This is a genomic window from Nostoc sp. MG11, from assembly GCF_014904695.1.
Classification (GTDB): Bacteria; Cyanobacteriota; Cyanobacteriia; order Cyanobacteriales; family Nostocaceae; genus Komarekiella.
On sequence record NZ_JACXXN010000042.1, the window covers coordinates 1 to 42,464 of the forward strand.

Below are 42,464 nucleotides of genomic sequence, written 5' to 3' on the forward strand. Positions count from 1 at the left end.
AAAATTTACCCCTTGATGACCAAACCCCGGCATGAATTACGTAAACAATTGCAAACTGCTTAATTGGTAAGCGTTTCCGCTTTTCTTAGTGCCATTCGTAACAACATCAATGTTGTCGTGAGAACCCTCCACAATCTCGACGCGATCGCGGATCTTTGGATCGAGACGTGAGGGGTCGCGCACGATGACACAAATCGGCTTGCCGCTATCGAGAATTTGCTCAAGGATCTGGTGTCCGATCTGTCCGGTAGGAGTAGTAATAACGATCATGAAAGCCTCCAAAAAAGTTTGCTGTACTATCAATCAATTTGAGATATTGAACAACCGCTTGAGTCTCTAGAGTCAGTTATGCTTCTGTTGCATTCCTCGATTGCGATGATACGAAAGCCGCGATTGGGCAAATGTTGCCAGAAGAGATTCCGTGAGTCGAAATTGCTCGAAGTTGGCAGGTGAGTGAAAGCTGGCTTTAGCAGTATGTCAATGCCTACTACGCTACGGTTGCTCAGCCACATCCAAGTTCAACCAAAGCTCCCTTATTGAGTAAGAAGATAATTTCAAACTAACTTGCATGGTGATTTGGAAGTGTGAAGCTACCCCCTAAATTGGTTTACTGGATCATGTTACTATGTCCTTCGAGTGTTGATTATTGCATCAAGCCTTGGTGCGCAAGCGATTAACCAGCAAATCGTCCTTAATGATTTGATCTTTGAGGTGTGTCAATTCACCAACATCCCAGTTGCAGCTCAAGTAGCGACCCTTAGCCCAGTCAGCCTCTCCGGAACAAAGCCAAACAGGAAACCCGGCTGCCAATTCAGGTTCGTCTACAAGGTTGACGTGGAGTGCCTCGGGCATGTTCTTTCCTATCGCGGTAGGCACCCCCCCAGGATGGATAGCAAAGCATTTCACCCCGTCGTTGCCATGATCGACGTTAACGAATTCGCAAAGGCGGTTGATCGCGTGCTTAGATGTCTGGTAGTCAGACGCTGTTGGCGTCAACAGTTGAGCGCCGATTGAAGAAACGAGAATGAGATGACCACCCGTAGAGCCTCTGGCAGAATGCTTCCTTGCCGATTCGATCAGGTAAGGTATCGTGTACCGAATGAGATAATAAGTGCCCTTGAGATTTACCTCCCAAGTATTCTACCAACTTGTGGTATCTGATTCTCCAATCTTCTTCCATTGATCGAGATAACCTGCATTTGAGTCGGTCACGTCGATGCCGCCAAATTTGGTCGCACAATCCTCAATCGACGCCTTGACCTGCTCCTCGTTCGTTACGTCGCAGACCGTATATGCACACTGCGTTTCTGGATTCGCCTCTTTCACTCGTGCTCTCGTCTCCTCAAGCGCTTTTTCTGATCTTGCCGTGATGTAGACAGCTTTGGCACCCGCTTGAGCAAAGGCGACCGCAGTCGCCTGACCGATACCCTGTGATGCGCCGGTAATGAAAATGATCTTGCCTGACGCGCTGCCTTTTAGAAGTGTCTTGGGATTGATCGCAGAGTACTGTGCGTGATGCGCCTTGATATTAAGAAACTGGGTTTCAATCGAAGACATGAGACTATGGCTCCTTTAGTAGTAGCAAACTATGATCTGCGGAGATAGCGCTGTTTAACTGCACTGCTCACCCGGTCAACCACTCGGCAAACGCAGGAGCTTGTGGATGGAGGTAGAGCGGCACACGCAGATTAACAGCCATCTCAGAGATCGGTAAAAAATCAGGATAATCGAGATTGCGATCGCGGGTTCTTCCGAACAACATCCCACCCTTGCAGCCAAGCTTGGTAACAGCCCGCTCCAATTCTCGCGCTGCCTCATCCGGGCTAGGAGTTAGGATCGTTGCAAATCCCTCAAAGCGATCGGGGCACCGCCGCACCGTCTCGCCGATGAGATCGTTAGCTTGTCGGGCGAGTTCGATGGCTGGTTCAGGATCGAGACATTGAACTGCTGGCGTGGTGAGCGACAAAACTTGGATATCAGTTCCAGTAACGCCTTTCGGCAATGTCATTCGTCATCACTGGTGTTAAAGCAATCGATCAAGTGTGATCGGCAACTGAGAGTTTCTGCTGCAATCAGAGCGCAGGGGTCGCCTGATATCACAGTGATTAGTGAATTTTGACCAATTCTGCACTAGATTCCCAAAGTTCGGCTGCTTTCTGCTCATCGTAGGATTCATCAGAAGATCGAGTTTCCTCTAGCCCATCGAAATATTTACCTGTAACGTGATTCAGTGAGCGATCGAGAATAAGTCGGGCAAGAGCGCCACCCATCGTTTTAGAGTCTTTAGCTTGCTCTATAACTGATGGAGATATATCTGCCATCAAAGTAGAGATTTCTGCTTGGCTGTAGTCTCGTGCCAACTGCGTGTCGCCCATCAGTCCTGGGTTAAAAACATTCACTGTAATCTTTGATTGTTGCTGTTTTAATCGACGCGAAAGCTCATAAGCACAGAGAACATTGCAGAGTTTGGACGTGGTGTAACGTACCCGCCCTGTGTTTCCAATGTTCATCTGATTGTCGTGGCCCATTGGAAACGCGAGAGCTTTAGCATTCTGGTAGTGTGGATGAGGCATTCCAGTATTTTTGTCTGGATCATGGACATCGCTGCTGACAAACGCGATACGAGAGCGATCACTCAACTGTGGCAGCAGCAGATTGACGAGTAGAAAGTGTCCTAGATGATTAACCCCAAAGGTCATCTCAAACCCATCTTCTGTGTAGAGCGTGTCTGAGACGACTTGAAGTCCTGCATTGCAAACGATCGCTTGTAAAGGTGGACGCTCTCCAGTGATGAAGTCCTGCGCGAACTGACGAACAGATGCCAGCGATGCCAAATCAAGAGCCATGCCTTCGATGTGCGGATATTCAGTTTCAGCCATCAATTTACGAACGGCTGCTTCGACTCTGGGGAGATTTCGACTCGCGATAATGATGTGCCAATCTTGTCCAGATTGGGCGATCGCCTCGGCACAGTAGTACCCAAGACCACTGTTTCCGCCTGTAATAATGACTGATTTGACGGGTTTAGTTGAAACTTGCATTGTTTTCGTCCTGTGAGGTGAGTTTGAATTAAAGGGGCTGACCGCCAGAGACTTCCATCTCTAATGCACTTGCCCATAGAGCATTTTTTCGGGGCATAACTATGGTTTTCAGCCCAAGACGGCTGGTTTGAGCACGTCTTCACACCACTGGCGAAAGCTAGTAGGGGTGGTGGATGGCGACGTGCGCGGGTCGATGTTGTAAATGCCCTCATCTTGAGCCGCTGCCATATCGACCATGCCTTGCACCCATGCCTCGGTCATCCCGCGCTGCATCATCGTCGCTTTGTAGTCCTCGCTGCTGACCTGCTGGAAGCGGATCGGTCGTTCCAGCACTTCGGACATCACCTGCGCCATGTCGTTGGGCGATAGCTCGTCAGGACTGACCACTGGCACGCTGCCCTGCCCACTCCAGGAGTCGTCGAGCAGCAGTTTGACCGCTACCTCGGCGATATCAGAGGTGGCGACAGTTGCAAGCTGTCGATCGCTGGAATTCGGCATCAAGAACATCCCCTGGCTGGCGATCATTTTGACCTGGTTGAGCAAGTTCTCCATAAAGAACGGCATTCGCAATGCTCGGTAGCTCACGCCAGTACTCTCGATTAGATCTTCCATCGCGAACGCCGCCGACTGCAACCCAGCGTTCTTGCCGAACTCGCGACCCAGGCTCGTGACACCGACTACACGCTTAACACGCTGGCTCTTGATTGCTTCGCACGCTGGACGGGTAAAGTCCATGTAGTAGTTTGTGGGATTATCGGTGTGAGGGTTCGGAGGCACCAACCAGAACACGCAGTCAGCACCTGCGAACGCCTTGGTAACAACATCAATGTCGTCGTGAGAACCCTCCACAATCTCGACGCGATCGCGGATCTTTGGATCGAGACGTGAGGGGTCGCGCACGATGACACGAATCGGCTTGCCGCTGTCAATGATTTGATCAAGAATTTGTTGTCCGATCTGTCCAGTGGGCGTGGTAATAACAATCATGAAAATCTCCGAAATATTTTGTTTGAGAGAGTGAAACGGGTAAAGTAGAAGCTTGAATCTAGGTCTAATAAAATTGAAGATAGGGTGCATCTATCTCAATTAAAGATCTGTCAGGCAGTCACGACTGTTGTGGAACGAGCGGAGATGGCTTCAATGGGGAATCGCAAAATCTTCGCGGACTCTGGATCAATTGCTCAGCGACAGGTTAGGTTACTAGATAAGGATAATCTGTATAACCTTCAGGCCCTGCCGAATAAAACTTGGATGAATCGGGGGAATTAAGCGGGGCATTTTTAGCAAATCGGGTAGGCAGGTCCGGATTGGCGAGGAAAGACGTACCAAAAGCAACGGCATCAATTTGACCGCTAGCAATTGCGGCTTCTGCTTCCTCGGCACCATAACCCATATTGCCGATAATCGTACCTTGATAGATTGAGCAAATTGGTGTCATCACGTCGCCTTGTTGTTCGCCCAAAGAGTCTGCGCGCATGACGTGGAGATAGGCGAGGTGATAGTCATTGAGTTTATTCGCCAGCCAACTGTACGTCCTGACTGGATCGCTATCTTTCATACTATTGTAACTATTGAGCGGTGAAACTCTCACTCCCCCAGACATCGATTGTCACATCCAGTACTTCCAGCAATAAACGGGCGCGATTTTCGACAGCACCACCATAAGCACCACTACGTTGGTTAGAGCCATCGCGCAGAAATTCATCCAATAAGTAACCATTAGCGCCGTGGATTTCTACCCCGTCAAATCCCGCTGCTTTGGCGTTTGCCGCCGCCGCTCTGAATCCAGCAATAATCATGGGAATCTCTTCATCTGCCAGAGCGTGGGGTGTCACATGCGCTACCTTCCCTTTGGGGGTATGGATTTCGTTATTAGTAATCGGAATCGCACTAGGAGCCATCGGTATTGCCCCGTCATTCATCAAGGGATGGCAAGATCTCCCACCGTGCCAGATTTGTAGTGCAATCTGACCGCCTTTGGCATGGACGGCATCGGTGACTTGTTTCCAGCCAGCTACTTGCGTGCCATTGTAAATTCCTGGTTCCGTCCAATAAGACGAACAACCTGCCATTGCCGAAGCCACTGCGGCAATAATCAGTCCAACACTAGCTCGTTGGCTGTAATGTTCGGCCATCAACGCAGTCGGTACGTGGTCTTTATCTGCCCGACAGCGAGTCAGTGGTGCCATCAAAATGCGGTTGGGTAAGCTCAAAGCCCCCATTTTCAGCAGTGTAAACAGACATGTCAATTTCATAAGCTAACTAAATAAGTAATCAATGAAGAGCTAAGTTAGCCTGCTGTAGAAATTTCAGTAGTTCGATAACCTCGAATACCTGAATTACATCAACCAACATAGCAGGATGCAAGTAGTTTTCTCGAACAGACGGTTTCAAATCGCGGCTGTCAATAAGACTTGAGGATCTATCGGCAAAAAGATCGAATGTGGATCGATCACTCAAAAATCTCTTTTAGCTGTCTACTATGCCCGTCTAGCCTAGGCTCCATTGATCGCGCGCCCCTCTAGTAAGACAATGAATTCTTGGGCTGCTAGTTGTCGCGCCATCTCATATACCCGATTCCTTTATCTGCACCTGTAATGAAAAACAATTTTTTTCCTCATGACGGTTTTGATGCCTAAATTTATCGTCAGTTTTGATCGCTATCACCAGTCGCATCCACATGGGGTCTAAATGTCCAGTTGATGCGTTCGCCCACTGGACGAGCGGTTTTTGGCACCGCGTGAACCCAGTCTTTTTGACAGCCAGGGAGCATGATCAACAAGGAGCCGCTCTCTAATTGGTAATCAATCGTTTCACCGCTGTCCTTGTGCCGCAGCTTAAATTTGCGAGTGCTTCCCAAGCTTAAAGAGGCGATGGCTGCGCCAAAGCCTTCGGCTAACGCAGGTCTTTTGCCAATCTGCGGAAAATCATCGGCGTGCCAGCCGATTGAGTCTTTGCCTGTGAGGTAACGATTCCCGACGACAAAATTGAACTGATATCCGCTCAAGGCTTGAATGCGATAGCGCGCCTCTAACAAGAAGTCTGGCCAGGGAGCGGCTTTAATCTGGGTGCCACGATATTCGTAGTGAAAGTCGTCGCCAAAGAGGGACTCATCACGCGGTACGGGAATTAATTTTCCATACATATTGATTTAACCGCGAGTCCATTCAAGTTCCTTGGACTTTTGAAACCAATCGGAGTTATCTACCGAATTGAGAAAATTTGGGTAAAACAGAACGGGCGGCTTTATTTCGGTTAGCAAACTACTCATGCTGCATCTCCTGTTATTGTTAATTCCTTATGGTGAGGGGGTGCCAATGGTTCGTTCCTCTCTACGAGACGCTACGCGTAGCTTGCTTAAGAGCAGGGGTACGCAATGAGGTTGTTAACTACCTGAAACTACCAGGGAATTTCTCCCGTTTCTGGGTTGTATTCTTCACTAAAAAACTTTCCTGTTGGACTGTCGCTGTCAATAATGGCGTATTTAGCTATACGCGAGCCAGCCTCCTCGACGGTACCGGTTCCGCGGTGATTGTTAAAATCAGTTGCGACAAAGCCTGGGTCAATCGCATTTACTTTAAATGGTGTATCACGTAGTTCGTAAGCCAGGTTAATGGTGTACATATTGAGGGCGGCTTTTGAGGATTGGTACACGGCTGCTTTATGGTTGTAATACAGATTGGTTGGATCGTCGCTTAAGGTAAGCGAACCCTGACTCGAACTTACATTTACGATGCGTGGTTCGGGTGACTTTTGCAATAAATTTATAAAAGCCTGGGTAGCTCTGACTACGCCAAACACATTGGTATCAAATACCTTTTTAAATGCGTCTATACTGGCACTAGTTGCTGATTGCGGCATGCCCCCGCTAATCCCGGCGTTATTGATCAGTACATCCAACACTTCGGTTTTTTTGCCTATTTCGGCACGGGCTGCCTTTACCGATTCATCATCGCTGACATCTATTTGGATGGCTTCCACATCGGTTAATCCTTCGGCTTTAAGCTTTTCTACCGCTTCCAGTCCATTCTCTAAATTACGGCTGCCTAAATAAATGTAATATCCCTTTTGCAGCAGTTGGCGGGCGGTTTCAAAACCAATACTTTTATTGGCTCCGGTGATTAATACTTTTTTCATGATTTTTTTATTTTTAATTATCAATTGATTTACTGATACAAGATTAGTCGAAAAACAAGCAGAGGGGCTTACGCTAAACAAATAATTGCTTATGCAAATCAAACAATATCGGCTTTTCTATAATTTGTCGGTGTGATGTTCAGATATTTTTTGAAGAGATTATTAAAATGGGTCACTTCCGCATATCCCAAGGCATACGCAATTTCTGAAACCGTCCAGGAACTTTGTCTTAAAAGAACTTTGGCTTCCTGTAATATTCGATCAATGATTAACTGAGATGTAGTTTTATTAGAAGTTTCTTTTAATGCCCTGTTTAAATGATTGACATGAATATTCAAATTTTTGGCGTAGTCAGATGCAGATCGAAGAGTGAGAGGTCTGTGTATATCATCAATTGGAAACTGACGTTCTAAAAGTTCTGTAAAAAGTGTAGAAATTCTAACGGAAGCATTAATGGGCTGCTTGCTCAACTTGGAAGCAGGCTTCATTTTCATCGTATAAAGTACTAATTCATAAACAAGTGTTCTGAGCAAGTCATATTTATGAATAAAGTCACACTCGATTTCTTCAAACATTCGTCTAAAAATGTCTTCCAGTTGGACAAATTGCGCCTCATCTAATTGGTAGATATTATTACCGGGCTGAAAAACTGAATAATTAGTTATATTTCCGTATTGACGAAAAAATGCCTGATCAAAGAGGCAAACGAAACCATCTGAAAAGTTTTCTCTTTGTGACCATCCATAAGGTATTTGCGGATTAGCAAAGATAATTGAATAGTTTTCTATTTCAATCTCTCTATCCGCATAGAGAAAAATACCGCTGCCACTGCCTTTAATGATTGTTATTTTGTAGTAATCTTTTTTGCTATATGGCAATTGTGGAGGGTTCCCGTTCTTACCAGGATTAAAATTAAAAACATTGAATAACCCAAATTCCTTTTTAATATCGTCAGGTAGCCAGGGAGCCCCTTGCTTAAAATAACTCTCTCTTTCTTGTATAGATTGCATCGTTCAATTCTTTACCTCAATTTTTCTATTTTAGTAATACCCTCCAAAAAGATTTGTCCGCGCCGAAAATTTCTTTGATGCGCGGCGCGATACCTGCGGCAACCCCTGCGGGGAACGCAAAGTTTTGGCAGTCAATCCATTCGCTGTATTTTTCGATAAATCGGAGATGCTTTTTTTATCGAAAATAACGAAATCAACGCCGTAGCGAAAAACGAGCGAAACTGTAGGCAGTCGGGTACAGCGCCTTGTTAGGCTGTGGTTGGCAACTCTTAATTTAGGTTGTTCGTCTGGCATACCAAGCACGAATGAGGAAGGCTTGAAAAAATAGCACAGGTGCATCGAAGCCGTTAGATGCAATCAGTGCTTCGATCTCTCGTAGTGCTGAAACAGCGACATTTCGTCCGTAAGCTTGGCGCATCTTTTCGATTCCCTCTTCTAGCATTCCATTAAATCTCTGCATCTGAAACCAAACCTCAAAAAGATCCTTGTAAGCTGAATCAGATGCCCCAGAAGACAAATCTGCACTCACCAAATATCCACCGGGACGAAGCTGGTTAGACATTTGACCAAAAAAGGCGCGCCTTTCTTCTGGTTGCATAATGAATTGCGATACCAAGAGGCAAGTGGCTGCGTCAAAAGGTAATGAAAGGGGCAGAGAATCGAGATAGCCTTCGTGAAAAGTGCAACGCGATGTAATACCATCCTCTTCGGCTCTCTGGCGGCAAATGTCAAGCATTGGTTTGGAAGGTTCCACTAAGGTAAACGACCACTGGGGAAACGCTTGAGCCAGATAAAGCAGTTCCGCGCCGGTTCCCACGCCCACACAGAGAACTTGAGCGTCGTCGGGAAGTTCTGAAAGCCTGATGCGAAGGAGCAGATGAAGCGCGTCACGAATCGGAGCCAATTTTGTCCATCGCTGGTCGTAACCCGCAGCTTGCTCTTTGCCGAAAAATACTGGCTGTTCTTGGTTGTTCATGGTAAAAGTTGTCGAGTTTCTCGCTTGAGGGAAAATTTTTCTACAACAGGACTGATGTAGAAGGCGCATTGCAGTGCGTCCTGCGTTAGTCCTAATTATGCTCCGACTTGTAAAACAATTTTGCCGCGTGTGCGCCCGCTTTGGGAAAGTTGATGTGCTTTTTTTACTTCCGTGAGCGGCAGAACCGTTTCGATGTGTATTTTTAATTTGCCTTCGGCAATCAGACGGTTGATTTCGGCTAATTGCTTTGCACTCGGCTGACAGAAGAGCCACGCGCCTTGGACACCAAACTCCTTGGCTTTCTCTTCGGCTTGAGACTCTGCCGCCGAAACCAAAAAGCCACCTTTTTTCAGAGTTTGGAACGCTCGCTCGCAAGTGTCGCCGCCGATCGTATCGAAAACGACATCAACGTCTTTGACGACTTCTTCAAACGGTTGCGCTGTGTAATCGACGAACTCATCCGCGCCTAAATCACGAATGAACTGTTGGTTTCTGCCTGAAGCCGTGCCGATCACGAACGCGCCTTTTGCTTTAGCCAACTGAACCGCCATCGAGCCGACTCCGCCCGACGCTCCGGTGATTAAGATGCTTTGCCCGCTGCTTAGATGCGCCAAATCAAACATCGCTTGCCACGCCGTCAACGCGCCGATTGGAATCGCCGCCGCCTCTTCAAAATTGAGGCTGTCCGGTTTGGGCGCGATGGTGTCCACACCCGCGAGGGCGTATTCGGCGTAGCCACCGGATAGTCCGGACACGGTCATCCCATAAACCGTATCGCCGGGCTGGAAATTCTCAATGCCATCGCCCACGCTTCGACGACCCCGGCGATGTCGATGCCGAGAATGATCGGAAGTTTCAGCCCTAACCTTTCGCCCGCGCCATCGCGGGTTTTCCAGTCGATCGGATTGACCGCCGCGACGTGAACTTTTACCAAAACTTCGTCTGCTTTTGGCTCTGGACGTTCGACATCGACGTAATTTAAAACGTCTTCATTGCCGTATTCATTAATTATTATGGCTTTCATTTTTTCTCCTATGTTCTGTGCGGCAATTAATCTCGGTCTGAAAATATCTAGATCGCAAGTCGCAACACCTATGGGTTAAGTGCCTGAAACAGCATGTCAGCATTTCCATTTTCGGCGGCGTAGCTTCAGTTCTGGGTAATCCTGAGCGACTTGCTGACTAAACGAACGGATGCTGCCTCGGTCACTGGTATCCAGTAACAAGGATTTGATGCCGGGATTGGCAGATATCACCTCATCTAGCATTTGTTGTTGCTGATCAGCAATAATGACGTGATTGCCGTTTTTGTGGAAGGAATCCGCGAGTCCGCGACCAATCTCCGATCCACCACCTGCGATTAGAATTGTGTTTCCGGTAATTTGCATGACAATTCTCTAAATATTTCATCAGAAGCGCTGACGAACACGCTTGGTTCATCCGAATGCATTGGTTACTGGAGCTATGAGACGTTGCTAGTTGCCGGACGCGATCGCGCTACCCATAAATCTACGCCGAGACATTGAACTAAAGCGAGTCATTACTCCTCCTAGTAGGTTTAGTTAAGCAAAATATCTGCTTTTTCAGGTTGCTGTGTATCCGCCATCAATCACGATAGGCTGACCTGTAATGTAGCTGGCAGCATCAGAACATAAAAACACAACCGTTGCCGCGATTTCTTCAGCTTGACCCAGCCGTCCCATTGGGATGGTCGATGCCATTTGCTCTGGATTACCATCAGCGAGACGGTTCATCATATCTGTGGCAATCATTCCAGGATTCACCGCATTAATCCGAATGCCTTGCTGGGCATAGTCCAGCGCAGCAGAACGAGTCAAGCCCATTACGGCATGTTTGCTGGCGTTATAGGGACTGATTCCAGGACGCAATCAGTCCGCCCATTGAAGAGTTATTGACAATCACTCCCACTCCTTGGGTGAGCATTTGTTGAATTTCGTATTTCATGCACAGAAACAGACCCCGAACATTAATTGCCATCAGTTTGTCGAAGTCTTCAACCGATTGTTCATGCAGCGGCTTTGGGGACGGATCGATTCCAGCGTTGTTAAATGCACAATCTAAGCGACCGTACTGTTCTATGATTGTCTGAATCAGTGCTTTGACCTCTACTTCACTCGATACATCTGATCGCACAAATAAGCACTCAGCCCCAGACTGACGAATCGAGTTAGCGGTGTTTTCACCTTCCTCCTCACGTCTGCCCGAAAAAACCACCTTTGCGCCTGCAACACCCAACGCTATAGCAGTTGCTTTCCCGATTCCCGATGTTCCACCTGTAACCAAGGCGACTTTATTCTCAAGTATCTTCATGTCTGTCTATTTTTTGTTTAGTAGCTTTAAATCAACATTGCTCAAGCATTAGAAACACATCAAAGTACGAATCAATGATCGTCACCAAAATGCGATCATAGTCCATTCTTTCGGCGATATCATCTTTTCGCCAGGCAGTCTGTTTGATGGCGCTGCGGACACGCTCGGTTCAGCCAAATGCATTGGTAACGGGGGCTATAAGGCGTTGCCAGTTGCCGGACGCGATCGCCGTCTTCTGTTCTAACGTGAAGGACGAATTGTCGAGGAATGATCGTGCGCGTCCCTTGCTCGTTTCGATGAACTGATCTCCCGTACCAAACGTGAAGGGGTAGTCCGTTGAATAGAGCATCCGCTCTACGCCGACAACCTCTGCTGTCCAGCGGAGGTAGCGTTCGCTTTGGGTACCGCTTCCGGTAATCCAGATGTTCTGACGGAAGTAGTCGATCAGCGGACGCTTGATATTGGCGTTTCCTGTAAGGAAGCTGATGTGATCGAGGTAGAAGAGCACGACCTCACCCCAATGGCCGACAATGATCTGCAAGTCGGGGTGTCGATCAAAGACTCCTGTAAAGATCATGCGCAAGAGTTGAACGCCTAAGTCGTAGTACCAACCTAGTCCAGACGTTGCGAACGATTGGTCGAATCCATCGCGGATGCCATTATAATAGGCATCGATCACAGGGAGGACGGGCCGCTGCGGGTGAAAGTAGAGCGGCACACGCAATTTAGTGGCTGTAGCGTAGAGGTCGTCGTACTCCCGTGCTTCCGGTTTGATGTTGCCAGTGCGGCCGTATAGCATTGCTCCGCAGAAGCCCAGCTTGTTGACAGCGCGTTCCAGTTCAGCGGCAGCGGACTCAGGGGCTGGCGTTGGAATCGAGGCAAAGGCCTGAAAGCGATCAGGTCTGGCTTTTACAATGTCGGCGAGCGCATCATTTGCCTCGCGCGATACTGCAACGGATTCAGCAGGTTGGAGATTCTGCACCCCCGGTGTTGACTGCGCCAGAACCTGCATATCCACGCCCTGCTCGTCCATATCGGCCAGCCGCCGCGCACCAACGTCTCGTAGTCTTTGGGCGGAGGGTTCATCGCCGAACCCCAGCGACGGGCCTAGAAACAGCCCAGGAACACGCGACCACGCTGCCTGAAGCTGCGGAATCGCGACATGTTCTTCGAGAGCGATGATTTTGAAATTTGACGTCCGACTAGCAGGAACGTCACGGTTCCCAGCGCTCTGTACAAGTTTAGGCGAGGCGGCGATCGCTGCACCGGCGGCTGCCGCAGAGGATGCAATAAAGAACTCGCGACGTGTAGGCATAGGGTTACTCCGTTAATATCAGTATTTGGCAAACATCGGTTCGTGCGGTATCAATCTTTCCATTTCAGTTGCACCGGAAGTGCGATCAGGGCGCGAAGTTCGTGTGAGGAATGTCCCTATAACTTGAAGAGAACTTTCAACCCCTCTCGAAGCGATGCAGGTTTTCGCCCCAGAAGATTCTCCAGTTCGGGGCTGACTTTGTCTTCCTGACCGTTTTTAATGTCGGTTAGAAACCCTGTTACCTTCTCAATCATCATTTCGGGAACGCCGTGTCCTTTCATTTGCGTCTCAAATGCTGATTTCTCAGCAGGGGTATAGGCGACCTTTTTACCGGATAAGTCGGAAAGGGTCGCCGCAACATCGTCAAAGGAGTACGTCTCGCTTCCGGTGAGTTTGTAGATGCGGTTACTGCAATCGCTTTCTAACAGTACATGGGCGATCGCTTCTCCCATTTCGCTTCTCAGGGCAAAGGGGACTCGTCCCTGATCGGTTGGTAAGTTGATACCTGTATCAAAAACTCTTTCTCCCACGAACTGCGGAATGGTGTCCATATACAAGACATTGCGAAATAGGACATAGTTCAACCCACTCGCTTTAATGTAATCTTCCGTCTGAAAATGACCCTCCATCAACTTGTTTGCCAAAGTGTTTCTGTCTTTCAACGTTCGACTGGTGTAGGCGACACATTGAACCCCCGCCTTTTTTGCGGCATCCACTACATTTTGGTGTTGCTTTATGCGGTTTTCCTCATCCGTTCCGGCTATCAGCAAAACCCTTTCAATTCCTTGCATGGCCTTGTCGAGTGAAGCAGTATCATCGTAGCTGCCGACGCAGATGTCTACCCCTTTTTCTTTCAAGGCAGAGGCTTTTCTTTCATCCCGCACAAGTGCGGCAATTTGGTTGGCGGATGTTTTTTCCAGTAGATTTTGGACTACTGTTGTCCCTAACTGTCCGGTGGCTCCTGTTACCAAGATCATGGTTTTTCCTTTTTTGTTTGAATTTTGCTTTGTGCTTCGTTATCTTCTCAGATACCGAAAGAGTGCTTTTCTCGCCTACGTGAGTACAGGGTCGGGTGTGACCGTGGCGGCGTCGTTGAAGTCTCCCTGACGCACGTCTACGCCCTTGTGCAAGCTCGGCGGCCTTCTGCGGGGCGCGCCCTTGTCCGCGCACCATGCACCCCTCTTCCGGCAGCCTCCGCGCAGAACTCGGTTAGCCTAGCCACCCTCCAAACCGATTGCTTCTTGGCGCTCTTGGTGTGCTTGGCGTCCACCACGGCGTCGCTCGTTGATGTCCACCTTGGGGGCGACGCAATACGGTTCTGGTTAATATGTTTGACTCTCGAAGATCCCCCCAACCCCCTTTTTAAAGGGGGGCTTTTTCTCCTATTTACCCCCTTTTGAAGGGGGTCGCCGTAGGCAAAGAGAAGTCTGAGCGGCGGCTTTTGCCGTTGGCGCAGCCCGCCGCAGGCATCAGAACTTCGGGGGGATCTTATCCGAACCGTATTGGGGGCGACGGCGGTTTGAAACAGACTGGTTCAAGATAGTCGGTAGACCCGGTGCTCGAAGCCCAGCAGCCCGGGGACTGGGGGGAGTAACCGGCCTTGACCGACGAATACCGTCTGGTTGACCCAGGCGTACCGCGGGTCGCCCGTCTCCAGCACCCAATGGGAACGGATTGACTGGTCGGCGAACTCGGTCGGCGCGCACACGCTCACGGCCCGTTTCAACTTTTCGTTGGCCTCGGCTGGACCGAAGTAGTGGGCGCAAAGGATTGCCCCGTCGTCCGTCTCGATCTGGACCCGGACGTCCATCCTTATGAAGCCATCCGGGCCGGTAAGCATCCAGTCGCTGCCGGCTGCGAGGAGCTTTCCCTTAAGCCGTGGCCCTTCGACCCGGCCGCCGGTCATCTCGAAGTACTGGCGGCCGCCGTAGGGGCCGTCCCCAACTTCGTGGGGTGGGCCGCACGCCACTTGACACGTGAACTCGTGGACGAGTTGCAGGGATTGATCGGACATTGTACGCTCCAGAACGCTACTTTCCTAAAAGCACTTGCGGGTCGCCGGTGAACCAAGCGTTGTCGATGACGAGGCGACGCATACGCCAAAGCCTTTCGTCTCTGATGAGTTTCACCTCGTACCAGTTCATCATCCGGCATTGTCGGGAATGGTCGCCCCGAGGGAAGTGGGTGGCGTCGACCAATGTTCGCAACCGGGCGACATCTCCTTCGACATGGACGCGTCCGTTCGTAATTACGTGGCTGGTCGTCTGTGATCCGGCGTTCGCGCTCAAGAAGCCGACCACCGTCTCGTGCCCGGTCAACAGCGGGAAGTTGAGACCCATCTTGCGACCGCAGGGACCAAAGTCCACCACAATGTCCTCACTAAAGGCCGAGGCGATCAGAGCCGGGTCGTTGTGGTCGACGCCGGCACCGAAACGGTAAAGGGCATCCATGACCTCCAAGTGGTCGCCAGCGGACGCGATGGGATTCTGATCAATAATCATGGTTGATTTTTAACTGGGATGATTGAATTTGGATTTCGGCATCACTTCACTACGGCTTGCTAAAGTCGATTTCGAGTCCGTAAATGTGTCGTCCGACTTCCAGGCATTCCGAAAGCTCATTGCGTGTCCGCTCCTGCATGCGCGCCTCGCACTTTTTCACGGCCTCCGTGACCTCGGCGGTCGGATTGGCCACTAAGCCGTCGGCCAGTTCGAGCGAGTCGAGCAGTGCAAGGTTCACCCCCTTGCCGGTGAACGGCGGCATGGCGTGGGACGAGTCGCCGACCATGGCAAGACCTGGCCGCGTCTCCCACCGGTAGTCCGGTGGCATCACGGACAGAGGCCAGCGATGGAAATTGCCGTCGACTTGTGTCAGCATCGTCAACAGCTCGGGCGACCAATCGTGATAAGCGGAAGTGATGGCATTGAGGACGGCCTTGCTGTCGTCGAGCGCGAAGCCTTGCGCTGCAGGCCAGTCCTGGGCAACCACCATCGAGTAATAGAGAAGGATCAAGTCGCGGGAGCAGCGTTGCACGAAAATGGTCTGGTGATGGTCGGCGAACATCACCGAACCCTCGCCCAGAAGGTCCGACAGTTCGGAGCCGCGCCAAAGCTCCTTGCGGATCACGCCCGCGAGCATTGTCATGCCGGTGTAGCGCGGGCGAACCGATGTCAGGCAGGGTCTGACGCGGGAGCCGACGCCATCGGCGCCAACGACGAGATCCGCGGTGACGGGCGCTTGATCTTTAAACTCCAGGCGCCACCGGCCGTCCGCCTCGGGCAAGACATCGTTGACGGCGTGGCCCCAGGCGATTGTGTCGGGAGCGAGCGAACCAAGCAGCATCTGCCGGAGATCGCCGCGGTCGATCTCCGGGCCGGCCTCCTCGTGGGTTCCGGCTTCGCCCGCAGGGTGCGGCTTGCCTCGCGAATCCAGCATCTTGAAAGCCTTGGCGTCACTACGCGAGAGGCAACGGAATTCCTCCATCAACCCAGCCTGTTCGATCGCCCGTTGACCGGCGTTCTGGCGCAGATCGAGGCTGCCGCCTTGCGATCGCGAGGTCGGCGAGGCGTCGCGCTCGAAGACCTTCACGGAAAAGCCCTGTGTTTGTAATAGCCGCGCCAACATCGTACCAGCTGGGCCCGCTCCGACGATGGCGACCATACCGCCGTCCCGTAGCTCTTCGCAAGATTTCATGATAGTCCCTCATAGTTCCTTTGGATTTGGTTGCGCACCTAGACGGGTGCTAGGTAATCAGTGCGCGTGACCAGGGTCGTCTAGACCCCAGTTCGTTCAGCAATGATATTTTTCTAATTTTGGGTTCAGCATCGGGCTGGTGGCTTTCTTACGAGTAAGACATTGACAACATATTGTCAATATTGATGATACTATGTTGCCGCTGCTCTGTCAAATATCGGTTTGCATCTTCTGCGTAATGGCTTCCAGAAGTGCCACGGCACGAGTGATTTGTTCCGCGTCAAAGTCTTCGGCGATCGCATTTGTCCACTGCCATTCGCGCTCCAACGCATCGTGATACTTTGTCCTGCCTGCTTCCGTGAGCAGCAAGTGCATCGCTCGCGCGTCGCCGGGATTTTCGGCGAACTCAACCAAACCGTCGCTTGCCATGTCATCAGCGAGTCGTTGTACGGCTTGCCGTGAAAAGCCCATATGTCGAGCCAATTCGCTTACCGTGACGCGCTTTTCAAGTGCGAATAACTCACTTAGCGTTTGCCACCGAGCATTGGTTATTCCCGTACCCCGCATTAGGCGTGTTCCTGATTTTTGCACCGTTGCGTTCATCCGAAGTACGGCGCGAATCAGATCGGTTAAAGCGTTCGACGCGGGCGTTTTTTTCTTATGGTAAAAAGGCACGTTCTTGTTTCCCGCAATTCGGGCATCTATCGTATTATCAGCAAGCATTGCTCTCTACCTTTCTTAATACCACGGACGCCGTGCCTTTTCATCGGGTGCAGGACGACATTGGCCTTTATTGGGGTGAAGTAAGCATCCGTACGTGCAACCCGAAGTCGCACAGGAGAGTGGAATCCTCAGAAAATTCCCAGGCTAGTATCCAAAGCCTGTACTCGCCTAAAGGGGCTTTGTGAGTAATTACAAAGTTTCATAGCTAGAAGGTTAAATGCCCAACCTGAGTAGTAAAGCCATTCACGAAAAGGAGGCTAGGGTAAGACCGACAAGAATAACGCTTGTGAATCTGCATTGAGGCTCTGTCAGATCAGGCTATCGAAAGTGGCTGATACGATAGTGTTAGGAGAGTCACGCAAAATAATCGCGGTAAAAACACTTCAGGTGTGGATAAACTGGTAATTAAAACACCAGAAGCCAGGGGGATATTAGTAGATGCACTACTTAAATTTATCCTTTGGAAACCACTGCCTGCAAAACGGGTGTACATTCTTAAGCCAAATGATAAAAAACGCCCACTATCGATACCGAGCATAATCGATAGATGCCTACAAGCGATTGTAAAAAACGCATTAGAACCCACATGGGAGTCTAAATTTGAGGCTACAAGCTATGGTTTTCGTGTTGGCAGAAGTACCCATGATGCTATTGGAAGAATTTTTACCATAGCACATTCAAATAATAAGAAAAAATGGGTATTAGATGCCGATATAGAGGGTTGTTTTGATAACATTTTTCATGAAGCTTTGATGTCAACCATAGGCAACTTTCCTGCAAGAAAGTTAATTCACCAATGGTTAAAATCTGGGTACATGGATAATAGTGGATTTCATAACACCAAAGCGTGAGTACCGCAAGGCGGAATTATTTCACCTTTATTGGCTAATATAGCTTTGCATGGAATGGAGTCAGCATTGGGTGTTAAATACAAAAACGCGGTGAAATAATTAGTAATCGTGCTATTGTTCGATATGCCGATGGCCTGGTTGTGTTTTGCGAATCCAAAGAAGATACAGAAAAAGCCAAATTGGTTTTGAATGAATGGTTGGATAAGAAAGGTCTTAAACTCTCCGAAGAGAAGACTAAAATTGTCCACCTATCTGAGGGCTTTGACTTTCTTGGTTTCAACATAAGACACTATGCAGTTTCCGATAGCAAAACGGGATGGAAACTGTTAATAAAACCTAGTAAAAATCTGTGCAAAATATACGGGATAAACTGAGGCAAGAGTGGCAAAAAATAATTGGTCACAGCGCCAATGCAGTCATAGAAAAACTCAACCCTATTATTAGGGGACAAGCTAACTATTTCCGCATAGGTGTATCCTCTGAAACATTTACTAAATTAGATAAATGGATGTTTCATAGAGAATATAGATATGCCCAGCGCACACACCCAACCAAAAATTGGAATTGGTGTCAAAAGAAATACTGGGGTAGATTAGACTTGGAAAGGCAGGATAACTGGGTTTTTGGAGACAAACAAACTGGTAAATACCTGTTGAAGTTTTCCTGGTTTAAAATTAACAGACATATCTCATCACAGACACTGGCTTTGGTGCAGTGACTAAAAAAAGGAAAGCCTAAAGTATCGACGGCTAAATGCCTTTTAATTCCGTTTGTAGCTTTGTAAAAACAAAATCCCTTCGACTCTACACTGGCATGCAAAGTTGCTGTGACAGAGTACTAGCTACATCGCTGGACAACCTGTGGTGATCGATGGTGGATACACAACAAGCTAAAAGGCAAAACCATCATGTTCATAGTATTAGCAACTCTCAGGAGCAAGGAATAATTCCTTGGTAGAGAGTTTAGCTGCTTGAAACTATTTCGGCTCGTACAAATGCCGGGTGGTCATGAGGTGATAGTTTCCAATCCGGTCGGTCTAGCAGAAAAGATTATTGTGGCAGGACGCGCCTAGCAGTGAAATTTCAAATAAAACTAATACCATTAGAATCTGACGAATCATTGTAAGAATCTGAAAGAAGTTGAGCGTTGTAAGTCATTACACTCAAATTAATGCAACTGGTTTTACAACAAGAGGTTAACATTATGCTGCTTGAAAATAAAGTGGCTTTAGTTACAGGAGGAACATCGGGCATTGGTCGGGCAACTGTGATCGCTTTTGGGGCTGCGGGTGCAAAAGTGGTGTTCTCTGGGAGACGGGAAGCAGAAGGTGAAGCCACTGCTGCGATGATTCGCGATACCGGAGCAGAGTGCTTGTTTGTGCGATCGGATGTATCGAGTGAAACGGATATTAAGGCACTGATAGAGAAAACAGTCGCAAGTTACGGAAGGCTAGATTTTGCCTTCAATAACGCTGGGTTTGGTAGACCTCCAAAGCCACTACACGAGCAGTCTGTTGAAGACTTTGACAACATGATGGCGACTAACCTGCGGGGTGTGTTCTTATGCATGAAATATGAAATTCAACAGATGCTGACTCAAGGAGCAGGGGTCATCATCAATAACTCTTCAGTAGCGGGATTGATCGCGGTGCCTGGATCTGGACCTTATACTGCGAGCAAACATGCTGTGATGGGTCTCACTCGTTCTGCTGCGCTCGATTATGCCAAGCAAGGGATTCGCATTAATGCCGTCAATCCTGGCTATATTCGCACAGAAATCGTGACTCCTAATAGCTTCCAAGAGATGGGTGTGACTTTAGAGCAGTTTGAGTCGATGGTATCGTCGAGCGTCCCAATGGGGCGAATGGGTCAACCTGAAGAAATTGCTGCAACGGTTGTGTTCTTATGTTCTGATGCTGCAAGCTACATCACAGGTCAGTCTTTCGCGATCGATGGTGGACTCATGGCGGGCTAATTTAATGAGCGATTTTATGTCAACTTTTGTCTTGGTTCATGGCTCATGGCATGATGGCTCTGCTTGGAACACGGTCATCCAACATTTAGAAGCGAAGGGACATCAGGCTTTTGCACCCACGATCGCGGGTCATGGTAAAGGCATGAATAAAAACGTCAACCATGCTCAATGTACGCAGTCGATCATTGATTACATTGTTGATAAAGACTTAACCGATATTGTCCTACTCGGACATAGTTTCGGCGGCACAATTACTATGAAAGTTGCCGAAGCAATTAGCGATCGCATTCGGCGACTCATCTTCTTGGATGCCTTTGTCCTCAATGATGGTGAGAGCCTCAAAGATAACCTTCCATTCCCCTCTCAAGAGCTATTCAATGATCTAGTTGAAGCATCGGGCGATAATACAATCATGCTGCCGTTCGATATTTGGCGAGAAACATTCCTCAACGATGCTGACCTCGACCTGGCGAAATCGAGCTACGCGCAATTATCGCCTGAACCGTATCAACCGTTTATTGACAAATTAGACCTGAAGCAGTTTTACTCGCTGCCCATTCCTAAAAGTTACCTCTACTGTACAGAAGACAATGCCTTACCTCAAGGGGAGTGGGGATGGCATCCCAGGATGTCTAGTCGCTTGGGGCTATTTCGGCTCGTGCAAATGCCGGGTGGTCATGAGGTGATGTTTTCTAACCCTGTTGGTTTAGCAGAAAAGATTATTGTGGCAAAACGTGATTAGCAACACTATTACTGATCAGATTTACATGAAAACGCAGGAGGAATTTCAAATGGCAACAAAGGTGAATCGGCAGTGGCGGCTTGTTTTGCGTCCCGTAGGTTTGATCGCAGAATCGAATTTTGAATGGACACAGGAGCCCGTACCCATGCCAGGAGAAGGGCAAATCTTCGTCCGCAACATTTATCTGTCCCTTGATCCAGCCAACCGAGGATAGCAATAGGAGTCTCTCATGGAACGGTATTTAGGCGCATTTGAACATTTATATTGGCTCTACAACCAGTTTTATTCGATAGATTTTGCCACCGTTGCGAAACTTCAGGGGCAGTTTAGTGTCGACCAACTTTCGACGGTGCTTAGGCAAGTTCAGCAACGCCATCCGCTGCTGCGAGTCCGCATCACCACTGACGCGATCAGACAGCCTAAATTTGTCGAAACCGACGACGAAATTCCACTGCGGCTGGTCGCGAGAACGGACGATCGGCACTGGCAAGCAGAACTCGAAGTCGAACTGGCTCGCTCATTGAATTGGCAGGTTGCACCTTTACTGCGAGTCGTGCTGCTGCAATCGGGGGCTGAATCCGAGCTGATGATTATTTGCCATCATGCGATCGCAGATGGGCTATCTGGCGTTTATCTGATGCGAGATATTCTCCAAGGGTTAGGAGGCAAAATATTTGAGCGATCGGAACTTTCTGCGGCATTATCGCTCGAATCAGCGCTTCCTGGCATTGCACCGTCTCCAGAAGCGACTGCTAAGCCCACGGACTATCCACCACCCCTGTCTCGTCGTCCCCAACCCCACATTCACACCGTTCTCCTCTCTCCCGAATTCACCCAGCGACTGATCCAACGCAGTCGAGCCGAAGGGACAACCGTACACGGTGCAATCAGCGCGGCGTTCTTGCTCACTCAGCAAGACGTTAAACCCAGCGATGTGTTGCGATGTTTACACCCGGTCAATGTGCGCTCGCAGCTATCTTTGCCGATGCTAGAGGGAGTTGGGCTTTATATTTGCATGTGTATGACGACTCATTCTCTTCAGGCAGATTCCACGTTTTGGGACATTGCTCGATCGGTTAAATCTCAACTCTCACAAATTGATATTGCCCAGCAGTTAGTCGAGGAGCGTCAACTTCGACAACCCACAATGGCAAATCTCACCGATGCCACCGCCTTTGTTGAAGCAACGCAATCGCAATATCTCTGTCAACTGAACGTCACAAATCTTGGTCACATCGATATGGCTCAACAATACGGCAACATTCGGATTGAAGCACTCCATGCACCTGCTGTCACTTCAGGTGTGGTAGAGCGGAATGTTGGAGTTGCGACCTTGGGCGATCGCCTGGCCCTCACGATTTCATCGACACCACTGATGGATGTGGATCGTACTGAGAGCGATCGGGCTGCAACTGCCTTTTTATCGTCAGGAGTCAAGCGTTTAGAGCTTGCAGTAGTACAGGAAGTGGCATCTAAAGTTGCCTGGCGCACATAACATTCTTTTGAGTATCAAATCTCCTAGATCGGGAAGAACAGGAGCGTGTATTGAAAAATTCTTTGCCGAAATCGGTGTTCCAGTAGACGACCCAGAGGCTTCATCACGCCCAGCCACCCCGGAAGCGATCGAGCGAGTTTTGGCAGCAGCCCCCAAGTATGGCATCGAATTCATCGCGTGAATTAGATTACAACGCTCTTTCCTACACAATAGACACCATGAGAAAGCAACTGATCAATCCGCCACAACGTTATGATGGCAGACCGCACGGACTGTCCCACGCTGTTGTCGATACCGCATCGGGTATCGTTTACATTTCTGGTCAAGTTGACTGGGACATGAACCATCAAGTCTCATCCCATACCGTCGAGGGGCAACTCAGGAATGTGCTGACTAACCTAACTATCGTCCTGGATGCAGCAGGAAGCTCCGTAGAGAATTTGCTCCACCTTCGCATCTATGTTCGGGGTGAACTTGGAGAATCTATGGAGGCGATCGCACCAATTCTCGCGCAATTTCTAGCAGAATCGCGCCCCGCTCTTACTGGCATCGGTGTTGCCTCACTCGCCTCAAAAGAAACATTGGTTGAGATTGAGGCAACAGCAGCACTGAAGTAACTCACCAATTGCCATCGATGTTAGAGCGATCGCATTGACAACAAACGAGAAATCATGAAATCTAGACAGAGCATTAGACCTGGCTTCTGCCGACGCTCGCGGACTCGCTACCGCTGCGCTATCCTGCCTTATTTTCCAGGCAGGTCTATTGTGATAGAGTGACTGCAAAAAGCACATAACGCCCATGATTTAGAAGCGTTTTTAGCCTGTTTTACACCTAACTTTCAGGGTGGTCAAGCCAGCCGATCCGGAGAAGGCTGTACACGGAGTTGTCGAATTATGAACGCTTGCTCGACCTGAAACGAAAATGCGATCCGGAAGATGTATTTCGATCGACAGTTGGACATCTCGCACTCAAGGAGGCATGATGAAAACCAGCCAAAGCATCGTTATAGAGCGACTGCAACAAGCACAAAACGCCCATGACCTGGAAGCGCTTTTAGCCTGTTTTGCACCTAATTTTCAGGGCAATCATCCACTCCACCCGGAGCGGGGTTTCCAGGGAATTGAGGATGCCCGTAAGAATTGGTCTACCATGTTCGACAACATCCCAGACTTTTACTCAGAGTTGCTCTGTTCGGCAGTTGAGGGTAACACAGCTTGGGCAGAGTGGTACTGGTTCGGCACCCATCGTGATGGTTCGCAGTTTGGGATGCGCGGGGTGACTATTCTTGGCATACAAGCGGATCAGATCGAGTGGGCACGCTTGTATATGGAACCTGTTTAGGTGTCCAGGCTCGCATGAACATGGACGATCGTGACTGAAGAAAGGCAGGGGGCAGTCCCAATGAAACAAGTTTCACCGCCAAGCATGAAAGTCTCTTTCTCCCCCTGCCTCCTGAATTAAATTTGGACATCATCAATTCAAAGGAAGAAAATTATGTCTGAAACAGTAAAAACGCCACAGATATCAGAAATTGAAGTGCTAGCATCGGGTCTGGATAGCCCCCGGAAGCTGAGTTTTGGCCCAGATGGGGCACTTTATGTTGCCGAAGCAGGACGAGGAGGAACAGGTGCTAGTGTTCCGTCTCCCAGTCAACCGGACGCATCTTTGTTCTATGGTGCAACGGGTGCGATTACTCGAATTCAAAACGGTGTTGCAGAACAAGTCGTAACCGGACTACCGTCGCTGGCATTACCCGATGGATCGGATGCATCAGGTGTCAGTGATATTGAGTTTGATGCCTATGGAAACGCTTATGCGATCGTAGGTCTTGCCAGCAATCCAGCCAATCGAGATGACGTGCTACAAGTTCCCGATTTCAGCCAGTTAATCGCGATCGGTAACTTTGACGGTGGTGCTTCCTGGACAAGGCTGCGGGATTTTGGCGCTTACGAACAAAACAACAACCCCGATGGGCAAGATGTCATTACCAACCTCTATGACTTGTTGATTAAAGACAATACCGCATACGTCATTGATGCAGGTGCTAATGATTTGCTCTATCAGCGAGCCTTCGGCGGCGAAGTGACTCTAAAAACAGTCTTTCCAATTCGTACCACAACCGATCCGCTCACGGGTGAAGCAGTGGTGCGGCAGCCTGTACCTACTTCAGTCGCCGTTGGCCCGGATGGCGCTCTCTATGTCGGCGAATTGACTGGGTTCCCTTTTCAAGCAGAAACAGCACAAGTTTATCGCATCAATGAAGAAGGTCAACCGGAAGTCTATGCAGGAGGATTTACGAATATCGCTGATATTACCTTTGATGACGCTGGCGGTTTATATGTTCTGGAATATGATGCGGATGGAATTTTGAATGGCAGCGACGCAGGTGCGCTGATTTACGTGTCTCCGGATGGCAAAACTCGCACGACGATCGCCGATGATGAATTAACGAATCCGACAGGTCTAGAAATTGGTGCTGACGGTGACATTTACATTTCCAATAAAGGCTTTGTTGCCGGACAGGGAGAGGTACTGCGGTTGAGTTTAGAGCAACAGACATGCTTCGATCCCGACCCGATTTATAACAAGGTGAAGCATTACAGAACCACAATTGCCGCAGATGGCGATCCAGCCGATGTGTATTATCCAGTGCTGCCAAATTCAACGCCGGATCAACTGCCGATCGCGCTGATGCTGCAAGGTGCTCTGGTCGATAAAGCAGACTATTCTAACTATGCACAGGCAGTCGCCAGCTATGGATTTGTGGTCGTGGTTCCCAACAATCAGCGGACGGTAACCGCACCCAATGGTGAAACGGTGACAGGTCTACTTTCTGAGCAAGGGCAAGTAAATGATGTACTGGATCAGATGAAAGTGGAAGATGCCGATCCGACTTCACAGATTTTTGAAATTGCCGATACCGAAACGCTCGGACTCCTGGGACACTCGTTTGGCGGAGCCGTCGGATTAGGCGCAACACAGGACGAGATTTGCATACCCGGAATTTGCTCCCAAGACTACACAATTCCTCCAGAGTTGCAGGCAGGTATCTTCTATGGCACTAGCTTCCGCGATCAGCAAACTGGAAAATTCCTGCCCATCGATAACGAAGGAATCGCAGTCGGGCTGATTCAGGGCAGTTTGGATGGCGTGATTCCACCGATCAATAGTCAAACAACTTACGATCAAATTCTCAACCCGCCCAAAGTTTCAGTTACCGTAGAAGGTGCGAACCACTATGGCATCACCAACGAAGACAACCCTGAGCGGGAGCCAAACAGACCCACCTTAGGCCAAACCACGATAACTGAGACGATCGCACGCTGGAGTGGATTATTTTTGCGATCGCATCTTCTCGACGATCAAGGTGCATTTAATTATGTCTACAGCACTGGCGACAATCTCGATCCGAATGTGAATGTGATTAGTCAAACTCCAGTGTATTGATTCATTCCTCGCCCGGAACCTTACCCTCTACTGCCACAAAAACATAGTAAGTCCATTGCAGTTATGCGGGGAAAATCTTGTATAGCCTACATTGCAACCTGTTTGCATACAGACACTAGCGTTTAACTGCGTCATTAGCCAGTAAGAAAACAAATAGACAACTCACTGAATCGGTGTAGAAGAAATTAGGAAAAAGATGATGAACCAAAACAAAGAGATTTACGATTGTGTCATCGTCGGTGGCGGCTGTGCCGGACTCAGTGCGGCACTCCTTTTGGGCAGAGGTCGCCGCCGAGTGTTAGTCTGCGACAAAGGCAATCCGCGCAACGCTTGGGCGCACGAGTCGCACAGTTTTTTCACCCGCGACGGCATCAGTCCACACGAACTTTTGAGCATCGGGCGCGACCAACTCAAACCCTACAAAAGCGTCGAATTTCAAGCGATCGGTGTCAAGGAAATCAAACCATCCGGCAACCAATTTGGGGAAGAGCTGGCGAAGCTGTCACTAAGTACAAACTAAACGGTTCAGTTTAAAAACAGGGTATAACCATAGATGTTTATTTAAGGAAAAGGCGTTTTTATAATCTTGGATACTATGAGAGTGAATATTTTCAATCACCTCTTGAGTCAAGCGATCGCATACAGTCATGCTGACCTTGCGGCACGCCTTCATAGCGATCGCATTGCAGGTTCCATCTGAGTACCTGGATACCGTTATCCGGGGTGTACCCATGTCTGCAACCGATGTCCTCAAATTTTGTCCTCACTGCTGGACTCCCGGAACAACTCTTGAAGAAATCTGGTTGTTGCCGCGATCGTAGTTCTGTTTCTTGTGCGGTACTGGCTTACGTAATAGTTGCGCTCAGTGTAATGAGCCGATTACCTCTTTAAAATTTCGTTTTTGTCCTTACTGTGGCTTTTCATATAAGGCATCTAAGGATTCTGAATCTTAAAGCTAGTCATGAAAATATTAGGCTCACCAGTGCTACTTTGGTAGGCTTTGAACTGGCTCCATGTATAGCCGCGCCCATGCGATCGTGTTTTCTCTTAGTCCAACAACGGCAGCAAAGTCAGTCGGGCAAGCTACATACACAATGTTCTGAGGTTGGCTGATGACTAAACGGTAGGAGGATGGAAAATCTCCCCAGGCACTCTCAATGATTTCAATTAATATCGACCTTCAGCACAAAATCAAACTCCGATCCGTCATATCAGCCCGTGCCAGCGAGCACCATCACGGGGATTGTGGGCAGGTTGACGACAGCGTGGACGACAACGGCGGGCCAAACCGATCCGCTGCGGCGGTACACCTCGGCGGTGACGAGACCGACCACCAAGGCGGCGGGGAAGACGTTGTTGAAGCCGTGCATGAGGGCGAAGATCAGGGTGCTGCCCACGACCCCGATGAACGGACCGTAGCGTAGCAGTGCATTAGTGATGACACCTCGAAAGAGCAGTTCCTCGCCGACAGGCGTGACGAGTCCGAGCAACACTGTAGCCAGAACTAAGGACAGCACTCCGCCACTGCCACCCTCGGCGTACATACCCTGGACGTTGGCGCTGTCCCCGGTGATCTGAATGTAGGTCAGAATTGCCAGACTCTTGAGCACGAAAGCGACCAGTCCAGCCCCGACCCCGATGAGCATCCACCGCCCGGAAACTCGGTGCACACCAAAGGCGCTCAGGCAACGAATCCGCACCAGTGCGGCTGCTGCGAACCCGGCAATTCCGGCGATGCCGGAGAGTGCGGTAAAGACCAGTCCGTAGAATACGAGATCGAGTTCAAATCGCCCAAGTTGTGAGCCAATCCCGAACCCGACGATCGCCAGGACGACGAGACTGACAACGATCTCGATCCAGCCCGGACGGGAGACTTTGTTTGGTGCGGGTCGCTTCGAGGAAGCAGCGGGGGTCTTTCCCGACTCCCGCGAATAGTTAGAAGACACTTTAGACATGGTAATGAACTCCTAGATTTTCTGTGTCTTAGCTAACTTGAGTGTAGTGAGTTCTAATGCTTGACTTCTTCCAGATTCTTACGATGTCTTATCAGATTCTTATGGAGTTAGCGAACTTGCCTTGGAGTCATTCCGGTGATTCGCTTAAACTGTTGGGTTAAATGACTTTGGCTGGAGAAGCCGACTCGTAAGGCAATGTCTGGGATCGCTAAATCCGTTTTCGACAGCATCAATTTCGCCTGTTCCACGCGCTGTTGAATCACGTACTGATGGGGCGAAACCCCCATTGCTTGCTTAAACAAACTCGCAAAGTAAGTCGGGCTGATGTTAACAACACTTGCCAGTTCAGCCAAGGATAAATCTCGATTCAGATGAGCGTGGATGTAATCGATCGCCTGATGCAACTGGGTACGAGTTAAGCTGCTGTTTTGTGATCCAATCGGTTGCGTTAGGGTCGAATAGTGTCGTAGTAAATGAATCACCAGGATTTGAGTGAGTGATTCGACATATAATTGCCTCATCATCCCGCCTGATCGTAGTACACGTCGCCGACATATTTCTCGATGGCTTCTGCGGGCTGACACTGATTGAACATCAGGTCATAAAATGCCGTGACCGTCTGTTTGTTCTGCTCAAGTTTATCCGTCATTCGTTCTACACCTCACATTACCCAAAACGCCCAACGGCTTAAATCAGCGGCGGCAAAGAAACTCAAACGCAGCGCTAGCGAAAAATAGCCTCTCCGCCAGCTCTTTAATCAATCGAACAGTTTCTTCACCTTCATCAATTCGACGGACAACCACCACCACCTTTGCTTGTTGTTGGGCATAAGCGATCGCAGTTGCACGACCAATTCCTGAAGTTCCGCCAGTGACAGGCGCAACTCTTCCTGAGAGCTTTTGTGACATAGTGCTTTCCTGGTCGAGTTTAGAGATTACAAATTTGATTACGTCTCGTTCAAGCGGCAAAGCCGCCATCAATTTTGAGGCTCGCGCCCGTAACAAAAGCGGCTTCAGGACTGGCGAGATAAGACACCATGCCAGCCACCTCGTCGCCCTGTCCGTAGCGACCGAGGGCAGTCATCTTGGTCATCTCCTTGGCAAAGTCGCTGTCTGCGGGATTCATATCGGTGTCGATCGGACCCGGCTGGATGTTGTTGACGGTGATGCCGCGACGTCCAAGATCGAGGGCAAGACCGCGTGTAAAACTGGCGATCGCCCCCTTCGTCAAACCGTAAATAGAGCCGCCAGCAAAAGGCGTAATATCACTATTGACGCTGCCAATCATGATGATCCGTCCCCCCTCGCCCATGTGACGAACGGCTTCCTGAGTTGCTACAAAAACGCCTTTGATATTCACCGCCACCAATCGGTCAAACTCCTCGATCGAGAACTGGTCGATCGGTGCTATAGCCGCAACTCCTGCGTTGTTGACGAGAATGTCGAGACGACCTAAAACGTTTGCGGTTTCGGCAACAGCGTGTTTTACCGCTTCTACATCGGCACTGTCAGCCCGAATTGCCAAAGCTTTTCCCCCTGCTGCTTCGATATCTCGAACCACCTCATCAGCTTTTTGGGGCGAACTGGTGTAGGTGAGAGCAACGGCTGCCCCATCGTGAGCGAGACGTTTAGCGATCGCCGCTCCTAAACCGCGAGAACCACCCGTTACCAGTGCAACTTTGCCTGCAAGTGTTGCCATCATGACTTACTCTGTTGAGTGTATTACTGCCAAATCAGTATTTTTTACCGATTGGTACATAATAATATCGTCCTTCTCAGAATGTCAAGAAGTTTTATACTGAACGGTATGGAAACGAGAAAGTCTCATAGTGTGCAGGGTCGTCCGCGCGCTTTTAATATGGATGTAGCTTTAGAGCAGGCTTTGCTTCTGTTCTGGCGCAAGGGCTATTTGGGTACATCGCTCACCGATCTGACTGAGGCGATGGGCATTAACCGTCCGAGCCTTTACGCCGCCTTTGGCAACAAGGAGACTTTATTCCGCAAGGCACTCGATCGCTATCGCGATCGGCACACTACGTACGTGCGAGATGCCCTTGAGGAACCTACTGCCCGGAGAGTGATCGAGCGGATGATGCACGGCGTTGTGTATTTAGTGACCAATCCAGACAATCCTTCTAGCTGTTTGGTTGCACAGAGTCTGCTCGCCTGTGCAGATCCAGATGACCCGCTCCATCAGGAATTGGTAGAACGCCGAGCGGCAGACGAGCTTGCTATCCGCGATCGCTTCGAGCGGGCGGTATCTGAGGGGGACTTGCCGCCTGATGCTGACCCTACTGCCCTTGCCCGCTTTGTGCTCACGGTCAACTTTGGCCTGTCCGGGCAAGCAGCAAGTGGAGCCAGTCGCACGGAACTCCTACAAGTTGTTCAGACGGCATTGAAAGCCTGCCCAATATTAGATTAGGTAATAGGTTTAATTATTTCTTTAAATTCAGGCAACCACAAATTTTTTGGGTTTGAAGTTGAATTATTAACCTTGATTTGTTTAATCTCTCGCTCTGAGATCGACCGCTCTTCAAAGGGAATCGCTCAAAGAGATATTAATGCCGACATTCTGCACTTTCAACTGGCACAAGGGGATTAATTCCTGCGCTAACACAGTGGGTAATACTGCCGACAGGTAGAACCGAGAAATTGGAGAATCCAACGGCGATCGTCCGTAAGATTAACGGTTCTGTCGCAAGAATTTCTAATGACGAATGATCTACATCATTCACATTGTTTTATACAGCAATTCCAAAGATCGATTCAATGAACTTCACTTGAGATACATTGTCCCCTCGATCGACTCCGTTCACTTGCCTTTTCTAATCATATTCATTGCTTCAATCCCGCTCAAGGTTCTCCTCGCACTATTAAACGACTTGAACGAATGGCACTAAGTTAAGCGTAAAGCCATGATATAGCTGGCTTTTGGGTGTGGGGTGTAGGATGTGGGGAATTAAGAAGATGTTGAACTCCTTGACGCAACTAAAATTTAATTGTCTTAAACACTACACCCACAAGAGCCACCCCCAACACCCTGCCAAAAGTGGGGTTTCAGCTTTTCGAGCGTGCCATTCCATTTCAGATCAAATGGCAGAATTTTTCACGAATCGTTGCACTCCCCCTTACAAGCTTAAATATTTATATATTTATAGATGCACTAAGTATAAATACAGTATCCTAACCTAAACACAAAGCAAATCACTGGTTTTTATTAGAAGGAATCGTATATGAGCAGAATCCAAATTGATGACTTGCAGCAATTAAACTCTGACTTTATTGAACTTAGCAATGAAGAATTAGAAGCAATTTCAGGAGGTTTTCGAGTGCTAGCAAGTGCTTATTACCAACTTGCTAAAGGGGTGCTATGGGCGGTTAGGAATGGTGGTCAAGTTTATGGTGATAGCGTAGACGACCCTGCTTTGGAGGCTGTAAGGGGTGGTAATATGGGCGCATAAATTCTAAACGCCATAGCCCTTAGCCAAGACAGATAAAACTTTTGCTCTTATATATGTGGTTTTATCTGTCTTACCCTCAAAGCTTGCCACAAAAAATTAACTCCCAGTGTTTAAACACCAGGAGCTTTATAGAGTTTCTGTATAGTACGAAATAATTGTCAATACCTTAGCCAATTTACAAGGGTTCAATACCTGTAGAAATGGGATGAACCAACTTGAAAGCTAATCTATTTATTTCTATAAATACTTTTTTTAAATCAAACTCAACTGCCCACCCCTCGCCCTCACAAGACACTCCTCCTTCAGCCTGACACCGCCCTCATCAACCGCACCCGATAGAACTCCTGCCGCAGCCCCGAAAGTACCCCCAGCAATACCAACTCCGACCATTCGCCTAAATCCTCACCATGCAGAGATACTCGGTAGTACCCGCACGAAGCGCGATCGCATTGCACAGGATAGCCGGACTCGTGCGATTAGACAATGTAGGCTAGAGCCTATGAAAATAAACCGTTTCGGCAGAGCAGAAATCCTCAGCCCCGACCAAATTAATCTCCTATTTACTGAGGGGTTTGTCAACCCACGCGATCGGGCTTTGTTTGACGCGTGCCTTTATGCTGCCTGCCGAATCAACGAAGCCTGCACATTGGCGGTAAAAGATGTGTTTGGCAGCAATGGTGTCAAGGGGGTGTTAGTATTACGCTGCGTCAACACCAAAGGCAAGCGAGACACCAGGGAAATCCAAGTTCATCCCAAACTCAGGCAGTATCTAGAAGAGTACAACCCTAACCGCCGCAAGGAGTTCTTGTTTCGCGGTCGGCATGGGTTGGGGCATATTCATAAGGTCAGTGCTGACAAAATCCTCAGAGATACCTGTGTGCGGCTGGACATTGAGGGCGTTAGTACCCATAGTTTCAGGAGGACTGCGTTAACCAGGATGAGCGATGCCGGGATACCGTTGCGCCACATTCAGGAAATATCGGGGCATCGCACTTTGGCAGCTTTAGAGCGCTATCTGGGCCGCAAAAGTATACCAATGCCAATTACTAATGCTGCTGCGGCAACTGCTGGTGCTGTCACACTAGCAACTCCTGCTGCTGCTATACCTAGACCGATAATAGCTAAACCGCCAGCATCCGGATCTAGTCCTCCTACAACCAAATTCTGTTCAAAATCGTTAAGTTCAATCAAGTCAACAGAAGAGTCTGTAGAATTTTTATCTGATTCTTTGATGTCATAAATTTTAATTTTGGACATAACGCAATTTTAATCTTATGTTCGTTTCTATAAAAACATGACTATAAATATCATGGCAATATTTATACTATTCTCAATCAAAATTTATTCGTACCAAAATTGTTTTAGTTTTGTTCCATCTGTTTTCACCCAAATGATTGTTACATATCCACAAGGTCAGTGCTGACAAAACCCTCAGAGCTGAAGGGGTGACAAAGGGGCTGAAGCCGAATAAATATAAGAGTGTGACCGTTTTAGGATAAAAAAAGATAGGTCAGGTATTCTCAACAAGACCTATCAAATGATAATTTTACCTAAATTCTACCAAAACTACTTTGAAAATCTACTTACACATGCACAGTACAAGATGCTCGAAATCTTAATCATGCTGTTGCAGTTTCATAAAACAGTGACGATTGAGAAGCTCTCATCTGTATTTCCCCAACCGATAAAATTTGAAAGTCGGCGACGCAGTATTCAGAGGTTTTTATTGTTGCCGCAGTTATCAATTCAATTCCTCTGGTTTCCAGTACTAAAACGATGGGTCAAAAACAACCGAAAATCAGTGAATAAACAACTGATATTTGCCATTAATAGAACACAGTGGCGCGATGAAAATGTGTTTGTAATCAGCTGAATTGAACACAAAAGAGCCATACCAGTTTACTGGATATTATTACCAAAAAGAGGATGCAGTAATTTGAGCGAGCAGAAAAGATTAATCCGCCCATTGCTACGGTTGTTCAAAGGATATCGAATTCTTGTACTGGCAGACAGAGAATTTCATAGTATAAAACTGGCTCATTGGTTACACAGTGAGGGAATTGACTTTGTGCTGCGTCAAAAACAAGGCACCTATATTCGCCAAGAAAATGAATCATATCAAAGCTTACAATCTTTGGGATTAAATCCTGGTATCTCGTTCTTTTTAAACAGGATTCAATCTACCAAGCAGAAAGGTTTTGGAAAATTCAATTTAGCCGGATATTACAAGCGCAAATATCGTGGCAAGCTAGAGCCTGCGGGCTGGTTTTTACTCACTAACCTTGACAGCCTCAAAGATGCAATTAAAGCATTTAAGTCGCGAAGTGGTATTGAGGCGATGTTCGGTGATTGCAAGACTGGGGGCTATAATCTCGAATCTACTTATGCTGATGGCCAACGCTTGATAGCATTGATTTTATTAATTGCTATTGCCTATACTTGTGCTATTTTAGCTGGTCGTAATTCTCGCTCTTTGGGACTACAAAACTATGTTGGTCGTCTGAAAGAATTAAAGCGATTACACCGCCGACATAGCGCATTTTGGGTCGGTTTGTATGGTCGCTTTTGGCGAAGTTTCCGCAGTGGGGATTGGTGACGGTAGAATTGAAAAATAAAAAAGCTTAAAATTTGTCTTTTTTATTCAAATTCAGCCAAATTGTGGAATTCCCTTCCATCAAAACGCAAAACCCCCACTAGTGCTTCAGAGGACGACAGCACTGTAGTGATCGTTTGGGCGGGGATGGATGGGGTACAGCTAGTTTAAATTTCCAGCTGACTCAACAACTTGTTTCAACTCTTCAAAGGTGATACTACCGTCTTTATCTCCATGCATAGCTAGCAATTCCTGGGGACTACTGACACCTGTTTCGGCTGAGATGATTGCGCTTAAGCCAGGGCTGAAAAAAAGCTCATTTATAGAAACTTTGCCATCAAGATCGGTATTTAAGATATTAAAAAGAGATCGAAGCTCCTGCTCGGTTGCCATAATTTTTTATCTGAATTAATTTTTTCAATTTAATCTCTCAAAATTTTGACAAAGACACAAGAACAGTTAAGAAAAACTTAATCACTTATTCCTAATCGCTTTCGGAGTTCGGCTTCTATTTGCTCACCTGTGATTGCTGGCACTCAACGCTATTGACGCGGTTGTTGGCAGAAAATTCCTGGTAAATGATTGGAAAGGGTGAAATCACCGGAGGCTGTGTTTGTGGCAGCTTGTAAGGAGGGGAGGAAACCGGAAGCACAACAGGCCAAGTCTGCTACGGTGGGCGCTTGGTTCGAGTGGGCTAGGCAGCAAAGGATTGTGATTGCTATGTCGGGGGAAGTTGTGTACACGCCGGATGGTGAGGCTGTGGCGTTGGCAGAGATGATGCGGCGGTATCCGATGCAGAGGTAGGGTTTATATAGGGTTTGCTGAAAAAGCAGGAGGCTGTAAAGCAAGGTTATTCATTGGTCTTTAAAGCCAGGTTAAACTAACAAAAAAGCATTTGCAATTAAAAAACACTCGTTAAGAATCTGTGTGACTTATCTTGATGGACTACTTTGGACACAACAAAGCTGGCTTGAGCAAGCCAGTAGTTGGATTAATTGTGAGTTACATCAAAAAGACATCAAACGCATTGATTCAATTAAGCAGCTTCGCGTTCGTCACTGGTCAACAGTTCTGCAAATACCCACAAGCATCGGTAACATTTATTTCAAAGCAGTTGTATCAGAGCTTGCTTATGAAGCCGCACTTAGCCAAGTTCTATCGCATCGGTATCCTCAATGTATGCCACAAGTTTTAGCGATTAATGGGGAGCAAGGTTGGCTACTTATGCTTGATGGAGGGATGATGCTTCAGGACACTCTGAAAATTGAAGATGACATTAAACATTGGCAGAATCTTTTACCAGTCTATACAAAATTGCAACAGGATTGTACCAAATATCTTAATGAGTTTCTGGAACTGGGTGTGCCTGATCGTCGTTTAGCAATCTTGCCTGTTAGGTTTCAACAACTGCTAATGGATACCGAAACGTTAGGGCTGAATCAGCCTGGTGGAATTAATCTACTCGAATATCAGTGTTTACAGAATCAGGCTAACTTATTAGTTAAATTATGTGAAGAACTAGCGACCTTTGGTATACCAGAAACTTTGCATCATGGTGACTTACACGATGGGAACATCTTTATTTGCGATGGAAATTACTTGTTTTTTGACTGGGGTGATAGTAGCATCACTCATCCTTTTTTCAGCCTCCATAGTACCTACGATTGTTTGAAGAGGAGATTTAAATTAGCAAAAAATTCATCTTGGTTTGAGCGACTCAGAGCTTTCTACTTAGAACAATGGGCTGAATATGAGACCAAGGAAAGACTGGAACAAGCGTTTGAGCTTGCTCAACAATTGTCTCCTATTGTTGCAGCTTTGAGGTGGCTGCCAGTTTTATCCACAATGGATGCAATCCATCGAAACCAATACATGGAAGCAATTCCAAATTTGTTAAGGGAGTTTCTAAGCATGATCTCAGTTCGATGAGGATAAGTAAGCTGTTGTGAATCTACTTCCCATCCTGCTGCTCGTAGCTGGGCATCGATGAGGCGACGTGTTTCTCTCTCATCCAGGTCAATATCCCCTGCTTATTGTGGTGATCGCTTATCATAGAAAGAGATTGCGCTTGAAAGCGAGTTATACCTTATGTCTGTGACAATCAAAGACTTAGAACAATTACAGTCACAGAATCCCGATTGGCAGATGGAGCTAGTAGAGGGAAACGGAAAACGGCTAGCTGGATGGTGAAGAATTTGCATTGTAGCAGGATCAAAGAATTTTGGGAGAAAGCCAATTCGGAAAACCAACAACCAGATGCTAAAAAACGAGAACCAAATGCTGAGATTTCAGAGAAAGATGCTGGCTCTGAAGAAATGGGTGCTTTAAATCAAGCATCTATTTTAGGAAAAAGTCAGTCAGAGCAAGGGTTACAGGAAACCTCACGAACTCTTTTGAAGAGTTCGTGAGCTGTGTCTCTGACACGCTTTCAACAAACTGAGGCGACGCGACCCCCAAGGGAGCGTGAGCCGTCTCCTCACAGTGCAAAATCTCATAAAGCGTGTCAGAGAATGAAGTTGAGTTACCTGTGGTAACGGACTGCACATCGCTAACGCTTGTAGATGCTGCACGAGTCAATCTGCTTCGTTGTCAGAAGAAAATCAGGATTGTGGTGTTGAGCCGAAAGACTGTCATGAGGGTACTTGTTCCGCCGCGCCCATCGCACAAAATTTAACTGATTTGGTTGAACTTGCCCAAGCAAGCCTTCCCACTTCGTTAAAGACTGAAAACTCGGTTTCGGGTATAGAAGTCAAAGCAGATCATGAGGATGAAAATTCCGCCGCACCTGTGCCAAATCCTGAAAAGTGGTCACATGAGGCTATAGTTGCAAGGTCAAATCTGTGACCAGAACGTATGCAGAAACTCAAACGAAATTAAACAACGATGTCTAACCATGTATGTAAATGGCATTGGTTTTCGTGCTATTGAGCGGCTGACTGGAGTCAATCATAATATGGTAATAAATTGGGTAAAAGAAGTCGCTCTAAAATTACCAGATGCACCAGAACATTCAGAAATTCCTGCTATTTGCACAAGTCGATGAACTTGAAACTTTTGTGGGTAAAAAAAAACAAAATTTGGCTGTGGACAGCAGTAAACAATAGTCTTCCAGGTATTTTAGCTTGGACTCTAGGAGACCGTAGTGCCAAAACCTTTGCCAAACTGTGGAATAGGATTAAATGTTGGAAATGTTATTTTTACGTTACAGACGGATACCCAGTTTATCCATGTTTTATCGATGATTGTGACCAGATAATAAAAAAAACCTACATGACACTCGTGATGTGAGAAAATACCAGATTAAGACATTATCTAGCACGCCTTCATCGCAAAACTCTTTGCTATTCTAAATCAGAAGAAATGCTTAAACTATCAATTCGATTGTTACTCCACTACCTCCATTATGGATTTTTACCCTTAGTAGCCTAATTCATCCCGCAACTATGCAACGCCTAGAATTTATAGCACTTTACTCAAAGTTATTGCTCACAAGGCTGTTCCTGACCGTCCTGCTAGAAACGAACCACGAGTTCGTAAACGTCGTCTGAAAGCCAAACCACGGCATGAATTACGCAAACAATTGCAAACTGCTTAAACCGCAAGTGTTTCAGCTTTTCTTAGTGCCATTCGGTTCTGATGCTTTGCTACCAGGTCAGATCTATCCTTTCTATCGCTTTCCTGCTAAGGTACGGTTAGAACAACAATCAATTTTAATTAATAGGCGTAAGGTATCTCTGCAATCTGGGATGTCAGTCAGTGGTAATATTAAGCTACGAGAGCGAACGGTGATGAGTATCTTTACCGATATGTTTAGTTCTAGTGTTGAAAGCCTCAAGTTTGTTCGTTAATCTTTAACTATAAAGAAGTAACGCTGAGGAACAGGGTTGGCTCCAATTAAGTCAAGATGACTGATCTGAGAGGGAGATACCGAGAATGCTTTCTCAACGTCTTCAACGCTTTTTCATTATCACTCTAGTGTTCTTGCTATTTTTAACAATAGCTAGCGGGATTTTTGCATACCAAGTTTCACCATTAAGAGATCCGAATTTTCAGCCCAATAGTGCAAATGGAGGTTCATTAATCCCTTGGATGAAAGGTGTCACCGAAGGGCATTGGTCATCAGGAGCTAATGTATTAGCATTTTTAGTTTCTACAAATCTCACGCTCATTAGTTGGCAACAAGGGATATTTAGTCAAGGTTATAATAAATGGCTACGTTTTATCCTGATAACAATTACATCAATAATGTTCTTTGTTTTTTTCTGGATTATATTTATGCTTCATTTATTATCACAATGGTTAGTTGATTAAACTACCTATTTAATCAAGCTCAGGCAGTGTAACTAAATGCTGAATCACTGAACAGCGCTATAAAGAGGTAAAGTATTTCTTTTGTTGAAACCACTCATGGAACTTAACTAAAAAGTCATCGCTAACTAACCAACCTTGCTTCACATAAAAACCAATAATTTCTACTAATTCCTGATTGGTCTTTTGCTTATATTTTTGGCACTTAATACTCTCGAAGTATTCTTCTTGAAGTGCCTTCTTTTATGCCCAATCTGCCATCTCGCCTATAATTATCTTCCAGTTTCAGTAACTACGTGTGTAAGGCAATGCAGCACCCAATTTCTGGGAGTCGCTAATCTCAGGTAGGGAATAAGTGCTGGTGATACGATGGCGTAACCGCCCGCCTTCTTTTGATCGCTTCACTACCTTCATCGCAACTTCTTTACCTTAACTTCTGCTACTACTAATCCTTTAGAATTATTGTTTTCTATCAATCCTTTGGAATTATCAAATGCAAAAGTGTAATGAGTCACTTCAAGAACTTGATAGTCAGGGATGTCATAACGACAAATACTCAGATAAATAGATTCTCCAACGCAAGGAACTCTCACAACATGAGTAGGAAACTTTTCAATCACACTGCCGCATTCATTGACAACTTGAATTGAAACTCTGTACATATTTCTACATCCTTATTTGCTTGGCGGCTAAAAACCTTGCTTCTGAGTAGAATCACCACACAGATGAAGCGAACGCATTAGATTAGCTGCTGTTAATTTAGAGCAGTTTTATTGTTTTTCAGGTATTTCATTTAAGGTTAATAACTAACTCCTTTCAAAAATTCCTCAAAACTCTGATACACGCTTTCATCCTGGCGTAAATCATCAATATTAAACTCTTTCTTCATCAACCCGAAACGGAACATCACATTTGAGCAACAACCGCCACGAACAGTATTCTCTAAAAACAGAACTGCACCAAAACACAATTTGGAATCAGAAGTGATTCGACCTTTTAAGGAATCAGAATAATCTACTGTTTTGTGACAATAGAAGGCTTTATCGTAGGTAATTCCGTTTAGAATATCATGCGCTTTTTCAGGAGAAAGCGCATAAGCTACAGATTTTTAAAACGGACAGTCCTTATACCAATTCACGAAAAATCTGATGCGAATAAAGCATCAAGAATAAAACCCAACCTGTAATAGAAGCAACGATTGATGTGTTTAATTTCTCCAAACGCTTCCAGATAAATTGCCTCAATTCGTCTAATGTGACAAAGCTTTCCCAAGCTAAATGTCTTTTAACTTCCTCCCATAATCGTTCGATTGGATTAACTTGTGGTGAAGCTCGCCGGGTAGAGTATCTACCCGGCAGACTTCACGTGTATGTGGAGGTTGAAACAATAAAATTATATTCTCTGGTATCTGAAGATGCTGACTAAAATGAAAAGCTCCGTTATCTAACTGAATAATATGGATATCTTGAGCATAAGTAGCTGAAAACTTTTCTAAAAATATATTAAAACAAGCTGCATTTAAATGAGAGAATTCCCAAACAAAATACTCACCAGTTAACGGTTCTACTAATCCATATAAATAAAAATTCTCCCATTTCCATTGCATGATACCGATAGGCTTAGTAGCAAAGTTGGTAATTAATCTACTCGCTTCAGTCTTCAACCCCACACGGCTTTCATCCTCGCTCCAATATCTAATTTTTCTTTGTCTATCTATTGGTGGTATGACATATTTCTTAATTACTTCTAGGTATTGCGGGAGTTTTTTTTAAACTCTTCTTTCGCTTCGGGCTGGTGTTTAACGCCTACTGCTCGCGGCACTTTTAGCTTCGCTTTCATTTGATAACGCACTGTATCATGTACTACTTTATATGACGCTTCTACCCCCTCCACCGCTTTTAACCATGTTCGTATTTCTTCATAACTTTTAAATCCCTGCGGGTCATCCAGTTCTTTTGAAAGTTGCTCTCTTACCTCCGTGTTAATTATTGGTGGTTGCCCTGAACCTTTTTTTCTTGATACCAGACTGGTGATTCCCGATTCTGTATAAGCCTTTAACCACCTTTGTACTGTCGCGCTTCCTCTTCCCAACACCACCGCCAAATCTTGTATTGTCTTTACCTGACTTATTTTCAGCAAGTACAATGCTTGAATACGTTCTTTCCCTAACGCTGTTTTTTGTTGTCTCAACAGATTATATAATTCCTCTGCTGATTCCAATATTTCTACTTTAGTGATTCCAGCCATCTTTACTGGTTAATATTTAGTCCTCAATTATCTGTATCAGATTTTTAGTGAAATGGTATAAGCGTCGGTGACGGCGATACAATACGTGTGAGAACTGGCAACAAAACTGTGACTGTGCGTTTAGCTTGCATTGATGCGCCTGAACTTAAACAAAGTCCTTGGGGACAGCAATCAACACTCAGACTTAAACAGTTGCTACCAGTAGGACAAACAATTACTCTACGTCCAATTGAAATTGACAAATACAAGCGCACTGTTGCAGAGATTTATGTGGGGAATCGTAGTATCAATGTCAATATGGTGCAAGAGGGACAGGCTGTTGTGTACAAGCAGTATCTCAAAAACTGCCCAGAATCTAAAGATAGTCTATTGCAAGGCGAAAATAGAGCCAAACAACAGCATTTAGCTTTTTGGAGTCAAGCTAATCCTGTGATGCCTTGGGATTTTCGCAGAGGCATTAAAAAGACAACTTCCCAACCGACTCAACCCCAGCAACAGAATACCTGCGATCCTTCTTACCCTGACTTTTGCATTCCCACCAATTCACCCGATTTGAATTGCCGAGATATTACCCAACGAAGATTTAAGGTGCTGCCACCTGACCCTCACGGCTTTGACCGAGATGGGGATGGCATCGGGTGTGAACGGTAGAAAATTTAAGAACAGTCAGCTATTAGCCAGTCAACTTAATCACACCTTGGTTCACTAAATATTCAAACTGAGAATAGTGCTGTGTTTGCTCTCGCAACAACTTAAGTTGCTCGTAGGTAATAATGTGTAATCCTGGACGGACAACATAACCTTCAATAATGATGCTTTGGGGCTGCTGGCTATCGGTGCGTTTGTAGGTAATTGAAGGCATATTTGCAATCATATAAGTCAGAACTGATCACTAGAAGAGAGTTTGACTCTTCACTCTATTACAGCTTACACAAGTTCCGATATTAGGTGAGTATAGTACGAGCGAATACCGAAGCGCACAAAGGACTCCCAGAAAAGCAATACTTGTGGGGTGCGGGTTTTATGAATAGGGAGAAGCAAAAGATTACGTTACGATAGAATTAGGCAACAAAGACGTGTTTAGTGAGCATAACTGACACTTTACAGGTTTGAAATAAATCGGAGTTAAACGTTATCGGAATTCAAAAGCAATTAATTAACTCGCAAATCAAGTCACATCAAGTCTTCTTGATTGACCACGAGAATAATAATCGTGGTTTGACCAACACACATGAGGCGCTACAGCTAGCCGAGAGCCTTGAGCTTGACCTAGTTCTAGTCTCTGAAGGTAAAGAGACTCCAGTCGCAAAGATTCTTAACTATGGCAAGCTTCAGTATCAAAAGAAAAAGCGTCAGGCACAGAGTGCTAGACCAGTAGTAAAAGAAGTTCGGTTCGGTCTAAATGTGGGTGTGGCTGATTATAAGTTACGCATTGAACAAGCAATTGGGTGGTTGAGTAAAGGCGATTCCGTGAAATTTGCTGTGCGTTTACGAGGTCGAGAACATCAATATCGTGAGCAAGCTGGAGAATTACTAGACCGGGTTGTAACTGATCTTAGTTCAGTAGGTAAAGTCCAGTCGCTTGATAAACGCTCACTAATTGCTCTAGTCATTCCTGCCTAAATTAATTTTTTAGAGATATAGTGACGTTCTGCCGCGTTACATTCGCAGAGTCAACGGGGAAGAACGTCACATCAGCATTTTCATGCCTCACTCGGAAACTGCCGCATCATCGAGAGCAACTCCACCGTTTCCCCATCTGGCATATAAACAAGCCAGTCGGATTGTTGTACCAACCATCAGCGATCGCACCCTGCACATTGGTAGTGTTTCGATAAATAGTAGTCAGTTCCGCTTTGCGCTGATACTAATAGTGGCAGTGAACTATTGTGTTTGTCAACTAGAAGTTGCATAATATGGCAAGTCGAGAAGAAATAGAAGAGGTCGTAATGTTACCACTAACTGAAGTGGGTTCTATTAGATGGACAGATGCACGTGGGCATAAGATGCGTGCATTGCGTGGCGATATGCCATTAGTTACTTTATCCAAAAAGCTTGCTGAACTAAAAGTAGAGATTTCTCGCCAGTATTTGAACAGGATGGAGACAAATACAGAAGTCAAAAGCGCTTCTCCAGAACTCGTGACTGGTTTATGTCAAGTATT

General features: G+C 46.9%; 58 protein-coding genes and 7 pseudogenes. 32 read left to right on the forward strand and 33 right to left on the reverse strand.

Features of this window, described 5'->3' with window-relative positions:
• Nucleotides 1–36 precede the first annotated feature (36 nt).
• The 13 genes and pseudogenes from HCR01_RS30530 to HCR01_RS30585 form a co-directional block, all read right to left on the reverse strand.
• On the reverse strand, nucleotides 37–270 hold the full coding sequence (locus HCR01_RS30530) for an NAD(P)H-binding protein (RefSeq protein ID WP_193199767.1): 234 nt from the start codon (nucleotides 268–270) through the stop codon (nucleotides 37–39).
• Nucleotides 271–651: 381 nt separating this feature from the next.
• A pseudogene (locus HCR01_RS30535) lies at nucleotides 652–1,557 on the reverse strand (SDR family NAD(P)-dependent oxidoreductase).
• 67 nt (nucleotides 1,558–1,624) lie between these two features.
• Entirely contained in the window at nucleotides 1,625–2,008 is a 384-nt protein-coding gene (locus HCR01_RS30540) for an amidohydrolase family protein (protein ID WP_193199768.1), read from the reverse strand.
• Nucleotides 2,009–2,105: 97 nt separating this feature from the next.
• Nucleotides 2,106–3,041 (reverse strand): SDR family NAD(P)-dependent oxidoreductase, encoded by a 936-nt coding sequence (locus HCR01_RS30545; protein ID WP_193199769.1) that lies wholly within the window; start codon nucleotides 3,039–3,041, stop codon nucleotides 2,106–2,108.
• A gap of 108 nt (nucleotides 3,042–3,149) precedes the next feature.
• On the reverse strand, nucleotides 3,150–4,028 hold the full coding sequence (locus HCR01_RS30550; RefSeq protein WP_193199770.1) for an NAD(P)H-binding protein: 879 nt from the start codon (nucleotides 4,026–4,028) through the stop codon (nucleotides 3,150–3,152).
• A 205-nt stretch (nucleotides 4,029–4,233) separates the two neighbouring features.
• Nucleotides 4,234–5,296: pseudogene (locus HCR01_RS30555) on the reverse strand (alkene reductase).
• Between the two features lie 392 nt (nucleotides 5,297–5,688).
• Entirely contained in the window at nucleotides 5,689–6,186 is a 498-nt protein-coding gene (locus HCR01_RS30560; protein WP_193199771.1) for an alpha-ketoglutarate-dependent dioxygenase AlkB family protein, read from the reverse strand.
• A gap of 254 nt (nucleotides 6,187–6,440) precedes the next feature.
• Nucleotides 6,441–7,178 (reverse strand): SDR family oxidoreductase, encoded by a 738-nt coding sequence (locus tag HCR01_RS30565; protein WP_193199772.1) that lies wholly within the window; start codon nucleotides 7,176–7,178, stop codon nucleotides 6,441–6,443.
• A gap of 98 nt (nucleotides 7,179–7,276) precedes the next feature.
• Nucleotides 7,277–8,188, reverse strand: coding sequence for a helix-turn-helix domain-containing protein (locus tag HCR01_RS30570; protein WP_193199773.1), 912 nt, complete (start codon nucleotides 8,186–8,188; stop codon nucleotides 7,277–7,279).
• A 274-nt stretch (nucleotides 8,189–8,462) separates the two neighbouring features.
• Nucleotides 8,463–9,164 (reverse strand): class I SAM-dependent methyltransferase, encoded by a 702-nt coding sequence (locus HCR01_RS30575; protein WP_193199774.1) that lies wholly within the window; start codon nucleotides 9,162–9,164, stop codon nucleotides 8,463–8,465.
• 95 nt (nucleotides 9,165–9,259) lie between these two features.
• Nucleotides 9,260–9,973: an NADP-dependent oxidoreductase gene (locus tag HCR01_RS40570; RefSeq protein WP_320073210.1), complete on the reverse strand. Its 714-nt coding sequence runs from the start codon at nucleotides 9,971–9,973 to the stop codon at nucleotides 9,260–9,262.
• Nucleotides 9,922–10,188, reverse strand: a complete 267-nt coding sequence (locus HCR01_RS39190; RefSeq protein ID WP_226889739.1) for an alcohol dehydrogenase catalytic domain-containing protein — start codon at nucleotides 10,186–10,188, stop codon at nucleotides 9,922–9,924. The genes HCR01_RS40570 and HCR01_RS39190 overlap by 52 nt, the downstream gene beginning before the upstream one ends.
• A 96-nt stretch (nucleotides 10,189–10,284) precedes the next feature.
• Nucleotides 10,285–10,551 carry an SDR family NAD(P)-dependent oxidoreductase gene (locus tag HCR01_RS30585; RefSeq protein WP_193199775.1) on the reverse strand — a complete coding sequence of 89 codons (267 nt, stop codon included), beginning with the start codon at nucleotides 10,549–10,551 and terminating at the stop codon, nucleotides 10,285–10,287.
• Between HCR01_RS30585 and HCR01_RS30590 the strand changes: the two genes are divergently transcribed.
• The gene (locus HCR01_RS30590; protein WP_193199776.1) at nucleotides 10,546–10,689 is read left to right on the forward strand and encodes a hypothetical protein; all 144 of its coding nucleotides are present in this window, start codon (nucleotides 10,546–10,548) and stop codon (nucleotides 10,687–10,689) included. The two genes, HCR01_RS30585 and HCR01_RS30590, sit on opposite strands and share 6 nt — an antisense overlap.
• Nucleotides 10,690–10,746: 57 nt before the next feature.
• On the opposite strand, the pseudogene HCR01_RS30595 reads toward HCR01_RS30590, so the two are convergent.
• From HCR01_RS30595 to HCR01_RS30625, 7 genes and pseudogenes are all read right to left on the reverse strand, one after another.
• Nucleotides 10,747–11,494, reverse strand: a pseudogene (locus tag HCR01_RS30595) (SDR family oxidoreductase).
• Nucleotides 11,495–11,663: 169 nt separating this feature from the next.
• On the reverse strand, nucleotides 11,664–12,809 hold the full coding sequence (locus HCR01_RS30600) for an amidohydrolase family protein (RefSeq protein ID WP_193199777.1): 1,146 nt from the start codon (nucleotides 12,807–12,809) through the stop codon (nucleotides 11,664–11,666).
• 116 nt (nucleotides 12,810–12,925) lie between these two features.
• Nucleotides 12,926–13,786, reverse strand: a complete 861-nt coding sequence (locus HCR01_RS30605) for an SDR family oxidoreductase (RefSeq protein WP_193199778.1) — start codon at nucleotides 13,784–13,786, stop codon at nucleotides 12,926–12,928.
• A gap of 557 nt (nucleotides 13,787–14,343) precedes the next feature.
• Nucleotides 14,344–14,823, reverse strand: coding sequence for a DUF3237 domain-containing protein (locus HCR01_RS30610; RefSeq protein ID WP_193199779.1), 480 nt, complete (start codon nucleotides 14,821–14,823; stop codon nucleotides 14,344–14,346).
• Nucleotides 14,824–14,839: 16 nt separating this feature from the next.
• Nucleotides 14,840–15,310 (reverse strand): nuclear transport factor 2 family protein, encoded by a 471-nt coding sequence (locus HCR01_RS30615; protein WP_193199780.1) that lies wholly within the window; start codon nucleotides 15,308–15,310, stop codon nucleotides 14,840–14,842.
• 49 nt (nucleotides 15,311–15,359) lie between these two features.
• Nucleotides 15,360–16,502, reverse strand: a complete 1,143-nt coding sequence (locus HCR01_RS30620; RefSeq protein WP_193199781.1) for an FAD-dependent oxidoreductase — start codon at nucleotides 16,500–16,502, stop codon at nucleotides 15,360–15,362.
• A 210-nt stretch (nucleotides 16,503–16,712) separates the two neighbouring features.
• Nucleotides 16,713–17,225 (reverse strand): MarR family winged helix-turn-helix transcriptional regulator, encoded by a 513-nt coding sequence (locus HCR01_RS30625; RefSeq protein ID WP_193199782.1) that lies wholly within the window; start codon nucleotides 17,223–17,225, stop codon nucleotides 16,713–16,715.
• Nucleotides 17,226–17,614: 389 nt separating this feature from the next.
• On the opposite strand from HCR01_RS30625, the gene HCR01_RS40175 reads away from it, so the two are divergent.
• From HCR01_RS40175 to HCR01_RS39210, 14 genes are all read left to right on the forward strand, one after another.
• Nucleotides 17,615–18,076 carry a reverse transcriptase domain-containing protein gene (locus HCR01_RS40175; protein ID WP_320073211.1) on the forward strand — a complete coding sequence of 154 codons (462 nt, stop codon included), beginning with the start codon at nucleotides 17,615–17,617 and terminating at the stop codon, nucleotides 18,074–18,076.
• A 140-nt stretch (nucleotides 18,077–18,216) separates the two neighbouring features.
• The gene (locus HCR01_RS40180; protein ID WP_193199783.1) at nucleotides 18,217–18,450 is read left to right on the forward strand and encodes a reverse transcriptase domain-containing protein; all 234 of its coding nucleotides are present in this window, start codon (nucleotides 18,217–18,219) and stop codon (nucleotides 18,448–18,450) included.
• On the forward strand, nucleotides 18,426–18,794 hold the full coding sequence (locus HCR01_RS30640; protein ID WP_193199784.1) for a group II intron maturase-specific domain-containing protein: 369 nt from the start codon (nucleotides 18,426–18,428) through the stop codon (nucleotides 18,792–18,794). Before HCR01_RS40180 ends, HCR01_RS30640 begins: the two co-directional genes overlap by 25 nt.
• A gap of 485 nt (nucleotides 18,795–19,279) precedes the next feature.
• Complete coding sequence (locus HCR01_RS30650) at nucleotides 19,280–20,050, forward strand: SDR family oxidoreductase (protein WP_193199785.1); 771 nt, start codon at nucleotides 19,280–19,282, stop codon at nucleotides 20,048–20,050.
• Between the two features lie 16 nt (nucleotides 20,051–20,066).
• The gene (locus HCR01_RS30655; RefSeq protein ID WP_193199786.1) at nucleotides 20,067–20,792 is read left to right on the forward strand and encodes an alpha/beta fold hydrolase; all 726 of its coding nucleotides are present in this window, start codon (nucleotides 20,067–20,069) and stop codon (nucleotides 20,790–20,792) included.
• 49 nt (nucleotides 20,793–20,841) lie between these two features.
• The gene (locus tag HCR01_RS30660; RefSeq protein ID WP_193199787.1) at nucleotides 20,842–21,006 is read left to right on the forward strand and encodes a hypothetical protein; all 165 of its coding nucleotides are present in this window, start codon (nucleotides 20,842–20,844) and stop codon (nucleotides 21,004–21,006) included.
• Nucleotides 21,007–21,021: 15 nt separating this feature from the next.
• Nucleotides 21,022–22,287 carry a condensation domain-containing protein gene (locus HCR01_RS30665; RefSeq protein ID WP_193199788.1) on the forward strand — a complete coding sequence of 422 codons (1,266 nt, stop codon included), beginning with the start codon at nucleotides 21,022–21,024 and terminating at the stop codon, nucleotides 22,285–22,287.
• Between the two features lie 7 nt (nucleotides 22,288–22,294).
• The gene (locus tag HCR01_RS30670) at nucleotides 22,295–22,468 is read left to right on the forward strand and encodes a hypothetical protein (RefSeq protein WP_193199789.1); all 174 of its coding nucleotides are present in this window, start codon (nucleotides 22,295–22,297) and stop codon (nucleotides 22,466–22,468) included.
• Nucleotides 22,446–22,904 (forward strand): RidA family protein, encoded by a 459-nt coding sequence (locus HCR01_RS30675; protein WP_226889740.1) that lies wholly within the window; start codon nucleotides 22,446–22,448, stop codon nucleotides 22,902–22,904. The genes HCR01_RS30670 and HCR01_RS30675 overlap by 23 nt, the downstream gene beginning before the upstream one ends.
• Before the next feature lie 307 nt (nucleotides 22,905–23,211).
• A complete protein-coding gene (locus HCR01_RS30685; protein WP_226889741.1) occupies nucleotides 23,212–23,631 on the forward strand; it encodes a nuclear transport factor 2 family protein in 420 nt (139 codons plus the stop codon).
• Nucleotides 23,632–23,784: 153 nt separating this feature from the next.
• The gene (locus HCR01_RS30690) at nucleotides 23,785–25,737 is read left to right on the forward strand and encodes a ScyD/ScyE family protein (protein ID WP_193199790.1); all 1,953 of its coding nucleotides are present in this window, start codon (nucleotides 23,785–23,787) and stop codon (nucleotides 25,735–25,737) included.
• A 196-nt stretch (nucleotides 25,738–25,933) separates the two neighbouring features.
• The gene (locus HCR01_RS30695; RefSeq protein WP_226889742.1) at nucleotides 25,934–26,257 is read left to right on the forward strand and encodes an FAD-dependent oxidoreductase; all 324 of its coding nucleotides are present in this window, start codon (nucleotides 25,934–25,936) and stop codon (nucleotides 26,255–26,257) included.
• Nucleotides 26,258–26,384: 127 nt separating this feature from the next.
• Nucleotides 26,385–26,558: a hypothetical protein gene (locus HCR01_RS39205; protein WP_226889743.1), complete on the forward strand. Its 174-nt coding sequence runs from the start codon at nucleotides 26,385–26,387 to the stop codon at nucleotides 26,556–26,558.
• Nucleotides 26,559–26,567: 9 nt separating this feature from the next.
• Nucleotides 26,568–26,690 carry a double zinc ribbon domain-containing protein gene (locus HCR01_RS39210; RefSeq protein ID WP_226889744.1) on the forward strand — a complete coding sequence of 41 codons (123 nt, stop codon included), beginning with the start codon at nucleotides 26,568–26,570 and terminating at the stop codon, nucleotides 26,688–26,690.
• A gap of 258 nt (nucleotides 26,691–26,948) precedes the next feature.
• Here HCR01_RS39210 and HCR01_RS30705 read toward each other — a convergent pair whose 3' ends face one another.
• From HCR01_RS30705 to HCR01_RS30720, 5 genes are all read right to left on the reverse strand, one after another.
• Nucleotides 26,949–27,692 carry a CPBP family intramembrane glutamic endopeptidase gene (locus tag HCR01_RS30705; RefSeq protein WP_193199791.1) on the reverse strand — a complete coding sequence of 248 codons (744 nt, stop codon included), beginning with the start codon at nucleotides 27,690–27,692 and terminating at the stop codon, nucleotides 26,949–26,951.
• Between the two features lie 107 nt (nucleotides 27,693–27,799).
• Nucleotides 27,800–28,216, reverse strand: a complete 417-nt coding sequence (locus tag HCR01_RS30710) for an AraC family transcriptional regulator (protein WP_226889745.1) — start codon at nucleotides 28,214–28,216, stop codon at nucleotides 27,800–27,802.
• Nucleotides 28,213–28,341, reverse strand: coding sequence for a hypothetical protein (locus HCR01_RS40185; RefSeq protein ID WP_264299954.1), 129 nt, complete (start codon nucleotides 28,339–28,341; stop codon nucleotides 28,213–28,215). Before HCR01_RS40185 ends, HCR01_RS30710 begins: the two co-directional genes overlap by 4 nt.
• A gap of 43 nt (nucleotides 28,342–28,384) precedes the next feature.
• Nucleotides 28,385–28,600 carry an SDR family NAD(P)-dependent oxidoreductase gene (locus HCR01_RS30715; protein ID WP_193199792.1) on the reverse strand — a complete coding sequence of 72 codons (216 nt, stop codon included), beginning with the start codon at nucleotides 28,598–28,600 and terminating at the stop codon, nucleotides 28,385–28,387.
• A gap of 49 nt (nucleotides 28,601–28,649) precedes the next feature.
• Nucleotides 28,650–29,393: a 3-oxoacyl-ACP reductase family protein gene (locus HCR01_RS30720; protein ID WP_226889746.1), complete on the reverse strand. Its 744-nt coding sequence runs from the start codon at nucleotides 29,391–29,393 to the stop codon at nucleotides 28,650–28,652.
• Between the two features lie 156 nt (nucleotides 29,394–29,549).
• Between HCR01_RS30720 and HCR01_RS40925 the strand changes: the two are divergent.
• Nucleotides 29,550–29,681: pseudogene (locus HCR01_RS40925) on the forward strand (TetR/AcrR family transcriptional regulator); the annotation flags it as partial.
• Between the two features lie 99 nt (nucleotides 29,682–29,780).
• A complete protein-coding gene (locus tag HCR01_RS39220; protein WP_226889755.1) occupies nucleotides 29,781–30,113 on the forward strand; it encodes a TetR/AcrR family transcriptional regulator C-terminal ligand-binding domain-containing protein in 333 nt (110 codons plus the stop codon).
• A gap of 136 nt (nucleotides 30,114–30,249) precedes the next feature.
• Here HCR01_RS39220 and HCR01_RS30730 read toward each other — a convergent pair whose 3' ends face one another.
• Both HCR01_RS30730 and HCR01_RS39225 read right to left on the reverse strand, forming a co-directional pair.
• On the reverse strand, nucleotides 30,250–30,426 hold the full coding sequence (locus HCR01_RS30730; RefSeq protein ID WP_193199794.1) for a hypothetical protein: 177 nt from the start codon (nucleotides 30,424–30,426) through the stop codon (nucleotides 30,250–30,252).
• 6 nt (nucleotides 30,427–30,432) lie between these two features.
• A pseudogene (locus HCR01_RS39225) lies at nucleotides 30,433–30,581 on the reverse strand (IS6 family transposase); the annotation flags it as partial.
• Nucleotides 30,582–30,924: 343 nt separating this feature from the next.
• Here HCR01_RS39225 and HCR01_RS30735 point away from each other — a divergent pair.
• Entirely contained in the window at nucleotides 30,925–31,152 is a 228-nt protein-coding gene (locus HCR01_RS30735; protein WP_193199795.1) for a bacteriocin, read from the forward strand.
• 302 nt (nucleotides 31,153–31,454) lie between these two features.
• On the opposite strand, the gene HCR01_RS30740 is transcribed toward HCR01_RS30735, so the two are convergent.
• Nucleotides 31,455–31,607 (reverse strand): hypothetical protein, encoded by a 153-nt coding sequence (locus HCR01_RS30740; RefSeq protein WP_193199796.1) that lies wholly within the window; start codon nucleotides 31,605–31,607, stop codon nucleotides 31,455–31,457.
• A gap of 44 nt (nucleotides 31,608–31,651) precedes the next feature.
• Here HCR01_RS30740 and HCR01_RS30745 point away from each other — a divergent pair, with 44 nt between their 5' ends.
• From HCR01_RS30745 to HCR01_RS39235, 3 genes are all read left to right on the forward strand, one after another.
• The gene (locus HCR01_RS30745) at nucleotides 31,652–32,392 is read left to right on the forward strand and encodes a tyrosine-type recombinase/integrase (protein ID WP_226889747.1); all 741 of its coding nucleotides are present in this window, start codon (nucleotides 31,652–31,654) and stop codon (nucleotides 32,390–32,392) included.
• Nucleotides 32,393–32,755: 363 nt separating this feature from the next.
• On the forward strand, nucleotides 32,756–33,025 hold the full coding sequence (locus HCR01_RS39230) for a hypothetical protein (RefSeq protein WP_226889748.1): 270 nt from the start codon (nucleotides 32,756–32,758) through the stop codon (nucleotides 33,023–33,025).
• Nucleotides 33,026–33,043: 18 nt separating this feature from the next.
• A complete protein-coding gene (locus tag HCR01_RS39235) occupies nucleotides 33,044–33,748 on the forward strand; it encodes an IS4 family transposase (RefSeq protein WP_320073213.1) in 705 nt (234 codons plus the stop codon).
• 159 nt (nucleotides 33,749–33,907) lie between these two features.
• Here the strand turns inward: HCR01_RS39235 and HCR01_RS30755 are convergent, their stop codons facing one another.
• Nucleotides 33,908–34,138, reverse strand: coding sequence for an EF-hand domain-containing protein (locus tag HCR01_RS30755; RefSeq protein WP_193199797.1), 231 nt, complete (start codon nucleotides 34,136–34,138; stop codon nucleotides 33,908–33,910).
• A 222-nt stretch (nucleotides 34,139–34,360) separates the two neighbouring features.
• On the opposite strand from HCR01_RS30755, the gene HCR01_RS30760 reads away from it, so the two are divergent.
• The 7 genes and pseudogenes from HCR01_RS30760 to HCR01_RS30800 all read left to right on the forward strand — a co-directional run bounded on the left by HCR01_RS30760 (nucleotide 34,361) and on the right by HCR01_RS30800 (nucleotide 38,056).
• Nucleotides 34,361–34,549 (forward strand): hypothetical protein, encoded by a 189-nt coding sequence (locus HCR01_RS30760; protein WP_193199815.1) that lies wholly within the window; start codon nucleotides 34,361–34,363, stop codon nucleotides 34,547–34,549.
• 123 nt (nucleotides 34,550–34,672) lie between these two features.
• A complete protein-coding gene (locus tag HCR01_RS40575) occupies nucleotides 34,673–35,674 on the forward strand; it encodes a phosphotransferase (protein ID WP_193199798.1) in 1,002 nt (333 codons plus the stop codon).
• Between the two features lie 254 nt (nucleotides 35,675–35,928).
• Nucleotides 35,929–36,153: a hypothetical protein gene (locus tag HCR01_RS30775; protein ID WP_193199799.1), complete on the forward strand. Its 225-nt coding sequence runs from the start codon at nucleotides 35,929–35,931 to the stop codon at nucleotides 36,151–36,153.
• A gap of 178 nt (nucleotides 36,154–36,331) precedes the next feature.
• On the forward strand, nucleotides 36,332–36,589 hold the full coding sequence (locus tag HCR01_RS30780; RefSeq protein ID WP_193199800.1) for a hypothetical protein: 258 nt from the start codon (nucleotides 36,332–36,334) through the stop codon (nucleotides 36,587–36,589).
• A 19-nt stretch (nucleotides 36,590–36,608) separates the two neighbouring features.
• Nucleotides 36,609–37,174: pseudogene (locus HCR01_RS39245) on the forward strand (IS1 family transposase); the annotation flags it as partial.
• Between the two features lie 188 nt (nucleotides 37,175–37,362).
• Nucleotides 37,363–37,593: pseudogene (locus HCR01_RS30795) on the forward strand (hemolysin D); the annotation flags it as partial.
• Nucleotides 37,594–37,678: 85 nt separating this feature from the next.
• Nucleotides 37,679–38,056: a hypothetical protein gene (locus HCR01_RS30800; protein ID WP_193199803.1), complete on the forward strand. Its 378-nt coding sequence runs from the start codon at nucleotides 37,679–37,681 to the stop codon at nucleotides 38,054–38,056.
• A 407-nt stretch (nucleotides 38,057–38,463) separates the two neighbouring features.
• On the opposite strand, the gene HCR01_RS30805 is transcribed toward HCR01_RS30800, so the two are convergent.
• The 3 genes from HCR01_RS30805 to HCR01_RS30815 all read right to left on the reverse strand — a co-directional run bounded on the left by HCR01_RS30805 (nucleotide 38,464) and on the right by HCR01_RS30815 (nucleotide 40,300).
• A complete protein-coding gene (locus HCR01_RS30805) occupies nucleotides 38,464–38,715 on the reverse strand; it encodes a hypothetical protein (protein WP_193199804.1) in 252 nt (83 codons plus the stop codon).
• Nucleotides 38,716–39,326: 611 nt separating this feature from the next.
• A complete protein-coding gene (locus tag HCR01_RS30810) occupies nucleotides 39,327–39,716 on the reverse strand; it encodes a hypothetical protein (protein ID WP_226889750.1) in 390 nt (129 codons plus the stop codon).
• 83 nt (nucleotides 39,717–39,799) lie between these two features.
• Complete coding sequence (locus tag HCR01_RS30815) at nucleotides 39,800–40,300, reverse strand: helix-turn-helix domain-containing protein (protein ID WP_193199806.1); 501 nt, start codon at nucleotides 40,298–40,300, stop codon at nucleotides 39,800–39,802.
• Between the two features lie 108 nt (nucleotides 40,301–40,408).
• Between HCR01_RS30815 and HCR01_RS30820 the strand changes: the two genes are divergently transcribed.
• A complete protein-coding gene (locus HCR01_RS30820) occupies nucleotides 40,409–40,951 on the forward strand; it encodes a thermonuclease family protein (protein ID WP_320073212.1) in 543 nt (180 codons plus the stop codon).
• A 22-nt stretch (nucleotides 40,952–40,973) separates the two neighbouring features.
• Here the strand turns inward: HCR01_RS30820 and HCR01_RS30825 are convergent, their stop codons facing one another.
• Nucleotides 40,974–41,162, reverse strand: coding sequence for a hypothetical protein (locus tag HCR01_RS30825; RefSeq protein WP_193199807.1), 189 nt, complete (start codon nucleotides 41,160–41,162; stop codon nucleotides 40,974–40,976).
• A 293-nt stretch (nucleotides 41,163–41,455) separates the two neighbouring features.
• On the opposite strand from HCR01_RS30825, the gene infC reads away from it, so the two are divergent.
• From infC to HCR01_RS30840, 3 genes are all read left to right on the forward strand, one after another.
• Entirely contained in the window at nucleotides 41,456–41,923 is a 468-nt protein-coding gene (infC, locus tag HCR01_RS30830) for a translation initiation factor IF-3 (RefSeq protein ID WP_320073214.1), read from the forward strand.
• A gap of 82 nt (nucleotides 41,924–42,005) precedes the next feature.
• Nucleotides 42,006–42,215, forward strand: a complete 210-nt coding sequence (locus HCR01_RS30835) for a hypothetical protein (RefSeq protein ID WP_193199808.1) — start codon at nucleotides 42,006–42,008, stop codon at nucleotides 42,213–42,215.
• 1 nt (nucleotide 42,216) lies between these two features.
• The coding region (locus HCR01_RS30840; protein ID WP_193199809.1) for a hypothetical protein at nucleotides 42,217–42,464 on the forward strand (248 nt) is incomplete at its 3' end.

Excerpts from the sequence above, each read along its gene's own strand:
- HCR01_RS30530 (WP_193199767.1), bottom strand. The coding sequence starts at position 270 with ATGATCGTTATTACTACTCCTACCGGACAGATCGGACACCAGATCCTT.
- HCR01_RS30540 (WP_193199768.1), bottom strand. The coding sequence starts at position 2,008 with ATGACATTGCCGAAAGGCGTTACTGGAACTGATATCCAAGTTTTGTCG.
- HCR01_RS30545 (WP_193199769.1), bottom strand. The coding sequence starts at position 3,041 with ATGCAAGTTTCAACTAAACCCGTCAAATCAGTCATTATTACAGGCGGA.
- HCR01_RS30550 (WP_193199770.1), bottom strand. The coding sequence starts at position 4,028 with ATGATTGTTATTACCACGCCCACTGGACAGATCGGACAACAAATTCTT.
- HCR01_RS30560 (WP_193199771.1), bottom strand. The coding sequence starts at position 6,186 with ATGTATGGAAAATTAATTCCCGTACCGCGTGATGAGTCCCTCTTTGGC.
- HCR01_RS30565 (WP_193199772.1), bottom strand. The coding sequence starts at position 7,178 with ATGAAAAAAGTATTAATCACCGGAGCCAATAAAAGTATTGGTTTTGAA.
- HCR01_RS30570 (WP_193199773.1), bottom strand. The coding sequence starts at position 8,188 with ATGCAATCTATACAAGAAAGAGAGAGTTATTTTAAGCAAGGGGCTCCC.
- HCR01_RS30575 (WP_193199774.1), bottom strand. The coding sequence starts at position 9,164 with ATGAACAACCAAGAACAGCCAGTATTTTTCGGCAAAGAGCAAGCTGCG.
- HCR01_RS39190 (WP_226889739.1), bottom strand. The coding sequence starts at position 10,188 with ATGAAAGCCATAATAATTAATGAATACGGCAATGAAGACGTTTTAAAT.
- HCR01_RS30585 (WP_193199775.1), bottom strand. The coding sequence starts at position 10,551 with ATGCAAATTACCGGAAACACAATTCTAATCGCAGGTGGTGGATCGGAG.
- HCR01_RS30600 (WP_193199777.1), bottom strand. The coding sequence starts at position 12,809 with ATGCCTACACGTCGCGAGTTCTTTATTGCATCCTCTGCGGCAGCCGCC.
- HCR01_RS30605 (WP_193199778.1), bottom strand. The coding sequence starts at position 13,786 with ATGATCTTGGTAACAGGAGCCACCGGACAGTTAGGGACAACAGTAGTC.
- HCR01_RS30610 (WP_193199779.1), bottom strand. The coding sequence starts at position 14,823 with ATGTCCGATCAATCCCTGCAACTCGTCCACGAGTTCACGTGTCAAGTG.
- HCR01_RS30615 (WP_193199780.1), bottom strand. The coding sequence starts at position 15,310 with ATGATTATTGATCAGAATCCCATCGCGTCCGCTGGCGACCACTTGGAG.
- HCR01_RS30620 (WP_193199781.1), bottom strand. The coding sequence starts at position 16,502 with ATGAAATCTTGCGAAGAGCTACGGGACGGCGGTATGGTCGCCATCGTC.
- HCR01_RS30625 (WP_193199782.1), bottom strand. The coding sequence starts at position 17,225 with ATGCTTGCTGATAATACGATAGATGCCCGAATTGCGGGAAACAAGAAC.
- HCR01_RS30650 (WP_193199785.1), top strand. The coding sequence starts at position 19,280 with ATGCTGCTTGAAAATAAAGTGGCTTTAGTTACAGGAGGAACATCGGGC.
- HCR01_RS30655 (WP_193199786.1), top strand. The coding sequence starts at position 20,067 with ATGTCAACTTTTGTCTTGGTTCATGGCTCATGGCATGATGGCTCTGCT.
- HCR01_RS30660 (WP_193199787.1), top strand. The coding sequence starts at position 20,842 with ATGGCAACAAAGGTGAATCGGCAGTGGCGGCTTGTTTTGCGTCCCGTA.
- HCR01_RS30665 (WP_193199788.1), top strand. The coding sequence starts at position 21,022 with ATGGAACGGTATTTAGGCGCATTTGAACATTTATATTGGCTCTACAAC.
- HCR01_RS30675 (WP_226889740.1), top strand. The coding sequence starts at position 22,446 with ATGGCATCGAATTCATCGCGTGAATTAGATTACAACGCTCTTTCCTAC.
- HCR01_RS30685 (WP_226889741.1), top strand. The coding sequence starts at position 23,212 with ATGCGATCCGGAAGATGTATTTCGATCGACAGTTGGACATCTCGCACT.
- HCR01_RS30690 (WP_193199790.1), top strand. The coding sequence starts at position 23,785 with ATGTCTGAAACAGTAAAAACGCCACAGATATCAGAAATTGAAGTGCTA.
- HCR01_RS30695 (WP_226889742.1), top strand. The coding sequence starts at position 25,934 with ATGATGAACCAAAACAAAGAGATTTACGATTGTGTCATCGTCGGTGGC.
- HCR01_RS39205 (WP_226889743.1), top strand. The coding sequence starts at position 26,385 with ATGCTGACCTTGCGGCACGCCTTCATAGCGATCGCATTGCAGGTTCCA.
- HCR01_RS30705 (WP_193199791.1), bottom strand. The coding sequence starts at position 27,692 with ATGTCTAAAGTGTCTTCTAACTATTCGCGGGAGTCGGGAAAGACCCCC.
- HCR01_RS30710 (WP_226889745.1), bottom strand. The coding sequence starts at position 28,216 with ATGATGAGGCAATTATATGTCGAATCACTCACTCAAATCCTGGTGATT.
- HCR01_RS40185 (WP_264299954.1), bottom strand. The coding sequence starts at position 28,341 with ATGACGGATAAACTTGAGCAGAACAAACAGACGGTCACGGCATTTTAT.
- HCR01_RS30715 (WP_193199792.1), bottom strand. The coding sequence starts at position 28,600 with ATGTCACAAAAGCTCTCAGGAAGAGTTGCGCCTGTCACTGGCGGAACT.
- HCR01_RS30720 (WP_226889746.1), bottom strand. The coding sequence starts at position 29,393 with ATGATGGCAACACTTGCAGGCAAAGTTGCACTGGTAACGGGTGGTTCT.
- HCR01_RS39220 (WP_226889755.1), top strand. The coding sequence starts at position 29,781 with ATGATGCACGGCGTTGTGTATTTAGTGACCAATCCAGACAATCCTTCT.
- HCR01_RS30735 (WP_193199795.1), top strand. The coding sequence starts at position 30,925 with ATGAGCAGAATCCAAATTGATGACTTGCAGCAATTAAACTCTGACTTT.
- HCR01_RS30745 (WP_226889747.1), top strand. The coding sequence starts at position 31,652 with ATGAAAATAAACCGTTTCGGCAGAGCAGAAATCCTCAGCCCCGACCAA.
- HCR01_RS39230 (WP_226889748.1), top strand. The coding sequence starts at position 32,756 with ATGCTCGAAATCTTAATCATGCTGTTGCAGTTTCATAAAACAGTGACG.
- HCR01_RS30755 (WP_193199797.1), bottom strand. The coding sequence starts at position 34,138 with ATGGCAACCGAGCAGGAGCTTCGATCTCTTTTTAATATCTTAAATACC.
- HCR01_RS30775 (WP_193199799.1), top strand. The coding sequence starts at position 35,929 with ATGGTGAAGAATTTGCATTGTAGCAGGATCAAAGAATTTTGGGAGAAA.
- HCR01_RS30800 (WP_193199803.1), top strand. The coding sequence starts at position 37,679 with ATGCTTTCTCAACGTCTTCAACGCTTTTTCATTATCACTCTAGTGTTC.
- HCR01_RS30805 (WP_193199804.1), bottom strand. The coding sequence starts at position 38,715 with ATGTACAGAGTTTCAATTCAAGTTGTCAATGAATGCGGCAGTGTGATT.
- HCR01_RS30815 (WP_193199806.1), bottom strand. The coding sequence starts at position 40,300 with ATGGCTGGAATCACTAAAGTAGAAATATTGGAATCAGCAGAGGAATTA.
- HCR01_RS30825 (WP_193199807.1), bottom strand. The coding sequence starts at position 41,162 with ATGCCTTCAATTACCTACAAACGCACCGATAGCCAGCAGCCCCAAAGC.
- HCR01_RS30835 (WP_193199808.1), top strand. The coding sequence starts at position 42,006 with ATGCCTCACTCGGAAACTGCCGCATCATCGAGAGCAACTCCACCGTTT.